This is a genomic window from Barnesiella sp. WM24, assembly GCF_004570975.1.
Taxonomy (GTDB): domain Bacteria; phylum Bacteroidota; class Bacteroidia; order Bacteroidales; family Muribaculaceae; genus Muribaculum.
Genome location: NZ_SPPC01000006.1, coordinates 57,672 through 115,342 on the forward strand (window position 1 = coordinate 57,672; position 57,671 = coordinate 115,342).

At 49.9% G+C, this 57,671-nt stretch carries 44 protein-coding genes and 2 pseudogenes (2 of these 46 cut by a window edge); 19 read left to right on the forward strand and 27 right to left on the reverse strand.

All coding sequences use genetic code 11. The features are described from left to right. The 5 genes in view from uvrC to E4T81_RS07645 are tightly spaced (at most 58 nt apart) and all read right to left on the reverse strand, a layout consistent with a single transcriptional unit that may run on beyond the window. Positions 1–541, reverse strand: partial view of an excinuclease ABC subunit UvrC gene (gene uvrC / locus E4T81_RS07625; RefSeq protein WP_135043466.1) — the start only. It extends 1,244 nt beyond the left edge of the window; 541 of the gene's 1,785 nt are visible here — the first part of the coding sequence; it begins with the start codon at positions 539–541; its stop codon lies off the left edge, out of view. A gap of 53 nt (positions 542–594) precedes the next feature. Then, on the reverse strand, positions 595–1,113 hold the full coding sequence (locus E4T81_RS07630; RefSeq protein WP_135043043.1) for an adenine phosphoribosyltransferase: 519 nt from the start codon (positions 1,111–1,113) through the stop codon (positions 595–597). A gap of 58 nt (positions 1,114–1,171) precedes the next feature. Beyond that, a complete protein-coding gene (mnmG, locus tag E4T81_RS07635) occupies positions 1,172–3,049 on the reverse strand; it encodes a tRNA uridine-5-carboxymethylaminomethyl(34) synthesis enzyme MnmG (RefSeq protein ID WP_135043045.1) in 1,878 nt (625 codons plus the stop codon). Positions 3,050–3,067: 18 nt separating this feature from the next. After that, positions 3,068–3,505, reverse strand: coding sequence for an rRNA maturation RNase YbeY (ybeY, locus tag E4T81_RS07640; protein ID WP_135043047.1), 438 nt, complete (start codon positions 3,503–3,505; stop codon positions 3,068–3,070). Positions 3,506–3,551: 46 nt separating this feature from the next. Continuing rightward, positions 3,552–4,784 (reverse strand): nucleoside recognition domain-containing protein, encoded by a 1,233-nt coding sequence (locus E4T81_RS07645; RefSeq protein WP_135043049.1) that lies wholly within the window; start codon positions 4,782–4,784, stop codon positions 3,552–3,554. 272 nt (positions 4,785–5,056) lie between these two features. Here E4T81_RS07645 and E4T81_RS07650 point away from each other — a divergent pair, with 272 nt between their 5' ends. Further along, complete coding sequence (locus E4T81_RS07650) at positions 5,057–5,770, forward strand: DNA alkylation repair protein (protein WP_135043051.1); 714 nt, start codon at positions 5,057–5,059, stop codon at positions 5,768–5,770. Positions 5,771–5,779: 9 nt separating this feature from the next. Further along, positions 5,780–6,079, forward strand: a pseudogene (locus tag E4T81_RS16080) (glycosyltransferase family 2 protein); the annotation flags it as partial. Between the two features lie 34 nt (positions 6,080–6,113). Here E4T81_RS16080 and E4T81_RS16085 read toward each other — a convergent pair. Continuing rightward, positions 6,114–6,323 carry a hypothetical protein gene (locus E4T81_RS16085; protein ID WP_371683036.1) on the reverse strand — a complete coding sequence of 70 codons (210 nt, stop codon included), beginning with the start codon at positions 6,321–6,323 and terminating at the stop codon, positions 6,114–6,116. A 270-nt stretch (positions 6,324–6,593) separates the two neighbouring features. Here E4T81_RS16085 and E4T81_RS07660 point away from each other — a divergent pair, with 270 nt between their 5' ends. Then, positions 6,594–7,301 carry a lipopolysaccharide kinase InaA family protein gene (locus E4T81_RS07660; RefSeq protein WP_135043055.1) on the forward strand — a complete coding sequence of 236 codons (708 nt, stop codon included), beginning with the start codon at positions 6,594–6,596 and terminating at the stop codon, positions 7,299–7,301. Positions 7,302–7,328: 27 nt separating this feature from the next. On the opposite strand, the gene E4T81_RS07665 is transcribed toward E4T81_RS07660, so the two are convergent. The 4 genes from E4T81_RS07665 to E4T81_RS07680 all read right to left on the reverse strand — a co-directional run bounded on the left by E4T81_RS07665 (position 7,329) and on the right by E4T81_RS07680 (position 12,388). Beyond that, complete coding sequence (locus E4T81_RS07665) at positions 7,329–8,882, reverse strand: YifB family Mg chelatase-like AAA ATPase (RefSeq protein WP_135043057.1); 1,554 nt, start codon at positions 8,880–8,882, stop codon at positions 7,329–7,331. Between the two features lie 184 nt (positions 8,883–9,066). Continuing rightward, complete coding sequence (locus tag E4T81_RS07670) at positions 9,067–10,128, reverse strand: MBL fold metallo-hydrolase (protein WP_135043059.1); 1,062 nt, start codon at positions 10,126–10,128, stop codon at positions 9,067–9,069. Between the two features lie 2 nt (positions 10,129–10,130). Continuing rightward, positions 10,131–10,844 (reverse strand): SAM-dependent methyltransferase, encoded by a 714-nt coding sequence (locus E4T81_RS07675; protein WP_135043061.1) that lies wholly within the window; start codon positions 10,842–10,844, stop codon positions 10,131–10,133. A gap of 104 nt (positions 10,845–10,948) precedes the next feature. Next, the gene (locus E4T81_RS07680; protein ID WP_135043063.1) at positions 10,949–12,388 is read right to left on the reverse strand and encodes an ammonium transporter; all 1,440 of its coding nucleotides are present in this window, start codon (positions 12,386–12,388) and stop codon (positions 10,949–10,951) included. A gap of 330 nt (positions 12,389–12,718) precedes the next feature. Here E4T81_RS07680 and carB point away from each other — a divergent pair, with 330 nt between their 5' ends. Continuing rightward, positions 12,719–15,919, forward strand: a complete 3,201-nt coding sequence (carB, locus tag E4T81_RS07685) for a carbamoyl-phosphate synthase (glutamine-hydrolyzing) large subunit (protein WP_135043064.1) — start codon at positions 12,719–12,721, stop codon at positions 15,917–15,919. 694 nt (positions 15,920–16,613) lie between these two features. Here the strand turns inward: carB and E4T81_RS07690 are convergent. Next, the gene (locus tag E4T81_RS07690) at positions 16,614–18,449 is read right to left on the reverse strand and encodes a choice-of-anchor J domain-containing protein (protein ID WP_135043066.1); all 1,836 of its coding nucleotides are present in this window, start codon (positions 18,447–18,449) and stop codon (positions 16,614–16,616) included. A gap of 739 nt (positions 18,450–19,188) precedes the next feature. Between E4T81_RS07690 and recA the strand changes: the two are divergent. Beyond that, positions 19,189–20,220: pseudogene (gene recA / locus E4T81_RS07695) on the forward strand (recombinase RecA); the annotation flags it as partial. Between the two features lie 301 nt (positions 20,221–20,521). After that, complete coding sequence (gene pfkA, locus E4T81_RS07700) at positions 20,522–21,502, forward strand: 6-phosphofructokinase (RefSeq protein WP_135043070.1); 981 nt, start codon at positions 20,522–20,524, stop codon at positions 21,500–21,502. On the opposite strand, the gene queG is transcribed toward pfkA, so the two are convergent. Genes queG through E4T81_RS07735 form a run of 7 tightly spaced genes read right to left on the reverse strand, consistent with a single transcriptional unit; the run spans position 21,494 to position 29,314 of the window. Further along, positions 21,494–22,411 (reverse strand): tRNA epoxyqueuosine(34) reductase QueG, encoded by a 918-nt coding sequence (gene queG / locus E4T81_RS07705; protein WP_167761777.1) that lies wholly within the window; start codon positions 22,409–22,411, stop codon positions 21,494–21,496. The two genes, pfkA and queG, sit on opposite strands and share 9 nt — an antisense overlap. Continuing rightward, positions 22,386–23,009 (reverse strand): polysaccharide deacetylase family protein, encoded by a 624-nt coding sequence (locus E4T81_RS07710; RefSeq protein WP_135043074.1) that lies wholly within the window; start codon positions 23,007–23,009, stop codon positions 22,386–22,388. Before E4T81_RS07710 ends, queG begins: the two co-directional genes overlap by 26 nt. A 28-nt stretch (positions 23,010–23,037) precedes the next feature. Further along, positions 23,038–26,493, reverse strand: a complete 3,456-nt coding sequence (locus E4T81_RS07715; RefSeq protein WP_135043469.1) for a DUF2723 domain-containing protein — start codon at positions 26,491–26,493, stop codon at positions 23,038–23,040. A gap of 16 nt (positions 26,494–26,509) precedes the next feature. Next, positions 26,510–27,319: a hypothetical protein gene (locus E4T81_RS07720; protein ID WP_135043076.1), complete on the reverse strand. Its 810-nt coding sequence runs from the start codon at positions 27,317–27,319 to the stop codon at positions 26,510–26,512. 20 nt (positions 27,320–27,339) lie between these two features. Beyond that, a complete protein-coding gene (locus E4T81_RS07725; protein ID WP_135043077.1) occupies positions 27,340–27,807 on the reverse strand; it encodes a biopolymer transporter ExbD in 468 nt (155 codons plus the stop codon). Positions 27,808–27,829: 22 nt separating this feature from the next. Continuing rightward, complete coding sequence (locus tag E4T81_RS07730) at positions 27,830–28,573, reverse strand: MotA/TolQ/ExbB proton channel family protein (protein WP_135043079.1); 744 nt, start codon at positions 28,571–28,573, stop codon at positions 27,830–27,832. A 27-nt stretch (positions 28,574–28,600) separates the two neighbouring features. Continuing rightward, a complete protein-coding gene (locus tag E4T81_RS07735; protein WP_135043081.1) occupies positions 28,601–29,314 on the reverse strand; it encodes a pyridoxine 5'-phosphate synthase in 714 nt (237 codons plus the stop codon). Between the two features lie 143 nt (positions 29,315–29,457). On the opposite strand from E4T81_RS07735, the gene E4T81_RS07740 reads away from it, so the two are divergent. The 9 genes from E4T81_RS07740 to E4T81_RS07780 all read left to right on the forward strand — a co-directional run bounded on the left by E4T81_RS07740 (position 29,458) and on the right by E4T81_RS07780 (position 40,093). Beyond that, positions 29,458–30,057: a hypothetical protein gene (locus tag E4T81_RS07740; protein WP_135043083.1), complete on the forward strand. Its 600-nt coding sequence runs from the start codon at positions 29,458–29,460 to the stop codon at positions 30,055–30,057. Between the two features lie 11 nt (positions 30,058–30,068). Further along, positions 30,069–30,938, forward strand: coding sequence for an NAD kinase (locus E4T81_RS07745; protein WP_135043085.1), 870 nt, complete (start codon positions 30,069–30,071; stop codon positions 30,936–30,938). Further along, the gene (locus E4T81_RS07750; RefSeq protein ID WP_135043087.1) at positions 30,935–31,642 is read left to right on the forward strand and encodes a M48 family metallopeptidase; all 708 of its coding nucleotides are present in this window, start codon (positions 30,935–30,937) and stop codon (positions 31,640–31,642) included. The genes E4T81_RS07745 and E4T81_RS07750 overlap by 4 nt, the downstream gene beginning before the upstream one ends. Positions 31,643–31,789: 147 nt before the next feature. Then, the gene (locus E4T81_RS07755; protein ID WP_135043089.1) at positions 31,790–32,983 is read left to right on the forward strand and encodes an ATP-binding protein; all 1,194 of its coding nucleotides are present in this window, start codon (positions 31,790–31,792) and stop codon (positions 32,981–32,983) included. A 1,219-nt stretch (positions 32,984–34,202) separates the two neighbouring features. Continuing rightward, positions 34,203–35,126, forward strand: a complete 924-nt coding sequence (locus tag E4T81_RS07760; RefSeq protein ID WP_135043091.1) for a serine O-acetyltransferase — start codon at positions 34,203–34,205, stop codon at positions 35,124–35,126. Then, positions 35,126–36,796 (forward strand): class I SAM-dependent RNA methyltransferase, encoded by a 1,671-nt coding sequence (locus E4T81_RS07765; protein ID WP_135043093.1) that lies wholly within the window; start codon positions 35,126–35,128, stop codon positions 36,794–36,796. Before E4T81_RS07760 ends, E4T81_RS07765 begins: the two co-directional genes overlap by 1 nt. Positions 36,797–36,825: 29 nt before the next feature. Next, positions 36,826–38,118 carry a phosphoribosylamine--glycine ligase gene (gene purD, locus E4T81_RS07770; RefSeq protein WP_135043095.1) on the forward strand — a complete coding sequence of 431 codons (1,293 nt, stop codon included), beginning with the start codon at positions 36,826–36,828 and terminating at the stop codon, positions 38,116–38,118. Then, positions 38,118–39,098 (forward strand): hypothetical protein, encoded by a 981-nt coding sequence (locus E4T81_RS07775; RefSeq protein WP_135043097.1) that lies wholly within the window; start codon positions 38,118–38,120, stop codon positions 39,096–39,098. The genes purD and E4T81_RS07775 overlap by 1 nt, the downstream gene beginning before the upstream one ends. Next, positions 39,095–40,093: a 4-phosphoerythronate dehydrogenase gene (locus E4T81_RS07780; protein WP_167761780.1), complete on the forward strand. Its 999-nt coding sequence runs from the start codon at positions 39,095–39,097 to the stop codon at positions 40,091–40,093. The genes E4T81_RS07775 and E4T81_RS07780 overlap by 4 nt, the downstream gene beginning before the upstream one ends. Before the next feature lies 1 nt (position 40,094). On the opposite strand, the gene E4T81_RS07785 is transcribed toward E4T81_RS07780, so the two are convergent. Genes E4T81_RS07785 through E4T81_RS07795 form a run of 3 tightly spaced genes read right to left on the reverse strand, consistent with a single transcriptional unit; the run spans position 40,095 to position 43,266 of the window. Beyond that, positions 40,095–41,708 carry a family 43 glycosylhydrolase gene (locus tag E4T81_RS07785; protein WP_135043101.1) on the reverse strand — a complete coding sequence of 538 codons (1,614 nt, stop codon included), beginning with the start codon at positions 41,706–41,708 and terminating at the stop codon, positions 40,095–40,097. Between the two features lie 34 nt (positions 41,709–41,742). Continuing rightward, positions 41,743–42,237 carry a hypothetical protein gene (locus E4T81_RS07790; protein WP_135043103.1) on the reverse strand — a complete coding sequence of 165 codons (495 nt, stop codon included), beginning with the start codon at positions 42,235–42,237 and terminating at the stop codon, positions 41,743–41,745. Between the two features lie 6 nt (positions 42,238–42,243). Then, entirely contained in the window at positions 42,244–43,266 is a 1,023-nt protein-coding gene (locus E4T81_RS07795; RefSeq protein ID WP_167761782.1) for a lysylphosphatidylglycerol synthase transmembrane domain-containing protein, read from the reverse strand. Positions 43,267–43,499: 233 nt separating this feature from the next. Between E4T81_RS07795 and E4T81_RS07800 the strand changes: the two genes are divergently transcribed. Both E4T81_RS07800 and E4T81_RS07805 read left to right on the forward strand, forming a co-directional pair. Next, the gene (locus tag E4T81_RS07800) at positions 43,500–44,417 is read left to right on the forward strand and encodes an AraC family transcriptional regulator (RefSeq protein ID WP_135043107.1); all 918 of its coding nucleotides are present in this window, start codon (positions 43,500–43,502) and stop codon (positions 44,415–44,417) included. Positions 44,418–44,468: 51 nt separating this feature from the next. Then, complete coding sequence (locus E4T81_RS07805) at positions 44,469–44,996, forward strand: RNA methyltransferase (RefSeq protein WP_135043109.1); 528 nt, start codon at positions 44,469–44,471, stop codon at positions 44,994–44,996. Between the two features lie 8 nt (positions 44,997–45,004). Here E4T81_RS07805 and E4T81_RS07810 read toward each other — a convergent pair whose 3' ends face one another. The 6 genes from E4T81_RS07810 to nadA all read right to left on the reverse strand — a co-directional run bounded on the left by E4T81_RS07810 (position 45,005) and on the right by nadA (position 54,188). Beyond that, positions 45,005–46,675: a nucleoside kinase gene (locus tag E4T81_RS07810; protein WP_135043111.1), complete on the reverse strand. Its 1,671-nt coding sequence runs from the start codon at positions 46,673–46,675 to the stop codon at positions 45,005–45,007. Between the two features lie 32 nt (positions 46,676–46,707). Then, a complete protein-coding gene (locus E4T81_RS07815) occupies positions 46,708–47,229 on the reverse strand; it encodes a hypothetical protein (protein ID WP_135043113.1) in 522 nt (173 codons plus the stop codon). Positions 47,230–47,293: 64 nt separating this feature from the next. Further along, complete coding sequence (locus E4T81_RS07820) at positions 47,294–49,714, reverse strand: two-component regulator propeller domain-containing protein (protein WP_135043115.1); 2,421 nt, start codon at positions 49,712–49,714, stop codon at positions 47,294–47,296. A gap of 17 nt (positions 49,715–49,731) precedes the next feature. Then, on the reverse strand, positions 49,732–50,304 hold the full coding sequence (locus E4T81_RS07825) for a non-canonical purine NTP diphosphatase (protein WP_135043117.1): 573 nt from the start codon (positions 50,302–50,304) through the stop codon (positions 49,732–49,734). Positions 50,305–50,437: 133 nt separating this feature from the next. Then, entirely contained in the window at positions 50,438–53,209 is a 2,772-nt protein-coding gene (leuS, locus tag E4T81_RS07830) for a leucine--tRNA ligase (protein WP_135043119.1), read from the reverse strand. A 43-nt stretch (positions 53,210–53,252) separates the two neighbouring features. Next, positions 53,253–54,188, reverse strand: a complete 936-nt coding sequence (gene nadA, locus E4T81_RS07835; protein WP_135043121.1) for a quinolinate synthase NadA — start codon at positions 54,186–54,188, stop codon at positions 53,253–53,255. A gap of 1,217 nt (positions 54,189–55,405) precedes the next feature. Between nadA and E4T81_RS07840 the strand changes: the two genes are divergently transcribed. Both E4T81_RS07840 and E4T81_RS07845 read left to right on the forward strand, forming a co-directional pair. Continuing rightward, on the forward strand, positions 55,406–55,900 hold the full coding sequence (locus E4T81_RS07840) for a transposase (protein ID WP_135043123.1): 495 nt from the start codon (positions 55,406–55,408) through the stop codon (positions 55,898–55,900). A gap of 496 nt (positions 55,901–56,396) precedes the next feature. Then, positions 56,397–57,671, forward strand: partial view of a carboxypeptidase regulatory-like domain-containing protein gene (locus E4T81_RS07845; protein WP_135043125.1) — the 5' end (the start) only. Its footprint extends 1,350 nt past the window's final position; the window shows 1,275 of its 2,625 coding nt (coding positions 1–1,275); the start codon lies at positions 56,397–56,399; its stop codon lies off the right edge, out of view.

A 57,671-nucleotide genomic window follows, 5' to 3' on the forward strand; every position in this document is an offset into this window, starting at 1 on the left:
CGATCATACCGGTGCAACACCCGAGACAATTCTTCAGGTGATATTCGAGGCAGAGCCTTCCCTTCCCCTTCGCCACATAATCGGGAGTGATCGCATGGCGGCATGTGCGCACCGGATACAGCTCGCGGATAAGATTCAACACTGCCTTCGCCACGCCGGTATTGGTATAGGGACCGAAATATTTCGAGCCATCCTTGATGCGGGTACGAGTCATGAACACCCTCGGGAAATGCTCCTTTGTGACCACTATCCAGGGGTAAGATTTATCATCCTTGAGAAGCACATTATAGTGAGGCTTGTACTCCTTTATCAAGGAATTTTCAAGATTCAGCGCATCCTGCTCCGTAGGCACGACAATATATTTCATGTCGACGATATTCTTAACCAGAAGCATTGTGCGTATGCTGTCGTGAGTGCGGTTGAAATATGACGACACACGCCGCTTCAGGTTCTTTGCCTTGCCTACATAAATCACGGTCCCGGCTGCATCATAGTAAAGGTAGCAGCCGGGAGTGTCGGGAAGGATGGAGATTTTCTCCATCAGCTCTTTTGATTTTTCTATCTTAGCCAATCGCAAAATTTATTTAAGACACATCAGTAAGTGATGAGCGAAGTCACCTCGGCGTCGGAAGGCAGATTCTTTCGGCCCTCAAGATCGCTCAGCTCGACGATAAAACTGATGTAGACCTTTTTCGGGTTCATGCTCTTTACGAGCTCGTAGCAAGCAGCCATAGTTCCGCCGGTGGCGAGCAGGTCGTCATGGATGACAACGACATCATCGGGGGTGATTGCGTCGCGATGAATCTCTATGACATCGGTTCCATACTCCTTCTCGAAGGAAGCGGTGATAGTGTCGGCAGGCAACTTGCCGGGCTTACGCGCGGGGACAAAACCGGCCCCGATTTCATAAGCAAGAATCGCGCCACCGATAAATCCGCGTGACTCAATACCCACTACTTTAGTAACGCCTTTCGAGCGATAATGTTGCGCGAGGTCCCAGCCTACGATGTGCATCGCGCGGGCATCCTTAAACATTGTAGTCAGGTCCCTGAATATAATTCCTTTCTTCGGGAAGTCTACAACATCTCTGATTTTTGACTTGATGTATTCCATAAAATTTCAGGTTAATTAATTGTATTCTATTTAGTTATTCTTGTTCCACGTGAAACAATCACCGTCCCATCAGCAACAAAAGCACATTGATGTCGCTCGGTGAAATGCCCGGTATGCGGCTTGCCTGGGCAACCGTCACAGGGCGTATCTTCTCAAGCTTCTGACGCGCTTCGGTCGACAATGCCTTTATCGATGAATAGTCCATCGCAGCCGGGAGCTTCAGTTCCTCCAGCCGATGAATCTTGTCGGCGACCATCTTCTCCCTGTCAATATAGCCCTGATACTTTATAAGTATCTCCGCAGCCTCGATTATCTCGTCGCGCCGAGACTCCTCTATTCGTTCGACCTCGTGGCGCAGAGCGTCGACATAAGGAAGGAGCGACATGATTGTTATCTGAGGGCGCAGTATCAGGTCGACAAGCTTAACGCCCTGCTTCAACGGCGAAGTGCCGAGAGTCTCAAGCGCGTCATTTATCAATGCCGGTTTCAGGGAGAAATTACGTGTAAACTCGATAAGCCTGTCACGCTGCTCACGCTTCGACACCATGAGCCTGTAACGCTCCTCGTCGACAAGCCCGAGTTCATAGGCACGCGGAGTAAGACGCATGTCGGCGTCATCCTGACGAAGCAAGATGCGATATTCAGCGCGCGAGGTAAACATGCGGTAAGGCTCGTCGACTCCTTTTGTAACGAGGTCATCAATCAGCACTCCGATATATGCCTCGTCGCGCGACAATACAAGCTGCTCAAGACCGAGCGCCTTCGCCGCCGCGTTAGCTCCGGCGACAAGCCCCTGCCCCGCCGCTTCCTCATAGCCGGTAGTACCGTTGACCTGACCGGCAAAAAAGAGTCCGTCGACCATCTTCGTTTCAAGAGTGTGACTAAGCTGTGTAGGGTCAAAAAAGTCATATTCTATCGCATATCCGGGACGGTAAATCTGCACGTCAGACAGCGCCGGAACAGTCGAAAGCGCCCTGACCTGAATGTCAAGCGGAAGAGATGAAGAGAAGCCGTTCAGATAAAACTCCTGAGTGTCCTCACCCTCCGGTTCAAGAAACAGCTGATGCTCGTCCTTGTCGGCAAAGGTGACAATCTTCGTCTCTATACTGGGACAATAACGCGGGCCTATGCTCTTAATCTGACCGTTGTAAAGCGGTGAATCGGGCAATCCCTCACGCAATATCTCATGAGTGGCGGGATTAGTATAAACCGTGTAACACTGACGCTGGCGAAGCTCTCTCCTTACATCGGGCAGATAACTGAACTTATGAAAATCATTTTCGCCATCCTGGGGCGACGTAAGCTCCCATTTCACGCTCCTGCCATCGATACGCACAGGCGTGCCTGTCTTCATGCGCGCAGTCGTGAAACCAAACTCGGCAAGCTGCTCCGTTATACCGTGGGATGCAGGCTCCGAAACACGCCCTCCCTCTACCTGGGCGCGCCCTACATGCATAAGTCCGTTAAGGAAGGTTCCTGCCGTAAGCACAACCGCCTCGGAATAGAAATTAACGCCAAGCACAGTAGTGACACCCTTGACCCTGTTGCCGTCGAGAATCAGAGACGCGACAGAATCCTGCCACATATAAAGCCCGGGGGTATTCTCAAGAATCCTGCGCCACTCGCCGCTGAACTTCATGCGGTCACTCTGCGCACGCGGGCTCCACATCGCCGGGCCTTTTGACCGGTTAAGCATACGGAACTGTATCGCCGTGCGGTCGGTGATTATACCCATCATTCCTCCGAGCGCGTCGATTTCCCTGACAATCTGTCCCTTTGCGATACCTCCTACCGCAGGATTACAGCTCATCTGCGCAATCTTATTCATGTCCATGGTGATAAGCAGCGTAGACGCCCCGCGTCGAGCCGCAGCAGCGGCAGCCTCACATCCGGCGTGTCCCGCACCTACCACAATCACGTCATAGTCAAATTTCATATCTGTTATTACAAAAGTCTAAATCTTTCCATTAAGGCGGCGCAACATGTCAAGCGCCTCATTCTCGTTTTGCTCCATAATCTCCCGTTCGCCGGGACCCTTGTCATTTATGCCACAAAGATGCAGCACCCCGTGTATTATCACCCGGTGCAGCTCATCGGCATATTCAGCTCCGACAAGCCGGGAATTACTTTCAACAGTGTCAAGCGAGATAAACATATCGCCACTGATAAGCTTTCCCCGGGAATAGTCGAAAGTGATTATGTCAGTGTAATAGTCATGCTGAAGAAACTGACGGTTTACCTCGATTATGCGCTCATCGTCACAAAATATATACACGAGTGGACCGACTATACGCTCGTGTGAGGCGGCGACATCGCTTATCCACCGCTCAAGCAACTGACGGTCAATCGACGGCATGTCGACATTCTGAGTTTCCCATTCAATGCTGACCATATCTGTCACAGTTTAAATTCATATTACAAAAATAGCTATTTTATAGTCAACGGAAAAATATATAGGCAGCTACAATGCCGGCAACCGACCCAACGACATCGGCAAGAAGGGCATATGGCACAGCATAACGCGTCTTGACGACCCCGACACTGCCGAAATAGACCGCGAGAATATAAAACGTAGTGTCGGTACTTCCCTGGATAGCAGCCGAGACACGCGACACAAATGCATCGGCCCCATACGTGCTCATAAGGTCAACCATCATGCCACGGCTGCCCGAACCGCTCAACGGCTTCATCAAGGCGGTAGGCAACGCTGCAACCCAATCGGCATCGACGCCGATGAAGTTAAAACATGACTCCATGCAGCCGGTGATAACATCCATCGCACCCGACGCCCGGAACATGCCTATCGCGACAAGTATCGCCACAAGATAAGGTATAATCATTACAGCCGTCCTGAATCCCTCCTTGGCACCCTCTATAAAAGAGTCATAGACATTGATGCGCTTACGCAATCCCGCGGCAAGAAACATAACTATCACGCTGAACAGCAATACATTGGCAACAAATGAGGAGTATTCCTCCACCTTCTCTTTGGGAAGTGACGAAAAGAACCACACTATTCCTCCGACAATCAGCGCAAGCCCTCCGAGCCACGCAATCAACACCTTGTCTTTCAGGCTTATGCCCTGCTTCAAGCACATTGCCACTATGCCGACAAACGTAGCGATAAAAGTGGCAAGCAAGATAGGGAGAAACACATCGGTAGGATTTTCCGCACCCGCCTGTGCGCGATACATCATAATCCCGATAGGAATAAAACAGAGTCCGGAGGCATTGAGAATCAAAAACATCAGCATGGCGTCAGTAGCTGTATCTTTCTTCTCGTTGAGCGACTGCATCTCTTGCATCGCCTTCAGACCAAGGGGCGTCGCCGCGTTGTCAAGACCGAGCATATTAGCCGAGGCATTCATAAATATCGAACCCATTGCCGGGTGCCCCTTAGGTATGCCCGGAAACAGCCGGCTGAAAAGCGGACTGATAAGCCGACCAAAAAATTGTATAACTCCGGCACGCTCACCGATCTTCATCAGTCCGAGCCACAGGGCAAGAATGCCGGTAAGTCCAAGCGAGATTTCAAACGCAGTCGCCGCAGAGCTGAACGACGCGCTCATAATAGAGCCCCATATTGTGAGGTCACCATAAAATATCGTCTTTCCAAGCGCCACTAAAAAAGCGACGAAAAAGAAAGCCATCCATATGTAGTTAAGAGCCATAGCAAGAGTTTTTACAAATATACTTCAATTTTTTCAAGCTACCTCACACTTCACAATTTTTCTGAACTTCGCGACCAAGCGGCCAAAAACCACATAACACTATATCATACAACACATTAAACCTCACGCACCCCCTCTGAGAATTAAATATTCAAGCAAGCTTCACACATCTACCCGTAATTTTAAATTCTCAAAGGCTTAAAATTGCCGGCACTCCCCTACCCTACTCCACTCATTTTTCTTAAATTTGCAGACACGAAATTTTTTTAGTCATGACCGAGAGTTGGAAACAAAATCTCAAAGAAGCGGCAAGAGAAGACAAAATCAAAATTCTTTCACGCTTCTTCAAGACCGGCAAAGGAGAATATGGCGAAGGCGACATATTTATAGGTGTGGTCGTGCCTGACAACCGAGCTGTCGCCCGGCGTTACCATGACGCTCCGGCAAGTGTCATCGAGGCGATGCTACACTCTCCGGTTCATGAACACCGGCTGTCGGGACTTCTCGCAATGGTAGAGTCATACAAGAAATCAAAACGCGACGAAAACCGCCGACGCGAAATAATCGAGCTCTACCTCGCCAACCTCACCCGTGCAAACAACTGGGACCTCATCGACCTGTCGGCACCATACCTGCTTGGCGAGTGGATGCTTGCCGACACTTCTGCCGAAGAGACAGTGAGACGCCTCACCCGGTCAGACAACCTCTGGGAGCAACGCGCGGCAATCGTGGCGACAATGATTCCGATACGCCACGGAAAGTGTGGACTCACCCTGGAGATTGCCGAAAAATACCTGACCCACACCCACCCCCTCATCCACAAGGCAACAGGATGGATGCTTCGCGAAGCGGGAAAGCATGTGGGCAAAGATGTTTTGACCGGCTTTCTCGACCGCCACGCGACAACGATGCCACGCACCATGCTACGCTATGCCATCGAACGACTGTCGCCGGAAGAAAAGAAACACTATATGTCCATAAGATAACGCAACAACATGAGACACATCTCTGCGACAATCATAACCTTTAACGAGGAACACCGCATCGAGGCATGCCTCGAATCACTCAAAGGTATCGCCGATGAAATAATAGTAGTCGACTCGTTTTCCACCGACCGCACGGCTGAGATATGTGCAAGCCACGGTTGCAAAGTCGTGAAGCGTGAGTTTCCCGGCTACGGAGCGCAAAGGCAGTTTGCCACATCGCTCACCACCTACAGCTATGTGCTGTCAATCGATGCCGACGAAGTGTTGTCGCCCGCCTTGCGCATGTCCATAAAAAAACTGAAGGAAACAGGCTTTGACCACAGAGTCTACAAAATGTCCCGACTCAATTTCTATTGCGGACAACCCGTAAAACACTGCGGATGGTATCCCGACCTACAGATACGACTCTTTGACAAACGCTACGCCAACTGGAATCTGCGCGATGTATCGGAACGAGTGATTTTCCCCGACACGCTACGCCCGGAAATGATTGACGGCGACATACTCCACTATCGTTGCTCCACCCCCGAAGAATACCGTCAGGTCCAGACACGCCACGCCGCAATAACCGGAAAAGTGCTGTCGGCCCATCTTGAATCAGTGCCGGCAATCACTCCATATATAAAAGGTATAAAAGCGTTCCTCGACTGCTATATAAACAAGGGCGCGATACTTGACGGAGCCGAAGGGCGCGCGATTAGCCGCGAGCAATACCGCTCTACATTTATCGCCTACAACATGGCGCGCCGCACCCTAAAGAAAACACGTTAAAACGGATGGACCTGTCAGGGGAAAATGCTATATTTGCATAAAACCTATCTACATGCTAAAATACAACCTTAACATCAGTTCGCGCTTTGAGCATCTGCGCGACAACATAGCCGCAATCCTGAAAAACGACGTACCGCCGGAAGCGGAACCGATCTATATGGACCGCAATACAGTGTATCGCCTTGCCATAGGCAACACAACGATAGTCATAAAGTCATTTCAGGTACCTAATTTCATTGACTCTTACCTGCAGACGATAGTAGGCAAAAGCAAGTCACATCTCTCCTATATAAATGCCAAGAAACTCCTGCAACTCGGATTCCGCACTCCCACACCCGTAGCCTACGGCGAAGTCCTCAACGGCAACCGCCTGTTGCGCAGCTATGCCATGACCGAATTTATAAGCGGGGGCGACCTGCGCGGCTGGGAAAACAATCCCGACAACGAGCCGCTTCTGCGAGCTTTTGCAGCAGAGATGGTGAAAATGCACGAGGCAGGAATACTTCATCGCGATTTTTCACCGGGCAACGTATTGTTTACCGGCACTCCCGCTCTCGGATTCAACTTCTACCACATCGACCTGAACCGCATGAAATTTGATGTCACTTCACGCGCCCGGCTCCTTTCAATGTTTGGAAGCCTCTCTACCTCGCGGGAGGCAATCGAGCGTCTTGCAGGATATTACGCAGAAGCAGCGGGCAATCCGGCTCTTGCAGCGGAGGCGGTCAAGGCATATGATGAATGTGCGCGCCAACACTGACCCGACCAAGAGAAAAGACAGTAAGGATTAGATTTTGGCGGCGGTGGTGCCCCATGTCGACCGGTCGAGGTTGCGATAAGAGATTGCCTCGCTTACATGAGCGGGCATGATCGACTCCTCGCCGGCAAGGTCGGCAATGGTGCGGGCCACCTTGAGTATACGGTCATATGCCCTTGCCGACATGTCAAAGCGTTTCATGGCATATTCCAGCAACTTCATGCACTCCTTGTCAAGACGGGCATGGACCGACAGCAGACGCGAGTTCATCTGAGCATTGCAATGGATGTCGCGCTCACCGGCAAAACGCGCTGTCTGCAGCGCGCGTGCCTTAACCACTCGCTCGCGTATGGCGGCACTGCTCTCACCGCTTTTCATTGACGACAATTCCTCAAACGGCACCGGCATAATCTCCACCTGCAGGTCAATGCGGTCCATCAATGGACCCGATATACGGCTGAGATACTTATTCACCTGCCCGGGCATACATGTACACTCCTTGGACGGATGATTGTAATAGCCACACGGACACGGATTCATCGACGCGACAAGCATAAATCCCGCCGGATAATCAATCGAGTATCTTGCCCGAGAGATACTGATATGACGGTCTTCAAGCGGCTGCCTCATCACTTCCAGCACTGTGCGCGGAAATTCCGGAAACTCATCAAGAAAAAGCACTCCGTTATGGGCAAGCGATATTTCACCGGGCATAGGGTTACCTCCCCCGCCGACAAGCGCCACGGGAGAAATCGTGTGATGGGGAGAGCGGAACGGACGGCTTGTCATAAGCTTTGCTCCACCCTTCAGTTTTCCTGCCACAGAGTGAATCTTGGTGGTCTCAAGCGCCTCCTGGAGTGTAAGGGGCGGCATTATCGACGGCAGCCTCTTCGCCATCATGGACTTGCCTGAACCGGGCGCACCGACGAGAAGTATATTGTGTCCTCCGGCACATGCGACCTCAAAGGCCCGCTTGACATTTTCCTGCCCCTTTACCTCTGAGAAGTCAAAATCAAAGCAGTCAACAGCCTTACCAAACTCTTCCCGCGTATTGACAACCACAGGCGACAGATTCACCCCGCCATTGAAAAAACCGACGACCTCGCTTAACGAGCTCACCCCATACACCTCTATATTATTGACGACAGCGGCTTCGGTCTCGTTAGCCTTCGGCACAATCATGCCTTTGAAGCCGAGACTGCGGGCGGCGATAGCCATCGGCAGCACTCCTTTGATAGGAAGCACCGACCCGTCGAGCGACAGTTCGCCCATAATCATGTAATCACCGAGTGTCGCCGCATCAATCTGACGTGATGCAGCAAGAATCGCAAGACTTATCGGCAAATCGTAGGCAGCACCTTCCTTCCTGACATCGGCAGGCGACATATTGACCACCACGGCATGACGCGGAAATTCAAATCCCGACTGCTTGACCGCACTTCTCACCCTCTGATAACTCTCCTTGACAGCAGCGTCAGGAAGCCCTACGAGGTTAAACGACGCACCAAGTTCCACGGTCACCTCTATCGTCACCGTTATGGCATCAATACCTTGCACTGCGGCACCAAATGTCTTAATAAGCATGATAAACAAGTAATTGCTACTTCTGCAAAAATAGACCTTTTTTCCGAATAATTGATTACATTATCACAATTATTTAGACCCGCAGAGACAAAGGTCTTCTAATACGGTCGTATTTCCATATTTTTTTTGTCAACTTATCTCCCGCCTCACTACAAACCCTGAAAAAAGCACTTCACGCGAAGCATCATTTCTCGGCAGGACGAAATATATACAATGGCGAACAGTCAAAACGCGGCAGAGCGACAAGCTGCACATGACACTCCGCGTCGGAAGGCAGATTACTGCCCGTACCCACCTTCAGCCCCTTTTCCTCAAGCGACATCCGCGACTCGGCAAGCGCAGTCTCGGGGGTATTGTTGTCATGGCTGAGATGACACAAAAACACATAACGCAGGCGCTCCGTATATATATCGGCAAGATACCGTGCCGTGACCTTATTGTCGAGATGACCGTTGACATTGCGGATACGCGCCTTCAGATATTCCGGATAAGGACCAAACCTCAGCATGTTCAGGTCATAATTGCTCTCGATCATAATATAGTCGGCACGCCTCATATAATAGTCGGCACGCTCCGATATACATCCGAGGTCAGTGGCGACAGAAAACGCCCTGTCATCATGCTGCACATAGAAGCCTACATTATCGGTGCCGTCGTGCATCACCTCAAATGCCGTGATCGTGAAATTGTCAATGGTGAAAGGTATCTCTTTGTAAATGTTGACCTGATAATCTTTAAGACGACGCGACACATTATGACGCCTCAACATCCCGTTAAGGGCACGCGGAGTGCAATACAGAGCCATGTTGCGATATTTTTTCAACAGCGCATAGGCAAATCTCATGTGGTCGCTATGGTCATGGGTGATACATATACCCTTCACGCTCTCCATCGGTATCTTATAAGCGGCAAGCCCGGCTGCCACATTCTTCGGGTCGACTCCCGCGTCAATCAGAAACCCTGATTTAGAGTCGCCGATATAGGAACAGTTGCCGCTGCTTCCGCTGCCGAATGACATGAACCTGATTTTGTTTGGCACAGGCTTCACCACAATAGGGCCCAGAGGCATCTCCCCGGTCACGCCACGTAGCCCCGACATCCCTCCGGCAAGCCTCACCCTCTTCACATATCCCTCTATTTCTGGATGAGAGGGCAGCAATCCGGGGGAAGGCGCCACGCGTCCCTCCACCTCGTCAAAGAGACCGGGGCTGTCATCAAGTGGGTTATGTCGTACGCGTCGTGCCATCGTTACTTATATAAGAGAAATATTGTCGGTGTCTTGTCGTAGTCATAATGCGCCTTTGCCCACCATGACAACTGACGGGTGATGATGCTCTCCTTATCACCCGTAATATCGGAAGCCACACACAGCGCCATCGATGACGGGAGCGACTTTGCAAGCTCGGCGATAAGCCGGTTGTTTCGATAAGGGGTCTCTATGAAAATCTGGGTCTGATTTTCGTGGCGTATGCGCCGCTCCATCTCCTTCAGTTTGGCTGCGCGCGCATCCTTGTCGACAGGCAGATAACCGTTGAAAGCAAAATTCTGCCCGTTGAACCCCGACCCCATCAGTGACATGAGAATGCTCGACGGGCCCACAAGCGGCACAATCCTGTAACCCTTTCTCTGCGCGACGGCAACAAGGTCGGCGCCGGGATCGGCGACAGCCGGACACCCTGCCTCAGAAATCACTCCTATGTCATAGCCTTCCTCGGCGGGACGCAGCAGTCCGGCGACCTCTTCGGGCGGAGTGTGCTCGTTAAGCTCGGCAAATTTAAGGTCGTCAATCACGATTGACCTGTCGCAACTCTTCAGGAAGCGCCTTGCCGACCGCAGATTCTCGACCACAAAATAGCCAAGCGACCTTATTATTTCAAGATTGTAGGACGGAAGCACCTTTTCAGGAGCTCCGCCCGACAACGTAACGGGTATAAGGTAGATGCAGGGTACTTTTTCTTTCATAATGTCGCAATGCTTGGGCGCAAACATTTACAAAGTTACCCATTTCCTGCCAAAATACATTATTAATATTTGTAAAAAACCGCCTGGAGGCCGTCAGCGTGCCGTCAGCTCTGCTCCATGCCGCGAAACCAGTCGTCGACCGAGGGAGCATCCTCGGCTATGCCGGTACCCGCCTCGACGCCGTATTCCTCGCCGTGTTGCGACAGGTCAAGACCTATCTCCTCGCTATGACGCGACACGCGCAACGGTATTATCTTGTTGGTCAGCCAATAAAGGAAGTAACTGACTGCAAATGTATAAACAAACACCATCAAGAGCACGAGAATGTGGTTCCAGAAAAACTCTGTGCGTGAAATCTCCATAGCTCCATCCTGAGCGAAAAAGTCGTAGGCGAATATACCGGTAAGCACAGTGCCGATGATGCCTCCGAGACCGTGGGTGGGAAACACGTCAAGGGCATCGTCAAGCATCTGTCCGTAACCCTTCCAGGCTACCGCGACATTACAGCAGATAGTGATGACAAAAGCGATGAACACACTCTGCCCTACAGTGACCCATCCCGCGCAGGGTGTAATAGCGACAAGCCCGATGACCGCACCGATAGCCGCCCCCATCGCCGAGGGTTTGTGACCGCGGAGCGCGTCAAACGCCACCCATGTCACCATAGCCGTAGCGGCGGCGGTATTGGTGTTGAGAAACGCCGACACAGCTATACCGTCGGCAGCGAGCGAGCTTCCACCGTTAAACCCAAACCATCCCAGCCACAGCAGGGCCGCGCCGAGAAGCACGAAAGGCACATTTGCCGGCTTTGCCGCCTCCTGTGAGGGAGTGCGCCTGCCGAGAAACCACGCTCCGGCGAGAGCGGCGATACCGGAAGCCGCATGGACCACTATGCCCCCGGCATAGTCATGGACATGCATCATGCCGAAGAGCCCCTCGGGATGCCAGGTGCAATGGGCAAGCGGACAGTAGACAAGCACCACCCACAGCACCATGAAAAGAAGATAGCCGGAGAAGCGGACACGCTCCGCAAAAGATCCGGTGATAAGCGACGGCGTAATGATGGCAAATTTCATCTGAAACAATGCAAACAGCGCAAGAGGGATAGTAGTGGTCGCCATGCCTATCTGCGACGGGTTGCCGGCATCAGTGACATTGCCCACGCCTACATTGTCAAACATAAAGAAATCCACAGGATTGCCTATCACATGGGCGATATCGTCGCCAAACGCAAGCCCGAAACCAAACACAACCCAGATGACACTCACAAATCCCATCACGATGAAACTCTGCAGCATAGTGGAAATGACATTTTTAACCCTCACCATGCCGCCATAGAAAAACGACAGACCCGGAGTCATCATCAAAACGAAAATCGTAGCGGTAATCATCCACGCCACATTGGCAAAAAGATGATCGTTTGGCATATTAAACAATGCCAGACCACCATCTCTGCCGGTAAACAAACCTAAAACACTCACGACCGCTATGATGACAAATGTCACAAGCCATCCGTAACTTACCTTTCTACCTTTAATAATCATAATTCCTATATCGATTTAAAATAAATATCAACAAGCCCGCTGCAAATGTTAATCACACCGGTACATCTGATAACAAAGTGACACGATATTCAAATAACATCAAGCAAAAAGCAATTATATTGACCGCAAATTAAGACAAAAGAAATTAATTTTCCAAATTTTAAGACAATTTTCTTTTAACAAAAATAATTTTGCCGCATAATGACAGCAATATCCCGCCCACGGCTGTCACCGACAGCCGAAACAACAGATTATTTTGACTTATCGCTTGTAGGTGCGATGGAAATGACGTAATTTTGTAGCTAAAATATCATCATCACGGTATATTATATGAAAAAGGTTTTGTTACTCGGTTCCGGAGCCCTCAAAATAGGGCAAGCGGGCGAATTTGACTACTCGGGCTCACAGGCGCTCAAGGCTATGCGCGAGGAAGGCATCTCGACAGTGTTAATCAACCCCAATATCGCAACCATCCAGACATCGGAAGGCGTTGCCGATCAGGTCTATTTCCTCCCTATCACCCCCTACTTTGTAGAAGAGGTGATAAAGAAAGAACGCCCCGACGGCATCCTGCTCGCATTTGGCGGTCAGACAGCGCTCAACTGCGGTACAGAACTTTATCTTAACGGCACCCTTGAAAAATATGGAGTAAAGGTACTCGGCACTTCGGTTGAGGCGATCATGATCACCGAGGACCGCGACCTCTTCGTAAAGAAGCTCAATGAAATCGAGGTCAAGACCCCGGTGTCGCAGGCAGTGGAGTCAATCGACGACGCCATAGAAGTAGCCCACCGTATCGGCTTCCCGGTAATGGTGCGCTCGGGCTACGCCCTCGGCGGTCTCGGTTCAGGAATCTGCACTAACGACGAGGAATTCCGCCGCCACTGTGAAAGCGCCCTCGCCTACTCCAAGCAGATACTTGTCGAGGAGTCGCTCAAGGGATGGAAAGAGATTGAATTTGAGGTAATCCGTGATGCCAACGACCACTGCTTCACAGTAGTGCCGATGGAAAATTTTGACCCGCTCGGCATCCACACCGGCGAGTCAATCGTAGTGGCGCCGATCGTGTCGCTCTCTCCCGAACAGATAAAGATGCTCGAAGACATAGCCACTCGTGTCGTGCGCCATATCGGCATCGTCGGCGAGTGTAACATCCAGTATGCATTCAACGCCGCCACCAATGACTACCGCATCATCGAGATAAACGCGCGTCTCAGCCGCTCGTCGGCTCTCGCGTCAAAGGCGTCGGGCTATCCCCTCGCATTTGTCGCCGCCAAGCTCGCTCTCGGCTATACTCTCGACCAGATAGGCGAGATGGGCACTCCCAACTCGGCATATGTAGCTCCCTCTGTCGACTACATGATAGTCAAGATACCGCGCTGGGACCTTACAAAATTTGTAGGTGTCGACCGCGAGATAGGCTCATCCATGAAGTCAGTGGGCGAAATCATGTCAATCGGAAAGTCATTTGAGGAAATCATCCAGAAAGGACTCCGCATGATAGGTCAGGGAATGCACGGTTTCGTAGGCAACAACGACCTGAAATTTGACGACCTTGACTACGCCCTCTCCCACCCGACCGACCTGCGCGTCTTCGCAATAGCCCAGGCTCTTGAAGAGGGTTACACCGTTGACCGCATCGAGGAGCTGACAAAAATCGACAAGTGGTTTATAGAGCGTCTTGAAAACATCGTGAAATACAAGTCGGTCATATCACAGTATGACAAAATCGAGGATATGCCCGCCGATGTGCTTAAAGAAGCAAAACGCCTCGGATTCTCCGACTTCCAGATAGCGCGCTTCGTAGAAAACCCCGCCGGCAACATGGAGGCGGAAAACCTGCGTGTCCGCGCCCACCGCAAGCAGCTCGGCGTATTGCCCTGTGTGCGCCGCATAAATACAGTGGCATCGGAATACCCCGACCTCACCAACTATCTTTATGTGACCTACGGCGCCGATGAAAACGCCATCCGCTATGACATGAACGCGGGCAACAATATCGTCGTGCTTGGTTCGGGAGCCTACCGTATCGGTAGCTCGGTTGAGTTTGACTGGTGTTCGGTCAACGCCGCCAACACCTGCCGCAAGCTTGGCTACAAGTCGATTATGATTAACTACAACCCGGAGACAGTGTCGACTGACTATGACATGTGTGACCGTCTCTATTTCGACGAGCTCAGCTTCGAGCGCGTGATGGACATCATCGACCTGGAGACCCCGCGCGGCGTCATCGTGAGCGTGGGCGGACAGATTCCCAACAATCTCGCCATGAAGCTCTACCGCCGTCACGTGCCTGTGCTCGGCACTTCACCGGTGTCAATCGACCGCGCTGAAAACCGCCACAAGTTCTCGGCGATGCTCGACCAGCTCGGCATCGACCAGCCCCGATGGAAAGAGCTCACCACCGAAGCTGAAATCGACAGCTTCATCGACGAAGTGGGATTCCCCGTGCTTATCCGCCCCAGCTACGTGCTTTCAGGCGCGGCGATGAACGTATGTTACGACTACGACCAGATGCACCGCTTCCTTGCACAGGCGGCAAAGGTGTCAAAAGAATACCCCGTTGTCGTTTCCGAATTCCTTCAGAACGCCAAAGAGATAGAGTTTGACGCAGTGGCACGCAACGGCGAGATTGTCGAGTATGCCATCTCCGAGCATATCGAATATGCCGGCGTACACTCCGGCGACGCCACCCTCGTGTTCCCCGCACAGAAAATCTACATGGCTACCGCACGCCGCATCAAGCGCATCAGCGCCAAGATAGCCAAGGAGCTCAATATCTCGGGTCCGTTTAACATCCAGTATCTCGCTAAAGACAATGACGTGAAGGTAATCGAGTGTAACCTCCGCGCGTCACGCTCATTCCCGTTTGTCAGCAAGGTTCTGAAGAAAAACTTCATCGAGACCGCCACACGCATCATGCTCGGCGAAAAAGTGGAGAAAGTAGACACATCGACATTTGACATCGACTACATCGGCATCAAGGCATCGCAATTCTCATTTGCCCGCCTTCACAAGGCCGACCCCGTGCTCGGCGTAGACATGTCATCGACCGGTGAGGTAGGCTGCCTCGGAAAAGACTTCGACGAAGCGCTTCTCAACGCCATGATTTCAGTAGGACACCATGTGCCTCAGGGCGCGGTGCTTGTAAGCTCGGGCGATGTACGCGGAAAGGTCGACATGCTTGACGCCTGCCGCCTGCTTGCCGACAACGGCTACAAGATATATGCCACCGAAGGCACTGCAAAGTTCCTGAACAACAACGGCGTAGAGGCACATCCCGTGTGCTGGCCCGACGAAGAGGGAGAAAATGTGCTCGACCTCATTTCCACCCACGCAGTCGACCTGGTGATAAACATCCCGAAGAACCATACCAAGCGCGAGCTTACCAACGGCTACCGCATACGCCGCTGGGCTATCGACCACAACATACCCTTGCTGACCAACGCACGCCTTGCAGGCGCATTTGTAAAAGCGTTTATCAACAAGCCGGTCGAGAAACTCGGCATCACCCCCTGGAAAGAATACTAATCCCTTTTACCAGAATAACCAAGGAGCTGCGCCATCTGACGCAGCTCCTTTTCTTTTTCCAATAACGATGCACGGACTCGGCGGATGAAACGCGGACACAGCGGATGAAACGCGGGCGAGCTTCCACTCGCCCCTACATTGTTTGTAATGTATCCCTATAAATAAAAACCTGTAAATCACGTGGTGCACCGCGTAGCCCGCATCGCGTAGCTGTAGGGGCGACTGGAAGGTCGCCCGCCTTACACCAAACCATACCCCATTTGGGGATGCACACCATAATCCAAAACCGCGCACGGTGCGGACGCGGCGGATGAAACGCGGGCGAGCTTCCACTCGCCCCTACATTGCTTGTAATGGGTTTCTACAAATAAATACCTGTAAATCACGGGGTGCCGTATCATTGATATACCGCGTAGCTGTAGGGGCGACTGGAAGGTCGCCCGCTTTACACCAAATCATACCCCATTTGGGGCTGCACTCCATAAACCAAAACCGCGCACGGTGCGGACACGGCGTATGCAACGCGGGCGAGCTTCCACTCGCCCCTACATTGCTTGTAATGTATTTCTTTAAATAACCGCCTGTAAATCACGGGGTGCCGTATCATTGATATACCGCGTAGCCAGCACCGCGTAGCTGTAGGGGCGACTGGAAGGTCGCCCGACTTACGCAAACCGGACAACGGGCAATCAACTTAGCGCGAAACTCTTTTGACAACAGAACCGTCGCTAAGTCGCTCAATAACTATACCGCTGTAATCTTCACCGACTTTCATTCCGTCGACATTATAACGCTCCAGGACAGTTTTGTCGCTTGAGCAACTTACGTTATCCATGCCAAGAGTTTTAGACGACAAGGTAATATTGTCTATGTAACACGGGCTCGTTCCGGCGACATGACGGAATATTATCTGGGCATAATCCATGTCAGCCACGCCGGTGAGGTCAATATGCGCAGCCTTCCACTCATCGGAAGCTTCAACCTCCACAATCTTGATGTCATTGAAATCCTTGGCGAGCCCTACACTAAGTTTTGCTCCGGCAGGTAAACGATACCAGAAATATAAATGTACCTCAGGCACGTCTTTTAGCCATATCTTGCTTGAATACAGGTCTATGTCGACTCCATCCGCCTGTCCGGATATTTTAATTGAACCTCCGTCGCCATCATGATTTTCCATATCGGTCACGGCAGAAGCTTTCGTGTCTTTCGAGCTAAGGAACCAGGATGAGTGCAATTGCCGTTCAGCAAAAGATTCCTCAAAAGGAAGGTCAAGAGACTTTCCGAGAATCACGCTATTGGAATGTCCGCGAGAGCCTTCACCGGCGCTCGACACAGCACGCATGACATATATGTACTGCCGCTGCACACCTTGTTCTGCACGACCTGCGATTGTATAACTGTTGCCTTCCACTCCTTTGGCAACTTCTACAAGATTTATGCCATCAACCGATTCCCATATATCATATCGAAGATTTGACGTGTTTACATAATGACCGTTCCATCCGAGAGGCAGATCCTCCCAGGTGATTATTACATCAGAGGCGACAACGCTCAATGTGATATTCTGCGGTACAGAAGGAATGTCTTCACCGACAAAGAGACTGAGTTTTGTAGATTTCCCCGCACCGGTCTCATTGTAAGGAATAACCGTATAGTGATTGTCTCCGTTGGAAGGGTTTTCATCCACATAAATCAACTCCTCTCCCACGCCGGGATTTTCAAAGGTTTTAATTAGATTTGTATCATCACGATATATCTCAACTTTTGAAAGTGAAGAGAGCGATGTGCCGGCAGTAGTCAAAACCGGAGTACTGAATGAAATAGTTGCTTTTAATGCGCCTTCAGGATCAGCGACAATAGCAAGATCGGTCACTGCATCAGGAGCCGCCTCTACAGCTCCCTCCTTGACGCTAATATCATCAATGTCAAGCTCAAAGCCATCTGTCGGGTCTGACGTGCAATGAATACCGAGGTAGTAAACTCCGTCAACCGGGACTTTTACCGTCACATTAAAATCAAGAGCGTTATACTGAGCCACAACAGTTTTTTCAACCACCTCAATAGTCATGGATTCTGCGTCAGGAGATGCGCCGAGCCATGCGCTAAACTCTTCAGGCGACGATTCATCAAAACTTCTCGCCCTGAACGAAATTTCATAATTTTTATCGGCTTCCATTCTGAAACCGGGTGTAATCAGCCAGTCATCGGCTACATCATCGGCAAACAGAGAAAAATATTGGGCAACTCCATCAGACCATTCCCATGATACAAAGTCATCATTGCTGTCAATTACAGTAAACGAATCAAATGTCGATTCATCTTCAAAGTTCTCAAACCACGGGAGCTCAACAACAGCTTCAGAAACCCTGGAGACAGGCGCCATATGCCTCTGCTTAGTCACTTTTTCAGCTAAAGCCTTTTTCAACTCTGAGCGTGACTTCAGGCGCTCTACATCATTCACCGCAGAGACGGTCAACGACGTGCATGCCAAAATTACCAATGCAATAAAATAGTGAAATCTGTTCATGTTATACAAAATAAGAAATTATACAATCACAAAATTAATAAATTAATGCAAATTTTCACATTCAAATAGCAAGTTTAAGCAATTTGCAATCAATCACAGACCAATTCAAAACATTAAAACGGAGACACACGGTGCGGACAAGGCGGTGTGGACACGGCGGTGCGGACTCTGCTGAGGCAACGCGGACACGGCGGATGAAACGCGGGCGAGCTTCCACTCGCCCCTACATTGCTTGTAATGTATCGCTATAAATAAACACCTGCAAATCACGGGGTGCCATATCATTGACATACCGCATAGCCCGTACCGCGTAGCTGTAGGGGCGACTGGAAGGTCGCCCGCCTTACACAAACCTATCGGAGGATGCACACCATAATCAAAAACCGCGCACGGTGCGGACACGGCGGATGAAACGCGGGCGAGCTTCCACTCGCCCCTACATTGCTTGTAATGTATCGCTATAAATAAACTCCTGTAAATCACGTGGTGCCGTATCATTGATATACCGCGTAGCTGTAATGTATTTATACAAATAGACACCTGTAAATCACGTGGTACCGTATCATTGATATACCGCGTAGCCCGTACCGCGTAGCTGTAGGGGCGACTGGAAGGTCGCCCGCGTTCCCGCACTCCGTGGGGACGGGATCGGGTATTTATTGTTTTTTAACTTGATTGGGCGATAAATCTGCACCGATTCCGAGTTATCTTTGCACTAAACATTAAAACAGTCACAATCATGGAAAAACCAAAGAAAACCACCATAAAGAAGGGTGCGGCTCCCGCTGACCCCAAGGCTGCCAAGAATGAGGCTCTTGCCCAGGCTATGGCAAAGATTGAAAAGAATTATGGCAGGGGTGCCATTATGAAGCTCGGCGACGACCGCGTCGAGGACATCGAGGTAATCCCTACCGGCTCGATAAGCCTTAACTATGCACTCGGTGTCGGCGGATATCCTCGCGGCAGAATCACCGAGATATATGGACCCGAGTCTTCTGGTAAGACTACACTTGCCATCCACGCGATAGCGGAGGCACAGAAACGCGGCGGCATCGCGGCGATTATCGACGCTGAACACGCCTTTGACCGTTTTTATGCCGAAAAGCTTGGTGTTGACGTCGACAACCTGCTTATCGCGCAGCCCGACAACGGCGAGCAGGCTCTTGAAATAGCAGAACAGCTCATACGCTCATCGGCAATCGATATAATCGTAGTCGACTCAGTGGCAGCACTTACGCCCAAAAGCGAGATTGACGGCGACATGGGCGACCGCAACGTGGGTCTTCAGGCGCGACTTATGTCACAGGCGATGCGTAAGCTCACAGGAAGCATCTCGCGCACCAACACCTGCTGCATATTCATCAACCAGCTCCGCGACAAGATAGGCGTGATGTTTGGACCGTCGGAAACCACCACAGGCGGTAACGCACTGAAATTTTATGCTTCGGTGAGAGTCGACATCCGTGCCGCCACATCAATCAAGGATGGTGACGATGTGCTCGGACGCCATGCCAAGGTAAAGGTCGTTAAAAACAAGGTGGCGCCCCCATTCAAGCGCGCAGAGTTTGACATCATGTTTGGCGAAGGCATATCACGCGCAGGCGAGATACTTGACCTGGGCACAGAACTCGGCATCATCAACAAAAGCGGCTCATGGTTCAGCTATGAAGGCTCCAAGCTCGCCCAGGGCAGCGTGGCGGCAAAGCGCATGATTGCCGACAATCCCGAACTCGCCGAAGAGCTTGAGGCTAAGATTATGGAAGCGCTGAAGTCGGGCGACAGCAGCGCCGGCACCACAAAGAAGCCGAAACTGAAGAAAGCCGCCGATGAAAAGCCTGACAGCGATAACAGCGAGGACGAACTCGACGACATCTCCGACAGCGAATTTCCCGACGATTTCTCAATCGACGAAGACGTAACAGAAGATTAAGACCATATTGAAAAACGGGGCGGCTCAAAAGTCAGCCCCGTTTTCATTTATTAAACTGATTTAATTTGCAGGATTAATGATTTTAACTATCTTTGTGGCATATTGCCGTAATAGTATTACACTTTATTAAAATCTATTCAATATGTCCCAAATCAAGACAATAGGTATTCTCACCTCCGGAGGTGACGCACCCGGGATGAACGCCGCGATACGCGCGGTGACACGTTCCGCTATCTTCAGCGGATTCAAGGTAAAAGGTATCTACCGCGGTTACCGCGGGCTCATCACCAACGAGATAGTTGAGTTCAAGACACAGAACGTATCCAATATAATCCAGATGGGCGGAACCATCCTGAAGACAGCGCGCTGCAAGGAATTCCAGACTCCCGAAGGTCGCCAGCTCGCCTACGACACAATACGCCAGCATGAGATTGACGCGCTTGTAGTGATAGGCGGTGACGGATCGCTCACGGGTGCCCGCATTTTCGCCACCGAGTTCAATTTCCCTATCATAGGACTCCCCGGAACCATCGACAACGACCTTTACGGCACCGACAGGACTATCGGATATGACACGGCACTGAACACAATCATGGAATGTGTCGACAAGATACGCGACACCGCGACAAGCCACGAACGCCTATTTTTCATCGAGGTAATGGGTCGCGACGCCGGCTTCCTCGCGCTTAACGGAGCCATCGCATCGGGCGCAGAGGCGGCTATAATCCCGGAAATATCGACTGAGGTCGACCAGCTTGCAGAGCTTATACAGAACGGATTCCGCAAGAGCAAAAACTCATCAATCGTGCTTGTTGCCGAAAGTCCTGTGACCGGAGGGGCAATGGGGCTTGCCGAACGTGTTAAAAACGAGTATCCCGGCTACGACGTGCGTGTGTCGATACTCGGTCACCTGCAGCGAGGCGGCTCGCCGACCGCAGCCGACCGCATACTCGCGTCACGCCTCGGCTCAGCGGCAATCGACGCGCTGCTTGAAGACCAGCGCAACGTGATGATCGGTATATCCAACGATGAAATAGTTTACGTGCCTTTCTCAAAGGCAATCAAGAATGACAAGCCTATCAACCGCGAGCTTCTCAACACCTTGCGACGCCTGTCAATCTAAATAATCAAGATTACGCATAAGTCCTTTTAGTTTAGTGCGCTTTACCGCTGAATGTCGGAAAAGCGCACTAAATTTTTCCGGTGTAAGCCCGGCGATTGAATCCCGGTCAAGCGAAAGAAAACCTTCAGAAGGGGCAAACTCCTCAATATCCGTCGGGACACACGCGCGGTTATGGGGACACACCTGCTGACACACATCGCAACCGTAAAGATGATTGCCAAGAGAGGTCCCCTCCGGCAATGACTCTCCGCGATATTCGATAGTAAGATAAGAAAGACAGCGTCTGGCATCGATTTTACCGTCCTTTATCGCGCTTCCGGGGCAAGACCTCACACACGCCCCGCAAGAGCCGCAATCGCCCTTAAAACGCGCGTCAGGGGCAAAACCGGCAGTGGTCAGTATCTCTCCGAGAAAGAAATAAGACCCCATGCCGGGAATTATCAGCTGTGAGTTTACTCCGCGGAAGCCGAGTCCCGCCTCTACCGCCCAGTAACGCTCCGGGATAGGTGCCGTGTCCACACACACGCGTGTCTCTCCGCCATAAAGCTCCTCTATATGGCACGCGAGCTTACGCAGGCGGTCACGCACCACCTCATGGTAATCCTTACCGTAAGAATAATAGGCAAACTGCGGCACATCGCCACGCTGAAACAGGGCGGGAAAATAATTGAACGCACACACAATCACCGATGCCGCGCCCGGAAGCAAGCCACCGGGATTACGCCTCACGTCATGATAGCGGTCAAGATAAGACATCTCGCCGTGACATCCCTCCGCAATCCACTCTTCATATCTTTTAAGCTGCTCTTCATCCACATCATGGACAGAGGCAATCCCGAGTCGCGACACGCCGAGACGCGACGCCGCCTCGCGCAGCTCTTCACTACATGTCGACGGGAGCAAACTCATATCCCTCCTGTTTAAGCCATTCGATAGCACGCGGGAGAGCATAACGAAGATTGCGTTCAGCCTTCAGGGAGTCGTGAAACACTATTATAGAACCGTTGCGGGCGAAGCGCTTCACGTTGTTAAGCACCTGCTCTCCGTTAAGCTTTTTAGAGTAGTCACGGGTGACAAGGTCATACATTATTATGTTGAAATGATCCTTTATCACCTTTGCCTGCCCCCATCTCATGATGCCGTGGGGCGGGCGGTATAGCGGACTGTCGATAAGGTCGTCAGCCTCCTTGATGTTACGCAGGTAGATATGGGAGCGCTCCTTGAATCCCTGGAGATGATTCATTGTGTGGTTGCCCCAGCTGTGACCGCGTTTTTTGATTTCCTCAAGCAATTCGGGATGACGCCTCACATTATCGCCTACAAGAAAGAATGTAGCCTTTATGCCATAGTGGTCAAGCATGTCAAGCACCCACGGCGTCACCTCCGGAATCGGACCGTCGTCAAAGGTAAGATAAACAATCTTGCGACGCTTGCGCTTGATGCGCCACACCCCCTCCGGAAAGAGGATGCGGTACAGAAGCGGCGGCTGCTCGATAAACTTGAACATGGCTCACAAAGAAATTGTGCTGTCGCGCCTATTCAAGGCTCTTTGCCCCGGTCTCCGGCGCACTCTTGAAATAGCGTGAGAAATTTACACCCTCACCCTGCAACTGCTTCATAAGCGCCTCTACATCACCTCCACAGTCGGCATAGAGCTGCAGGAGCTGTATGAAATAGGAGTCATTGATATAGCGGTCATTTCGTGTAAGAAGCGAGTACTGGCGCGGAGAAAGAGTCTGGAAATACAACACATACTGCTTGTAGAGGTTAATCTCGTCGGTCAATATCTGAAGAGCCTTTTTCTTGTCGGCATCATTGCCTGTGACATCACCGAGACGCGAATACAGATCGACAATCTGCGTGCCGGTAAGCACCCCGAGCGGAGCCGCGTGTACAGGCAGTTTCTCCATCATAAGGTCAATTACTGTCTGCGAACGCTGATAACGGTCAGCTATAAAGTTGCTTATCTTCTCCTTCTGAGCTTCATCCATGTTGACACTGTCCTGATGGAAATACATCTCAGCCTCCACTCCCTCGTTGTAAAGAGCCGTGGCAAGGTCGATCATCGTCATGCGCGTGGTGTTGACCATGCGGCGTATCGTCTCGTCAAGATATATGTCATCGGCCGAAGTGGTCTTGTCAAGACCTCCCCAACGGAACTTGTTGACAATGTTGTCATAAGCCTTGTCGGTATTAACCGCGATATGATAGCCGTCGAAGTCACGATTCTTTATCGGGCCCACCTCGTAGGTCATACCTGTCGAGCGCATATAGGGCGAAAGATTCAGGTAGTAGTCATCGGGCACCGTCATGGCGAAATATATCGGACGCTCCCAGCCGTTGGCGGCATTGGTGGCAAGCATGTCAAGCGCTATGACATTGCTGAGGCGCAATCCTCCGTCAGGTTCCGACATCTGATTGAGGTCGATGTATTCCTCGATAGCGGCAGCCTCGTCTTCAGCGACACGCCCTGCCTTCAATACAGCCTCCTTATCGACGGGAAGATACATGTTGGGGTATTTGAACTCATATAGCCCCCACTCGTTTTTGTTGGCGTCGGGGCTGTAAAGAGCCTTCAGCGCCGCGTTCACGTTGACCTTGGTGGTGTCAGGGTTCAGGAAGTAACTGAACTGCCGCTTGTCGTGGGCATACAGGTCGGGGGTAGCCGCCATCTTGATTGCCGGAGCGTCGTAGGAGGGCATACGCATCTGGTCGACATACCAGTCGGTGGTAAGGTAAGAGAGATTAACCACCCTCACGTCAGTGCGGTAACCCTCCACCTCCTGCGCATACCACAGCGGGAATGTGTCATTGTCACCATTGGTAAACACAATAGCGTTGGGCTCAAGGCTCGAAAGATAGTTCATGCCGAAATCACGAGCCGCATACCTGCCGGAGCGGTCATGGTCATCCCATGTCTGCGACACCATCTGAAGGGGCACGAAAATACCTACAACCACAGCAATCACAGCCCCTATAAGCGAGCGCGACTCCTCCTTACCCTTTGTAAGGTTGACGACAAGACGCCAAAGCCCGGCGACACCCATGCCGACCCAAATGGAGAACGCATAGAACGAGCCTGCAAAAGCATAATCACGTTCGCGCGGCTGATTGGGCGTCTGGTTAAGGTAAAGCACAATGGCTATACCTGTCATGAAGAACAGGAAGGCGATGACCCAGAACTGCTCTATGCCTCGCTTGGAGGTGAAAGCCTGCCAGCCTATACCGATGATGCCGAGGATAAGGGGAAGCATGTAAAACACATTATGTCCCTTGTTTCCGGCACCGAGGTCATCGGGCAGCAACGACTGGTCGCCGAGACGCAGGTTATCAATCAGCGGAATACCCGAAATCCAGTTACCATGGGTAATCTCACCGTTGCCTTGTATGTCATTCTGGCGTCCTGCAAAATTCCACAGGAAATAACGCCAGTACATGTGGTCAAGCTGATAGTTGAAGAAGAAAGTCAGATTTTCGAGAAACGTAGGCTTGATTTTACTCTGAGTCTGACCCGGATAGGGATTGCCGTCACGGTCGATATAAGGATTGACAGTGACCGGTGTGCCCTTCATGCCTGTCCAGTCCTTGTAAGCCGACGCATATTTGCCGTCATACATACGGGGGAAGAGCATGTTCAGCTCCGGATTCATAACATATTCGGTCTTAGTGCCGATCACCTCGTAGCGGTCGGGCTGGTCGGGCGAAGTTTTCACGGTCTTGCCGTAAAGGGTCTTACCCTCCTTCTTCACAGCCTGCGGACGTCCCTGCGCATCAATCTGATAGACGATTCCCGAGTTGAATGTCTGACCGTAGAAAAGCGGACGGTCGCCATACTGCTCACGGTTAAGATAAGAGCTGAGCGCAAACACATTGTCGGGCGCATTCTGGTTCATCGGCGTGTTTGCCGAGGAGCGTATAAGCAACAGGGCATATGACGAATATCCGATGAATATCACCAATATACTGAGAACAATTACGTTAAGTATTCTTACAGGCACCTTCTTCATGTAGACGAAAAGATAGAAGAGGAGGCCGCAGAAGATAATAACCGGGGCAAGCCATCCGTCACCGATAAAGGGAATACCGGAGAGAAAGACGCTCAGGAAGAATGACACCTTTATCATGCGGGAATTTTTCTGGCGGTAAAGCTCATATACAGCCCACACCATCACCGCGAGGGCTATAATGGTATATGCGATAGGACCGGAATTATATCCGCAGTGGAACACGTTGACAAACAGCAGTTCACAATACTGCGCCATCTCGATGAACCCGGGAACAAGTCCGTAAAGGATAAGCCCCACAATGACAAACGACACCGCGAGCGCCGCAAGCGAACCCTTTGCATTGATATTTTTGAACTTCTTATAGTAGAAGACAAGCACAATAGCCGGGATACAGAGCAGGTTGAGCAGATGGACAGCGATAGAAATGCCAATCACATAGGCTATCAGCACCAGATAACGGTCGCTGTGAGGCTCGTCGGCACGGTTTTCCCATTTCAGGATAAGCCAGAACACGAGTGCCGTACAGAATGAAGAGAAGGCATATACCTCGCCCTCGACTGCCGAAAACCAGAATGTGTCGCTCCACGTGTACACGAGCGAGCCGCATATTCCTGACCCGAAGATTACGAGCATCTCGACAAGCGACATCTCAGTGGCGTCATCCTTGACCACAAGGCGACGTACAAGATGAGTTATCGTCCAGAACAGCAACAGTATAGTGCCGGCACTCAGCAATGCCGACATCGTATTGACGGCTATCGCCACATGCTGCGCGTCGGGAGCGAAATTGACAAAAAATCTTGCCGCGAGCATGAATATAGGGTTGCCCGGCGGGTGACCGATTTCAAGTTTATAACCCTGCGAGATAAACTCGGGACAGTCCCAGAAACTTGCCGTGGGTTCCAGAGTCAAAAGATAGGTGACAGCCGCGATGACAAACATGAGCCATCCGAGCGAGTCATTGATTATGCGATATTTTTTCATCATCTTGATTATAAGCTTATTCAAATCTCCAGGTAATCACACCTGTCTGTTCGGCGGGAGCCTCCATGTCGACTGAAAAACGTGACTGGCGAGACGCCGCTATACAGCTTCGGCGCACACCGGCGTTAGCCGCAGCCGGTCCCGTGCCGCCTATATATTCGGGAGTGCCTGTCACCTGTCCTTTACGGTTGACACGCACTTTTATACGCACAGTTCCTGAAAGAGTGCTGGTCGGACGCCCCCATGCCTCCGCTGTGCGTCCGCGCAGGTCATGACCGGCAAGACCGCTCAATGCTCCGGAGTCAGAGTTGCCGTTAGGCGAGCCTGCCTCACCTGTCCCCTTCTTGGAATTGCTGAATCCGCTCTTCATGCGGTCCTTGATTTTTGCCTGTTTCTCAGCCTCCTCCTTCTGACGGCGCACACGCTCGCGTTCCGCAAGCTCTTCTTTTGTAGGGCCTGTCTTTTCAGGGCGGGGCTTTTCAGTCACCTTCATTGTCGACTCGTTAGCCGAGGTGACAAGCGCGGGAGCCTCGGCAACGGCATCAGCGCCGTCGGCGAGGTCGGTTCCGTCGACTGCCGGGTCGGAGGGAGAGTCGTCGGGCATCGGTGAATTGTCGGTCTCCTCCACAGGAAACGGCATGTCGCCCAGCTTCACAAACTCGCCGCCAAACACAATTTCACTTGAGTCGACGGGAGGCCACTTGCGGTCGTCGGGAGCCGATATGTCCACGCGACAATGCACAAGCACGAGTGCCAACACTATAAGGATGACAACAAGCGCCGTACCGGCGAGGGCTATCAGTTGGTCACGCTGCGACTCACTCATTATATCTACTTGATTTTACATTAATTGGATGGCGCCACATCTCCTTCAAGTGTCATCACGGGAGCCGTGGCGACGGGAGTCTTTGCCGGTTTTGTGGCAAGCACCATCTTCAGGTTATTACGCGCCCCGAGGTCAAGCACCTCGACAATCTTGCCGTAAGGCACTTCCTCGTCGGCATATATTGCAATAAAGCCGTCGGGCTCACTCTGCTGGGCAAGTTGCAGGAATGCGAGCAACGATTCGGCCTCGATAGGCTGCGGCTGCTCGTCGCCGAAAGAGGCAAATAAGCGGCTGTCCTTATCTATATATACACGAGTGCCGGGCTTCAGAGCTGTCTGCACCGAACTCTGCGGAAGGTTAACTTCCAGCGCCGTCGGGAACACAAATGTAGAAGTTATCATGAAAAAGATGAGCAACAGGAAGATGACATCGGTCATCGACGCCATCGAAAACATCGCCATCATGTCATGAGGTCGTTTGAGTGCCATTGGGGTCAGTAGTCAGTGGCGGTTAAGCCGGTTCGTTAAGCAGATCCATAAACTCCATGCTCTTGCCTTCAAGCAGCTTCATGACGCTGTTTAGACGCGCTACGAGGATATTGTAGCCAAACAGAGCGACAATACCTACCGCAAGACCGGCGACTGTAGTCACGAGAGCCTCGTAAATACCACCGGCAAGCACCCCTACATTGGCAGCCGAGCCGGCATTGGCAAGGGCGAAAAACGCCTCGACCATACCCACGACTGTACCGAGGAATCCGAGCATCGGCGCTCCGGCAGCCGTAGTGGCGAGCCAGGGAAGTCCCTTTCCGAGATTTGCAATCTCAAGATTACCGGTATTCTCGATTGCCACAAGCACGTCATTCATCGGCCGGCCTATGCGGCTTATTCCTTTAAGAATCAAGCGGCTGTAAGGCGAGCCGTTTTTCTTGCAGAGATTTTTCGCGCTCTCGAGCTCTCCCTCGTGGATATAATCCTTAATCCGCTTCATGAAAGAAGAGTCCTCACGTGCAGCACGGCTGATGACTATATAGCGTTCGATAAAAATGTATATGCTTATGACGAGCAGCAGGGCAAGCGGAATCATTATGAATCCGCCTTTCATGCACAGGTCCCATACTGAAAGTTCGGCGGTAGTCACTGCTGTTGACACAGTGTCGGCCGATGCCGCAGAGCCGGCAAGCGACTCAAGTGTCTCGATAGAATCGGCGACCCCGTCAGGCACCTGTGAGATAATCGTGTTGAGAATAGACATGTCGTGGTAGATGAATTATATATATTGTTACTTTAAGCAGTTTTTATATTGTCTGATAGCCTCTTCCAGCCCAAGATAGAGCGCGTCGCAGATCAATGCATGACCGATCGACACCTCGTTAAGATAAGGCACGCGCTCATGAAAGAATTTAAGATTCACGAGACTGAGGTCGTGACCGGCGTTTACGCCTATGCCCGCTTTATGAGCGGCTATGCTTGCCGCCACATAGGGAGCCACGGCAGCCTCGGGGTCAGACGGATAATTATCGGCATAGGGCTTTGTATAAAGCTCCACACGGTCAGTGCCGGTAGAGGCCGCCGCCTTTATCATCGCCTCATCGGGGTCGACAAATATTGAAGAGCGTATGCCCGCCTCGCGGAGCCGGTCGACTATCTCAGTAAGAAACTCATGATGCCTTACCACATCCCATCCCGCACTGGAGGTTATCGCGTCGGGAGCGTCGGGGACAAGTGTCACCTGCTCCGGCTTCACTTTCAATACAAGATCCATGAAATCGGGCGACGGATAACCCTCTATGTTAAATTCGGTCTTAACCAAAGGACGCAAGGCAAACACATCGGAGTGACGTATATGACGCTCGTCGGGACGCGGATGGACCGTTATGCCCTGTGCGCCGAAAGCCTCGCAGTCGACAGCGACTTTTTCCACATCGGGCACATTTTCGCCACGCGCATTGCGCAGTGTCGCGACTTTATTGATATTAACGCTCAGATTTGTCATCTTTTTAACCTCAATTTATTGTAATGAATTGTTGTAATAACATAAAGATTACATCAATGTTAGGAATTTTCCCTATATTTGTAATCCTGTTACAACAAATGCAACTGCAAAAATAATCAGAAATAATAAAACTGCGAAAAGAATTGATAGCAAAAGATGCCATAGCACCCCAAATTATACCCATATCGCCCGGAGAAAGCACTAAATATGATTTTTCAGGCAGCGACAAGGGCACGCCCATCGTGGATCACGACGGCAGGTATCTCGGCATGACCGACGGAGAGCCGCGCCCGGTAAAGGGCTCTACCCCTCTGTCGCTTGTGCTGGAAAGAATTGCTTCCGGCGATACAGTATTGCCTGTGGTCGACGACATCACGGAGCGCTACATAGGCGCCATCGACCGCGATTCGGCACTTTCAGCCGTGGCTCGCCTTTTCCCGCAACTTGACGAATACACTGAACTCACCATCACCTGCCCGCCGAGCCAATACAGCGCCTCGGCGATAGCCCACGCCGTAGAGGATGCCGACGCTCATCTGCTGAACCTCAACGTGACGGCGGGGACGGAGCCTGATTCGCTTACGACCGTGATGCTACGGGTCAACCACTCGCGTGGAGAATCGGTAGCACGCTCGCTGCAACGCTACGGCTACGAGACCGTGGAAATGACAGGCGACCCGGGCATGTTTCACACCGATATAGCCGAGCGCGTGAGCGCCCTGCTGCATTATCTTGAAATATAACGCTGCCGGTCATGAGAATAGCCGTATTCGGAAACAGGTATCAGGAAGCCCACATAAAGGAACTGTCGGCTCTTTTCAATCTGCTGTCTCACCACAATGTATGGGTCGAGATGGAGGAGTCGTTTTACAGCTATCTATGTTCAGTGCTTGACAGCAAGCCTGAAATCAACGACCTCATCACCGGCGACGACTTCAACGCCGCCATAGCCCTGAGCATCGGAGGCGACGGCACTTTTCTACGCACAGCACAGCGCGTGGGCAAGAAAGAGATACCGATACTCGGCATAAACACCGGTCATCTCGGATATCTCACCGACATGACTCTTGACGAAGTAAACCTGAAGCTGCGCCATCTGCTCGACGGTAACTACAAAGTAGAGTCGCGCACCATGATAGAGGTGACAAGCCCCGACACGACCCTCAACCTATGGCAATACGCGCTCAATGAAGTCGCCATACTTAAAGAGGACACATCTTCAATGATAGAGATGGAGGCGACAATCGACGACAGCCACCTCGCGACCTATCTTGCCGACGGGCTGATTGTGTCGACCCCGACAGGCTCCACCGGCTACAATCTTTCGGTCGGAGGACCGATAGTGGCACCCTCCGCCCCGGTGTGGGCAATCTCCCCCGTAGCCGCCCACTCTCTTACCATGCGCCCGCTGATTGTAAGCGACAGCAGTGTGATATCGGTCATGACAAGCTCACGCTCCGCTACCTATCGCCTGAGTCTTGACGGAAGGTCACAGACACTGCCTGTAGGCACGACATTAGAGATGCGGCGTGCGCCGTTTGTCACCCGTGTGATTCAGCGTGTCGACCACCGGTTTACCGACACCCTGCGATCCAAACTTCTCTGGGGAATCGACAAGCGATGAAAAGCCGAATCGTAAACCACCCGCAACTCGGAGAGATAAAAATCACGATGCGCCGCGATGCCCGCCGGTTTGTGGCGCGATGGAAAGAGGGCATTGTGCATCTCACCATACCACAGCAATGTGACACCGATGACCTGATGAAGGCAATCGAGACCCTCACGCCACGCCTGCTCAAGAGCAAGCCTACGCTAAAATACGCTGAAGGGCAGACGATTGACATCGCCGGGTTAAAGGTCGTGATATCACGCCAGAGCGTAAAGCCCGGTCACGTGCTTGCGTCGCTCCGCGACGACACGGCCCATATCGAGGTAGGTTCATCGATTGACCTCGACAGACGGGAAAGCACCGTCACCATAAGCAACATACTTTGCCGCATAGCCTGGAAAATCGCGCCCGACCTCCTGCTGCCACGCGCCGCCGAGCTTGCGCGCGAAATCGGCCTACAGCCGAAGTCATGGCATATAATGCGCGGCTACAGCACTCTTGGCAAGTGCAGCTCAAGCCGGGAGATACATCTAAGCTACGTGATAGCCTTTCTGCCGCAGGAACTTCGCGACTACATCGTGTGGCACGAACTCGCCCACCTGTCGGAGATGTCCCATTCGCCACGCTTCCACGCCATCTGCGACAGCTATTGCCACGGTCGCGAAAAAGAATACATCTCGCGCCTCCGCAACCACAAATGGCAGATACTGCGCAAATAAAACGCCCTGAAAAACACAAAACCTTTATCTTTCATAATCAGATAATTCAGTTTTTGGATTACATTCTCATTTAGTCTGGAAAATAATTAGTAACTTTGTGTCGTTTCCCAAAGTCAAATAATTTTTAAGTTTGGGAAATGGAATCAGATGAAACTAATAGAAAGACCGTTGTATCTCCGCCAGTTAGAGGGCTTGATAAACACTCCCGATATTAAGATAATAACGGGAATAAGACGTAGTGGCAAATCCAAACTGTTAGGAGCGTTCTCTGATTATATAGTCAAAACAGATGCTACCGCAAACATCATTTATATTGACCTGACAAAAATCAAGTTTGAACATCTGAAAGAGTATCATGCTCTCAACGACTATATAGAGGAAAAATACCGGGATGGAGTCAATAATTATCTGATGATTGACGAGGTTCAGCTATGTGAAAAATTCGAGCTGGCTATCAATAGTCTGCACTCAGATGAAAAATACGATATCTATCTCACCGGCTCGAATGCGTTTCTTCTAAGCAGTGATCTTGCCACACTGTTTACTGGGCGATACATGGAGATTCACGTTTATCCGTTTAGCTTCAAGGAGTACTGTGCTTATTTCGATATTGGCGGAGATTATGATGAACATTTCGAGCGTTATATAAAACTTGGAGGACTTTCAGGTTCATATACTTATAAAAACGACTCTGACAAAGAGAAGTATATCCGGGATGTTTATGACACAATCCTTATCCGGGATCTTGTAGAGAAATATCGGCTGGGGAGTGCGACCCTTCTAAAAAAGGTCGCTGAATACCTGATGGACAATGTGAGCAATATATCATCGTCAAGGAATATCAGCAATATCCTTGTGGCAAATGGCACAGAGACCAACTACAAGACTGTGGGCAGTTATGTCGACCATCTCTGCCACGCCTTTGTCTTCTATGAGGCCGGAAGGTATGATGTGAGGGGTAAGACCTATCTTCAGTCGCTCAGTAAATACTATCTTGCGGATACCGGCATTCGTTTTGCGGTACTTGGCAAACGTAATATGGACTGGGGGCGTATGCTTGAGAACATAGTCTTCATAGAACTGCTACGACGCGGATATGATGTCTATGTAGGTAAGCTGTATCAGAAAGAGATTGACTTTGTTGCAATGAAAGGCAATGAGAAATTATACATTCAGGTCAGTGACGACATTTCCGGTGAAGAAACATTCCGAAGAGAGATAGAGCCGTTGTTGCAAATACGCGATGCTTATCCCAAGATGCTACTTGCAAGAACCCGACATGAAGCAAGCGACTATGAAGGCATATCCATTATTGACATTCCACGTTGGTTACTTGACTAGCCCGATTTAAGGTATATTCCTGTCAACAGCACAAATATACACCAGAGCATAAGTATATGATTGAAAAAAATAACTCTGAGATATTCAAATGCCATTACACGGATGCATCTCGTTATGACCGAATATTTGTCTGGAGTATGGGAATTGGCTTTATGGTTATTTTTATTCTTTTGCCTCATAATGGCAATATATATCCTTTCCTAATTTTTGGACTGATATCTATGCTTATTCCAATTTGGTTTGAGTTTATGGTTCATAAGATAAGAACCAAAAGCTACATCGAACTGATTGACAATAAAATTGTGTTCAAAAGATGGATGTGTCGTAAGGTGTCCTATCCGATTGATAAAATAGAAAGCATCCAAGTCGTTGATTTTGATACAGACGTTGTCGATAAACAGACACAGGACTATATGTTACCCGTCGCAATGGGAAAAGTCGACCTTTATCCGCGAAAATGTGTGATAGTATTTTTTGAACGGAAGTGGATAAAAAGCGTGCGACCCGTTTTTTCAATCCGGCGAATCCCGAGTTGTTCGCACAGACCCTTGCAGAAATATCCAGTAAAACATATTAGACTAAGTCTGAAAAGGTATGGTCTAATAAAAGTTCTCAGGACTGAAGTTTTGCGAAAAACACAAATGTCCCAAATGATTTTAACTATGCAACAATCAGTTATATCATGTTTATTGGGATGTTATTTTTGATTAAAAGAGGCTCAGCTACTTTGTAGTGTGAGGAACTATGATTAAATTTACATATGGTTAGGTACTGAAAAGTCAGACCTGTGGTAGATTGAAAGACATATCCGGATATTGTCACCAAATCGTTGCAATAATAAAAGTGGCTATAGCCAACTATCTGATTTAGGTATATTTGGAGCGTAAGGGACAAGTTCCTCCAGCTCCACTTAGCGGGTCGGACAGATTGCCGCAATCGAGTTGCAGCGATTTTCAATTCTGGTCAACAAAAGTCTAAACAAGGATAAGCCGCACAATATCAACTTATTGTGCGTTTTTTAGTGCCTAAAAATGACGACTCAGGACTGTCATCGGAAAGAAAAAAGACCGAATTTTGTTCGGATTGCTTATATCGAACGCACGTTAATAGATGCTATATCAACACACTATGGCTTAGAAAAAACACAAAACCCGCCGCTCACAACTTTTTTATCTGTTTGATTTTGTAAGGTATAATAAAATTGGCTAATTTTGCAGTAATGTCAGGACTTAACCCCAACCACGAAGCAAAGCTTCGGGAGGTTGTCGCCGAGCTTTCAGCCGGGGAAAACCTCGTGAATATATGCCCATCACAGTGGCGTGGCGAACCGCTGCCCTCGCAGCAGGCGGTCAAGGAAATCATTACTCTTTCACGAGCCATAATATTTCCAGGTTTTTTCGGTGACAGTGACGTGACACGCGAAAACCTGCTCTATTTCACCGGATTGTGGAGCGAGAAGCTCTACAAGCTGCTTGTAGGGCAGATTCACGCCGGGCTTTCGATGGATGTATGCACAGAGGATGCTCCCGAGTTTGAGGCGACCGAGCGGCAAGCCGCCGCAAAGGCGGCAGAGTTTATGTCGCGGCTTCCCGAGTTGCGCCGCAAGCTCAATGCCGATGTACGCGCCACCTACTACGGTGACCCCGCAGCGTCGTCAATACAGGAAGTGATATACTGCTATCCGGGCATCCGCGCGATATGCAACTACCGCATAGCCCATGAGCTGGTATTGCTTGAAGTGCCGATTATACCGCGCATGATAAGCGAGCTTGCCCACGGCGAGACAGGCGTCGACATCCATCCGGCGGCAACGATAGGGGAGTCGTTTACCATCGACCACGGCACGGGTATCGTTATAGGAGCCACGGCAATTGTCGGTGACAACGTGAAGATATATCAGGGAGTGACTCTCGGGGCGAAGAGCTTTGACCTTGACAAAAACGGCAATCCGGTCAAGGGTGAGCCACGACATCCGATCATAGGAAACAACGTGATCATATATTCCAACGCCTCCATCCTCGGCAGAATCACGATAGGTGACAATGCCGTAATAGGTGGCAACATATGGGTTACGGAAAATGTGGCCGCCGGGGAGCGGCTCATACAGGCTAAAGCAAATAATGTATTAAGAATAAAACATTGATGAAAACGGAAACTTACGAAATGGTGGCAAAGACCTTCCAGGGTCTTGAAGATGTACTTGCCGACGAACTGCGCTCACTCGGGGCTGAAAATGTGACTCCCGGAAGGCGAATGGTGGCTTTTGAGGGCGACAAAGAACTTATGTATCGCGCCAACCTCAGCTGCCGCACCGCGTTGCGCATACTGAAACCGATTGTAAAGTTTACCGCCGGCGATCCCGACACGCTCTACGAGATGACAAAAGAGTATGACTGGAGCACTCTGCTGACTCCCGACAAGACATTTTCGATAGATTCCGTAGTCAACTCGGAGCTGTTCAACCACTCGCGCTATGTAACTTACCGCGTGAAAGACGGCATCGTCGATTTCTTCAAGGATCGCTACGGAGCCGACAAGCGTCCCGGCGTAAGGCTTCAGGACGCCGACGTGATGATTAACGTACACATCGACGGCAACCGCGTGACGCTCTCCCTTGACTCTTCAGGCGAGTCGCTCCACAAGCGCGGCTATCGCGTGGCACAGACCGAAGCCCCTATCAACGAAGTGCTTGCCGCCGGCATACTCCTCAAAGCAGGCTACAACGGTGACCGTCCGCTCGTAGACCCGATGTGTGGCTCGGGCACATTCCTCATCGAGGCAGCCCTCATAGCCGCCAATATCAACCCGGGTGTATATCGCCGCAGTTTCGCTTTCGAGCAGTGGAAAGACTTTGACGAAGAGCTCTTCGAGAGTCTTTACAACGATGACAGCAACGAGCGCGAACCCGAAAACAAGATTTACGGCGCCGACATCTCGCCCAAGGCAATAGCCATAGCCGAAAAAAACATCAAGCAGGCAGGCGTAAGCAAATATATCGACCTCGAGATAAAACCGCTTTCAAAATGGGAAGAGGCTCCCGCCGAAGGTATTCTCGTCACCAATCCTCCCTATGGAGAGCGCATATCGGTCGACGACATGGACGGTCTATATGAACTCATAGGCAGCAAGCTTAAAAAGGTGTTCAAGGGTTATCATGCCTGGATTATAGGCTATCAGGACGACTATTTCAAGAAGATCGGTCTTGCCGCATCACAGAAGCTCCCGATGCTCAACGGATCGCTTGAATGTGAACTAAGGGAATATGTGATATTTGAAGGCGACTACAAGAGCTTCCGTCGTGAAGGCAACTCTCTCCACACCCGCCAGGAAGGACGTGAGGAACGCGGAAAGAAAAAAGAGTTCCGACGCATGAGCGATGAAGAATGGCGCACCAATGCCCGCAAAAAAGGATTTGGAGGCAAGGACGGAGACCGTGACGACCGCCGCAAGGGCAATGGCGACTTCAAGCCGAAGCGCTCGGCTCTGGAAGAAAAATACAAGGCCAAGCCTGTAGGCAAGGCGCGCAGGAAAGAGCGTGAGGAAAGAGAGACACGCTTCCGCGATGACCGCCGTGGAGAATTTTTCCGCGACGACCGCCGCAAAAAGGACTTCCGCGATGACCGCCGGAAAGACTTCAAGCGTGACGAACGCCGCAATGAAGAGCCGGAACAGGTATCGGAAAATCCGCTTGCAATACGCCGAAATGCTAAAGCGTTGAAAATGATACGCGGCAAGCAGCCCAGCATACCCGTAATGCGCTCACGCAAAGGGTGGAAACGCGGCGGCGACAACAACAATGACAATAACGAATAACCAACAACCAATCATCCATAATTACTGACATGAGTGCTTATAACATCCTTCTTCTTGGATCCGGTGGCCGTGAATCGGCACTGGCATGGAAAATCAACCAGAGTCAATCGCTTCGCAAGCTGTTCATAGCTCCCGGCAATGGCGGCACATCACACTATGGAACTAATGTCGACCTTTCACCTCTCGACTTTCCCGCTATTGAAAAGTTTGTAAAAGACAATGATGTCAAGATGATTGTCGTAGGTAACGAAGACCCGCTCGTAAACGGCATATATGACTATTTTGAAAACAGCGACCTGCTTGTCGTAGGCCCGAGCAAAGCCGGCGCAGCCCTTGAAGGCAGCAAAGACTTCGCAAAGCGCTTTATGGAGCGCCACGGCATCCCTACCGCACGCTACCGCAGCTTCTCAGCCGACAACATAGAGGAAGGATACAAGTTTCTTGAAACACTGAATCCGCCTTATGTGCTTAAAGCCGACGGTCTTGCCGCAGGAAAGGGAGTGCTGATACTCCCCGGACTCGAAGAGGCTAAAAAGTCACTTAACGAGATGCTTTCAGGCATGTTTGGAGCGTCATCGGCTACTGTAGTCATCGAAGAGTTCCTTTCAGGCATCGAATGTTCTGTATTTGTACTCACTGACGGCAAGGACTATCGCGTGCTTCCCGTAGCAAAAGACTACAAACGCATCGGCGAGGGCGACACAGGCCCCAACACAGGCGGTATGGGGGCGGTCAGTCCGGTTCCCTTTGCCGACGAGACTTTCATGGAGAAGGTGCGTACACGCATCATCGAGCCGACAATAAAAGGACTTGCCGAAGAGGGCATCACTTACCGTGGCTTCATATTCCTCGGGCTAATCAATGTAGGAGGCGAGCCGATGGTAATCGAATACAATGTGAGAATGGGTGACCCCGAGACCGAAGCCGTGATGCTGCGCATCGAGAGCGATCTCGTAGAGCTGATGGAAGGCGCCGCCAAAGGCAATCTCGGCGACAAGCCCATGATTATAGACCCGCGCACCGCCGTCACCGTAATGATAGTGTCGGGCGGCTATCCCGGTGACTACCGCAAGGGCATGATTATAGAGGGACTTGACGACGTGCGCGACAGCATCGTGTTTCACGCCGGAACAAAACACGGGGTAGGCGACCGCATAATCACATCGGGCGGCAGGGTACTCTCGGTAAGCTCCTATGGCAAGGATATAGAGTCGGCGCTTGCACGCAGCTACGACAGCATAAAACTTATAAACTTCGACGGAAAATATTTCCGCCGCGACATAGGCAGTGACCTCATGGCACTCCTTGACAGCAACAAGTAGTGAAAGAGCAAGAGCTTACACGACTGCTACATTCCCGCTACGGTTTCATGCTGATGCTTCTGGTGTCGGTGACAGGAACCGTGGCGGCATGGTTTATGGGCGATGTCGTCCACGTAGTCGGCGACAACGGCTTCGGGCTGCCGTCGGCCAACGAATGGATATCAGACAGCGCCGTGTCACTTGCCGTGAGCCTGGGGCTTAACGTAGCCATATCCTTCATGCTCCTGTATCTCAACCGGCGGTTCAACATCATCCGCTCGATGTCGATGCTCTTTGCCGGTATGTTTCTTGTCATGCAGGCAGGACAGCCCTCGCTGATGGGGCAGCTTTATGACGGATCGGTGATGTGTTTCATAATCCTTCTCACGATAATACCGTTTTTCTCCACGTTCCAGCGCCCCGACCGCACAAGACGCATATTCCTCTCATTCTTCCTGATAAGCCTGGGGTCGCTGACGAGCTACGCCTATCTGGTCTATCTGATAGTATTCCTCATAGGCTGCTTCCAGATGCAGTGTCTGTCGGTGCGCGGACTTCTCGCGGCGGGCACCGGCATAATAACCCCCTACTGGATTCTATGCGGCTTCGGCATTATTTCGCTGTCATCGTTCACGATGCCTGAATTTATAAATATATTTGACGCACTTGAAGGGAGAGACCTCGCACAGATAGTCGTGTACACGATTGTCAATCTCATCCTCGGCGTCGGCTTCGGCATCTTCGACATGATAAAGATATACAGCTACAACGCCCGGGCACGCGCCTACAACGGATTCTGGATAATAATGACCATTATCACCACTTTGTTTGTTATAGTAGATTATACGAACCTTATAATTTATCTGCCCATTCTGAACTGCTGCACGGCAATACAGATAGGACACTTCTTTACTATCAACAACATGAGGCGCACGTATATACCGATATGTTGCATATATGTCATATATATAGTGCTTTATGTATGGAGCGTGACGTTATGAAGATAATAATAGAGAAAAACATCCCCTTTATCAAAGGGCTGCTTGAAGACTTTGCCGAGATAAGCTATCTCGCACCTGAAGAAATCACCGCCGAGACAATGCGTGATGCCGACGCGCTTATAACGCGCACACGCACACGCTGTGACGCCTCACTGCTTGACGGCTCCAAATGCCGGTTCATAGCCACGGCTACGATAGGCACCGACCATATAGACCTCGATTACTGCCGCAGTCATGGAATCACGGTTAAAAACGCCCCTGGATGCAATGCTCCAGCCGTGGCTCAGTATGTATTTGCCGCGATAGCGAAAACACGCGGACTGGACAAGGATTTCACGCTCGGAGTCGTAGGCGCCGGACATGTAGGGTCGATAATCGTAGACTGGGCGCGACGCATGGGGATAAAGACACTCGTGTGTGACCCCCCGAGAGCCGACGCCGAGGGCAAAGACGGATTCACCACGATGGAGGAGATTGCTGAAAAGTGTGATGTAATCACCTTCCACACCCCCCTTACCAAGGATGGGAAATACCCAACCTACCATCTTCTTGACCGTGATTTTGTAAACCGGCTGGCACGCCGCCCCGTCATCATCAACAGTGCGCGCGGTCCTGTCACCGACAATACCGCGATTATCGAAGGGCTGAGCGACGGCAAGATAGGTCATGCCGTCATGGACTGCTGGGAGGGAGAGCCGGGTATTTCACGCGTGCTGCTTGAAAAAGCGGCTATAGCCACCCCCCATATAGCAGGCTACTCGAGAGAGGGTAAAATACGCGCCACGCGCATGGCTCTTGACGCCGTTATCTCCCATTTCGGGCTGCCCTATGTGGAGATGACCGAGAAAGCACCCTCAGGAATTGCCTCCGATGTGACTTTTGAATCGGTTGCCGGAAGCTATGACCCTCTTGTCGACACCGCTGCATTAAAGGAGTCGCCGGAATCGTTTGAGAAACTCCGCAACAACTACAACTATCGCCCTGAAGCCCGATAAATCACTTGAACATCAGTTCGTAGAGTTCAAAGAGCGGGGTAGACTGAGTGTCGGATGAGATGACAAGATATATGGCATGTTTTCCGGAAACGCCTTGCATGCCTGACAGAGCCACATCCATGTCGGCGCGCTTCTGCGACATGTCGGCCGAGATGTCGAGTGAGCCTATCTTTTTGCCCCCTTTCTTTTCCCACGGGGAATCAATCATGACATCGATGTGCCCGTCATGTCCAAGCGGCAGAATGTCAAGCACAAGGGTGTCAACCGGGGTATCGGTGAAATTATAATACTTATAACCGACCACAGAACCTGCGGTGTTGTTTACCACCGGAGTTACATTCTCACTGAGGTCATAGGGCTTTTCAAATCGCTCTTCATCGCCATAATAGGGTCTTACATAAGAGCCGGGGAAATACACGTCAGGATAAGAATGGCGCGCCTCGGAGGGACCGGTATAGTAACAGGCTATTCCTGCGGAATAACGCTTCAGCGGGTTCAGTCCGTCGGTCTCGAAGCCCTCTGAAGTGTATTCAGCCTCAGAGATGACAACCTTGCCGCCTTTGCCCTCCTCGACAGTCACGTTAACGGGAGCCACCATAGCCTGGCGAGCATACTCGTTTGTGCCGCTCTGACGGTGGTAAAACACATACCATTTGCCATTAATCTCAATGATGCTTCCATGAGTGTTGCCAAACGGTGTAGCCGTAGGAATCACCTTGCCGTCAGCGTCGGTATCTCTTCCACGACCGTCAATAATCGTGCCGCCATAGGTAAACGGACCAAGCGGATTATCACTATAAGCATAGGCAAGAGTATAATTTGTGGCAGGAAGACCAAACTCTCCGTCATTGGTCCAACGGCTATAGACAAATACATATTTGTCCTTTATCTTCCTCATCGACGAAGCCTCGAAAAAGCGAAAAGTCGTGTCCTGGTCACGCGAAGGAATCATGTCCTCCACTATATCACAGCCCTTCTTGACTGTCGCCATAGTAGCCGGGTCTATCTCCGCGGCATAAGACCGCTCAAAACCCCAGTAGCCATATACCCTGCCGTCATCATCGACAAGCACTCCCGGGTCAAAACGAAACACGCCGTCAGTAAGACAGGGATTCTCTTTGCTCCAATTGCTTACCTTAAACGGGCCATCGGGGCGCGAAGCCTTCGCCACCATGCCGTTTCTGCCGCCGCTCTGATTATTAGGATAAAGATAATAAGTCTTTGAACCGTCAGCGCCAGTAACCTCGGCAACATCAGGGGCAAACAATACGTCGCCTGTGCCGCCGGCATTAAGCGTGTCACCCACGGCGTTGGTCTTTGACTCGAAAATCACGCCGTCATAGCGCCAGTCGTTCAGGTCATCCACCGGAGCCGACCACACAACCTGTTCAAGACCGCAATAGTCAGTCTTACGAGAGTCATGGGAGCCGTAAATATACACTCTGAATTTTCCCGGACAGTCAGGGTCTTCAAACACGTAGGGCTCACCGTCAGGAATATACTCCCACAACGGCAGATACGGATTGGCTGCATGCACACAGTTGCCGCCCATTGCCGGCAACAAAACGATAGAAAGTCCGGCAAAAGCCTTGACACACTTACTTAATGCTTTCATGATAACATACTTACGTAAAACCTCTATATTTGATTTATCTCACCGATGTGACAATAACCGGTGTAGCACCGCGCCAAGGCAACACTCCCCAGTAACGCTTATAAGAGACGGTGACTTTACGTCCCGTACCCTTTGCAGAGGCAAGCCTGTCGGCTACATCCTCATTGTCTACCGAAAATACAAAATCACGCGAATAAGGACGGGTTGAGTCAATCAGAGCCGACCTTACAAGCATCTGACCCTCCCAGGTCTTGAACAACACGCCCTGACGCTTGAAATCCACGACATATCCGCTTTCCTCCATGTCGGTCTCATAAGGGTTTATATACCTTATCCAGGTGACAACACCCAGTGAAATGACCACGACAGCGACACACCACCACAAAAAACGCCTCATCGCGTGACGCTTTTTTGGCTTCTCCGGAGCAGGCTGACTGTCAGAATCAACCGGGGCGGCTCCGTCAAATTTTATCACATTATCATCTTTTTCTTCGGAAAGAAAATTGTCGGGTTTTGAGTCTAAATCCATAGTCGCTTACTTTGAGATATTATTTACGGCAGGTGTCACGTGCTTCTTGTCAAGCGCGATAGAGATGAAAGCATATAGACCGAGAATCACAAGCAGGCACGTCTGAGACCCCCACACGATTGTGGCAAAGGCAGCAGCCTGATTGTATTCGACGCCATATATGCCGAGAGCAAAAATAATGGCAAGATGCCACGGTCCGAGACCTCCGTTGCTCGGTATTCCCATAGAAATGCTTGACAGAACAAACGCCACGAGCGCACACACAATGCCAAGACCAGCAGTGAATGAGAATGCAAAATAGGCGAGATACAGCTGGAAGAAATAGCATCCCCACACGGCAGCCGTAAGCAGCAGCCATTTACCTTTGTGAGGCATAGTTGCAACCACCGCGAAGCCATCCCATAGATTCTTCACCGCCTGACGCACTCCCAGCACCCACTTGCTTGTGGTCTTGGTGGTAAAAAGCCACACGACGACAGCTATCATGACAATGCCGGCGCCCCACAGCCATGGTGAATGGAGCATATTGAGCATACCCTGATAAGTCTCCGGATATTTCTCTCCGAAAGCGATAAACGCCGGGCGCGCTATAAAAAAGGTGACAAGCGTAAGCAAAAGCACAGTGGCGGTATCGGCAAGACGGTCACATACCATCGACCCGAACACTGTCGTAAACTTCGCGTCCTGACGCTTTGCTATGTATCCCGTGCGCCACAGCTCGCCGAGACGTGGAGCAAGCAGGTTTACGGCATATGTGCCGAATATACTCCACACAAGCGGTGGAAGCGGCGTATATATCTCAAGGGCATCAAGCTGAATGCGCCATCTCATGGCACGGAAAATATGGGAAAACACGCTTACCACCAAGGCTATGGCAATCCACATGTAGTCACACCGGCGTATCTCGTCCACTATCACATTGACATCAATCTTGGAGTACAGATAGAAACAAAGGCACACACTCAGCGCCACAGGTAATCCATACTTGATAATATTGCGCAGCAGGCTGCTTGACTTTTTCTTTTCCAAAGCAATGAATTTAAAAATGGATAAGTAACTGTTAAATGTTCATCTACTTGCAAAGATACTATATTTCCATGACAAGTGGCTCTTATAAATAATTTTTTAAATAAGCGTGAGCAACGAAGCAATATAAAGGTTAACTTTATTGGTCAAAAAGTCGAAAAACACGCTCTATACTTGCAACATTTCATAAAAAAGACGATTTTTGTATTCCAAAAGGAATAAAAGAATAAACAATCATGACCGAAAGAACCGTAGGAATATCACATTTAGCCACTATTAAAAACTTTTCGACCGACTTCAGCTGTTTTGAAAAAGACTATGTGTTTTCACGCATATCACCCGGAACCAACGCCAATCCCGGATGTCTGCTTGACAATCCCTGGCGCTTTGACGGACTCACATTTGTACTCGCCCTGAAAGGCATAAAGACAATCAATATAAATCTTGAATCAATAGACGTGCCACAAAACTCCGCCATCATCACGGGACCAAACTCCATCATAAGCACAGGCGAAGTGGACTGGAACAACATTGAGGCATACACTCTCTTTATCTCAAAAGAATTCATGTTTGACATCAATCTCGATGTAAACGTCATAAATATAAAACATCAGTTTCAGAAGCGAAAACCGGTAGTAGCGCTGACAGAGGATGAGACGCAGCTATTGCGCCGCTACCTTGAGCTTCTACATCTCAATGCAAAGGGCAGGGAAGTGTCGCTTTATGTCAAGAGCATAGCGCGCAACCTCGTGTCGGCACTCGTCTACGAGATAATGGAGATAGCCACAACCCGCGACGCCTCCGAAACCGAAGATGACAGCCAGCGGTATAAATCACGCCGCCTGAGCTATGTCCATGACTTCATGCAGCTTGTCAACGCCTACCACACCAAGGAGCGCTCGGTAGGTTTCTATGCTGAAAAGCTGTACATATCGCCCAAATATCTCTCTCTGATAATCAAAGAAAGCACCGGAAAGAGCGCCGCCCAATGGATTGACGAATGTGTGATACTTGAGGCAAAAAACATGTTGCGATTCTCAGGAAAAAACATCCAGCAGATAGCCTATGAGCTCAATTTCACCAACCAGTCATCATTCGGCAAATTTTTCAAGCATCTGACCGGCATGTCACCGACTGAATTTCAACGTTCATGACCCTCTGACCGCGAGTTGCAGGGCGAGTGCATTTTTTGTAACTTTGTAGCCATGAAGAAGAAAAGCATATGGGATCTTCATAGGGTCACCACTGAAGAATTCAAGGAACAGAAAAAATCACCCCTCGCGGTAGTGCTTGACAATGTAAGGAGCCTGAGCAATGTAGGCGCCATATTGCGCACGTGTGACGCATTTGCCGTAGAAGAAGTCCAGCTATGCGGAGTGACAGGCACCCCTCCCTCACCGGAGATCCACAAGACGGCACTCGGAGCGGAAGACTCGGTCTACTGGCGACACTTTGACAACACACAGGAGGGCATCACCGACCTGAAAAAGCGCGGCTACACCATATGTGTACTCGAACAGGTCGAAGGGAGCATATCACTTGAGGACTTCATCCCTGAGGATGGCAAAAAATATGCAATCGTGGCAGGCAATGAGGTAAAAGGCGTCGCCCAGGAAGTGGTCGACAGCGCCGACATATGCCTGGAGATACCTCAGGCAGGTATAAAACACTCCCTCAACGTGTCGGTAAGCACGGGGATAGCCCTTTGGCAGCTATATTCAAAGATGATATAGCCGCTCTTTCAATAATGAAATGAAGAGCCGCCAAGAAACTCCCTCAACAGCGATGTCGACGGAATAAGGCGCTCCGGTATAGGAGTGAAATAGCTTAATAGCTTACGCAGGCGGAAAGACTCGGCATATTCAGGCATGTCACGCGGCACTCCCTTGAGTATATCGTCGGCAAACTCTTTCATCACTCCAAGCTCAAATATCAGCGAGGAGTTAAACATGGCATCGGCATTTTCCTGATAGGGGAAAATCCAGCGTTCCTCGCCGCGACGCACCGAGGGCCAGCGGCGTATGGTGTCAATAGCCGACACGCCGCGATATTTGTAATCGCGAATGATGCGGCGCAGAAGACGGTTGTCGGTTGTCGGCACCCAGTTATGGTCGTCAATGGATATGGTGGTGAGCGCCGAGACATATATCATGTATTTCAACTTAGCCTCGATATGTGACGTAAGCTCCGGATTGAGCCCGTGTATACCCTCGATAAGCAACACCGAATTATCGTTAAGTTTAAGCTTCTTACCTTTGTAGACACGCTGTCCAAGCTCAAAATTATAAGTGGGAAGATCAATCTCACCGCCTGATATAAGTGTGTTCAGGTCACGGTTGAATGTCTCCAGGTCAAGAGCGTAAAGCGACTCGTAGTCATAGTCGCCCGACTCGTCGCGTGGCGTATTCTCGCGGTTTACAAAATAATCGTCAAGCGAAATCATCTTTGGCTCCAGCAGATTAGTCATCAGCTGTATGGCAAGACGCTTTGTAAAGGTAGTCTTTCCCGACGATGACGGGCCGGCAATCAACACCACCTTAGCCCCGCCTTCGGCGTAACGCCGCGAAATCTCATCGGAAATACGCCCTATCTTCTTGTCATGAAGAGCCTCGGCTACATTTATAAGCATAGCCGTCTCCTTGCTCGCCACAGTCTCGTTAAGGTCGCCTGCATCATCCACCCCTATCACGCGGTTAAACGCAAGATAATCGGTAAACGCCCCATATAGCTTTTCCTGCACGACAGGCGACGCCGGACGGTCAGGATTGTCGCTGTCCATGCCCATAAGCAGGAAACCCTCCTTATAAAGCACCAGATCGAAGACTTTCAGCATACCCGTAGAGGGGGCGAGATTACCGTAATAGCTGTCACAGATGCCGTCAAGGCGGTAATATACGGTGTAAAGCTCATGGAGTGTGCGCAGAAGCTTTACCTTGTCATCAAGACCCTGCTTCTCAAAGATGGATATGACATCGGTCGTAAGGCGCTCTTTACGCTCAAACTTCAAGTCGCGTCTTACAAGGTCATGCATATACTCTTTCAACCTGCCGACAACTTCCGCATCGACAGTGACTTCACCCGTCAGGCGGCAATAATAGCCACGCGACACAGAATGTTCAATCACAAGCCTTGTTGAGGGATAGAGCGCTGTCACCGCGCGATACAGCATCATACATAACGAACGCACGTAGACACGATGTCCCGACGGACTTTCCTTAGTGAGAAAAAGCACCTGCTTCGGAGAGAAAAGCGGAAACTGAAGGTCCTCCGTGCGGTTATTCACCTGCGCGCATATAGGAGTTCCGTCAATGCGGTCGGCTATACCGCGATAAATGTCCATAAGCGTGTCACCACCCTTGAATGGTATATATTCGCCTATATTTTTACAGTACACTTTTAACAGGTCGCTCATAGCTGTGATGAATTTAAATGATTGAATGAAAATCAGAGCATGCGCAGAGCACGCAGATGCTCCACTACCTCTCCACGCGACATGCGGCGCTGCGCCTTCAGGTCACGCGCAAAATCATGCACCACGCTCTGCACGCCGGCATGATTAAACACCTTGTGGAGATAATTGTAACTTTTATTGAACATGTGTTCTATCTCGTCGCTCTCAAGCGAGCATACATCCTTTCCTTCTTCATCAAGATAACTCAGCAGCTCATTGCGGGTGTCGCTGTCAACAGTCTCCTTGTGAAGCACGTAGCTCCGACACAATATATTGCCGATAAGCATCCCCATAGACACCTGGAAATGCTGAAGTATATGATTCCATGCCACTTTTGCCGACAATCCCGGATTGCCTGAAAAATAAAATTCAGGGGTGAATTCAACCGCCTCATCGGCAGGGGCGTCGACAGAGATTGAAGAGAGTACATTCTCGGCATCCCAAATCACCATGCCTATCGCCATGCCGGTTATGCCGTAGCATTTGTCATTTTCATCTATATATCGCAGTTTCATATAAACGTAGCTTTTGAGTCTTATTTAATAACACCAAATTTAATGCTTTTGATTGTATCAGCAATCAATTTATGACCATTATTTTGGTTACAGCGCCTGAAGAGCCGCTGTCACCGCCCTGCGATGCAAACACGTAATAGACTCCGGTCTTGACACGCTGACCGGCAGCGTTGCAGCCGTCCCACGTAATCATGCCGCCTTCCGAACGTCCCTGGAAAAACACATTGCCCGCCGCGTCGGCTATCTTTACAAGCGAGTCGTCCATAAGCCCCTTGACTGTAATCCAGCCGCCATAATCGGGACGCACCGGATTAGGATAGGCATAGACCTCCGAGTAATCGCCTGCGGCAGGTGAAGCGTCGCTGCTGTACTCGGCAAGTCCATAGCGGGTGCCTACGTAGACGATATTGCTTTTCGGGTCACAGACGACAGACAGTATCTCATTGGTGGGCAGATAGCTGTTGTCGGTATTGAAATTCTCAATAATCTCTTTTCCGTCGGCGCTGACGAGATACAGTCCGGAAGTGGACGTGCCCATCCACTTGCGGTTGGCATTGTCCACGGCGATAGAAGTGACAAGCTGGCTGTCAAGCAGATAGTCGGCATATACCGTTCCGTCATTACGCGGCACCTTCACGCGCTCTATCGTTGCCGAGGGGTTAAGCATCGCCACAGGGTCATTAATCACTATAACACCATCGGCTGTGCCTACCCAGAGCTTACCGTCACGGTCTTCGGCAAAAGAGGCGATACGTGACGGGCCGAACACCTTACCGTCCTGGTCGGTCAATGAAGTCCAGACATGGTAAGAGTCATCGCTCACGGTCTCACCCGTTCCGGCTGAATTATAGACAAGCAGCTTGTTTTCAATCCATCCGTCAGTGATCATGACTATATTTTTTGCCCGCTCCGAACGACAGGCATGCACCACTGCGCTGTAAGTATCAGTGTGACCGAAATTTCTCGGATTAAGCTTAATCCAGTCCGATTCCTTTACATTATCAAGCTTTCTCTTCGCCGCCGGCAAAACGGCTATAAGGCACTCCGAATCATTTTTATCCCTGATAGACTTGGCGTAGACCCATAGATTGCAATAAGCGTCAAACGACATGTCAAGCACCGACACCATATAACGGAAATCAATAGGCATGTTGTTCCAGTCATATTTGGCTACCTGCTTGCCGTCCTTGAGCTTGTACATGCCCTCGAAAGCGGTGCCAATATATATCACTCCCGGTTCCTCGGGGTCCTCGACAATGTTGAATCCGGCTTTCAACATCGAATTGGAATTGGAGTTATTAATCGTAACGTCGGCATCGGCAGGCGTGATGTCCTTGACTGATCCGTCGGAAGCGACATTAAGCGACATGTGGTCATGTGCCGTATCCATGCGGGGAACATTGTTGAAGCTGTTGTTTGACATATAAAGGTCGCCCGACGACTCGCCATATATCAGATGCCACACACCATTTTTCAGATATGTCGACATCGGACGCGAAGCCTGCCGGTCGACAGTCACCTTTCCGTCATCGCCCACCCGGTAGTGTCCGAGCCCGTCGGCGCTGAGATACCAGCGTGACTTCTCGTCGGAGAGTGTGTGACACTTCATGTAACGCCTGAAATCCTTTGAATAAAGAGCCGCAGGAGTGTCAACCGACGACACTATGCGCCCGCTGCTGTCTATCATATGGCTTGCCATATAATTCTGTATTATGCACTTTTCGCCCGACTTGATGAGATAGGGCACAGCGGTGAGATGGCTTTTTCCGGAAGTGAACGACGCCCCGGCAAAGTCGAGATCAAGCACGGCACATGTCTCGGCGCCGTCGCTGTAGACCACCATACTGTCAGAAACAGCCTCTATGTCATTGGCTTTCAGCTTACCCATCGAGGTGAAGCGGTCAAGAGTGTTATGCATCGACGACAGGGGTGAAAAATACAGCTCGCCGTCACATACCATCAGAAGCTTGTCGCTCGCTATCGTCACGGCACTTACGTTGCGGTTGAATATGCCTGACTCGACCACCGTACAGGAAGAAGTGTCAAACACCACTATGCCGAAACCCGCTGCCACATAAGCCTTGTCGCCCGAAAAAGTGACATCGTTAACCGTCTTGTCCGAAATCTGCGTTGCGGCGGCTATATCGCCCATGTTGACAATATTACCATCGGGGTATATCAGGTCAATGTTGCCGGTCATATACACGACAAGCAGATAATTGGCATCGGTGTTGAAATATATGTCCTTTACCACCACATCGTTAAGCCCGTTGCGGATAGTGTAGCCATAAGTTTCGTCAATATCCTTGTCATAGTGAAACAGATTGTTTTCGGCAAGATAATACACCTTATGCGGTGTCTCTATCACCTTGCCTACGTCATAGCTGAAATTATTATGTACATTCCAGTCACCGACAGCCGTCTGTGACGAAACCGTCAACGCCGTCAACGCCGGGATTATGGCGGCAAATATCTTTTTTATCATAAGTAGCCTTTTATGAGTTAATCAAGCAGCATGCGCAGTTTCTCTGTCGCCCTGCCACGGTGGCTTATCGCATTTTTCGCCTCCGCATCCATCTCGGCAAATGTCACGTCATGTCCTTCCGGCATGAACACCGGGTCGTAGCCAAATCCGTTGTCACCGTGAAGAGAGCGGGTGATGACACCCTCGACCGTGCCGTCGACAAGCGTCATGTCGTCGCCTCTTACGAGCGCTATGACCGTGCGGAAGCGTGCGCGGCGGTTTTCCACCCCTGCAAGATTTTTAAGAAGAAGAGCCACATTGGCAGCCGAGTCATGGGCGGGACCCGCATAACGCGCCGAGTAAACGCCGGGACGGCCTCCGAGGGCGTCTACTTCAAGACCTGTATCGTCGGCAAAGCAGTCATAGCCATATTTTTCCTTCACCCATCGCGCCTTTATGGCGGCATTTCCTTCAAGGGTGTCGGCTGTCTCCGGTATATCGTCGTCACAGCCTATGTCATGAAGACCGAGCACATTGTAGGCAGCGCCGAGTATGCGGCGTATTTCCTCAAGTTTATGTTTATTATTGGTAGCAAAAACTATCTCTTTCATAATTGCGTGATGTTTAGATTTATAACGTATTTTATCGGCTGTTTATTATATTTATGCCGGTGCCGACAAAGAAAAGGTCATGAAGCTTACATGACGGCTTCACGACCTTTCAACTATGCAATGAAATTAATTATTATCCCAATACAATGTTTACAATCTTGTTAGGCACGACGATTATCTTTCTCACAGTCTTGCCTTCAAGCCATTTTGCGGCACCCTCATGTTCAAGGGCGAGCTTCTCGACTTCAGGCTGAGGGGTGCCGGCGGCAACCTCTATATTGAATCTTGCCTTGCCGTTAAATGACACAGCCATGGTGACTGTAGACTCTTTCAGATATTCCTCGTTATGAACGGGCCACTTGGCGTCACATACGGTAGTGGTGTTACCGATGGCATGCCACAGCTCTTCCGCGATATGGGGAGCAAACGGCGCTATCACGACAATAAGCTGTTCAAGGATAGAACGGGTGTGACACTTCATGGCGTTAAGCTCGTTGACACATATCATGAACGCGGCTATGGAGGTGTTGAAAGAGAAGTTCTCTATATCCCAGGTCACTTTCTTGATAAGCTTGTGGAGCGACTTCAGCGCCTCCTTGGAAGGAGCGTCATCGGTCACGAGCAGGGTATCGCCCTTGTAGAAGAGTCCCCAGAGCTTCTTGAGGAAGCGGTTCACGCCGTCTATACCGTTTGTGTCCCAGGGCTTGCTCTGTTCAAGCGGGCCGAGGAACATCTCGTAAAGACGCAGAGTGTCGGCTCCGTAACGGTCGACTATATCGTCGGGGTTGACAACGTTGAACATTGACTTTGACATCTTTTCCACAGCGTAGCCACACACATACTTGCCATCTTCAAGTATAAACTCGGCATCGTTGAATTCCGGACGCCATGCACGGAAACGCTCGGTGTCAAGCACATCGTTGCTGACAATATTCACGTCGACATGAATAGGAGTCACGTCGTAGTCTTTCTTCAATCCCGCCGACACGAAGGTATTTGTGTCCTTTATGCGATATACGAAATTGGAGCGTCCCTGTATCATGCCCTGGTTTATGAGCTTTCTGAACGGCTCATCCTTGACAACCACACCAAGGTCGTAGAGGAATTTGTTCCAGAAGCGGCTATAGATAAGATGACCGGTGGCATGCTCGGTTCCGCCTATATAAAGGTCCACGTCCTGCCAGTAAGCGTCGGCCTCTTTTGACACAAGCGCCTCATTGTTGCGGGGATCCATATAGCGGAGATAATAAGCCGACGAACCGGCAAATCCCGGCATCGTGTTAAGCTCAAGCGGGAATCCCTCAGGTGTAGACCAGTCTTTAGCCCTGCCGAGCGGCGGCTCGCCGGTCTCGGTGGGTAGGAATTTGTCGACCTCGGGCAGCAGAAGCGGGAGCTGTGACTCGTCAAGCAGATGGGGTATGCCATCTTTGTAATACACGGGGAACGGTTCACCCCAGTAGCGCTGACGGCTGAAAATAGCGTCACGCAGACGGTAGTTGACCTTTACCTTGCCTATGCCTTTTTCTTCAATAAACTTCTTTGTGGCGGCAATCGCGTCCTTGACCTCCATGCCGTTGAGGTTGAGCTCCTCACCCTGAGAGTTCATCATCTTGCCCGACTTGGCGTCAAAGCTCTCTTCGCTTACGTCACATCCCTCGATCAACGGGATGACAGGCAAGTCAAATCGCTTTGCAAACGCATAGTCGCGGCTGTCATGGGCGGGCACAGCCATAATCGCACCCGTACCGTAGCCGGCAAGCACGTAGTCGCTCACCCACACGGGTATATTTTTTCCTGTAAGCGGATTTACAGCATATGCACCGGTAAACACTCCGGTGACATTTTTCTCAATCATGCGCTCGCGCTCGGTCTTGTGTTTCACCTCGTCAAGATAAGCTTTTACGGCTTCCTTGCGGTCGGGGGTGGTAATCATGTCGACATAAGCACTCTCGGGAGCAAGCACCATGAAGGTCACGCCAAACACAGTGTCGGCACGGGTGGTGAATATCTCAAGCTCCACGTCGCTGTCGGCGATCTTGAAACGCATCTCCGCTCCCTCCGAGCGTCCTATCCAGTTGCGCTGTGTCTCCTTCAGCGAGTCGGTCCAGTCGATAGTGTCAAGCCCGGCAAGAAGACGCTGGGCATAAGCCGACACTCGCAGACACCACTGATACATCAGCTTCTGCTCCACAGGGTAGCCGCCGCGTATCGACAGACCCTCGCTCACCTCGTCATTGGCAAGCACTGTGCCGAGCTTGGGACACCAGTTTACCATCGTGTTTCCGAGATATGCGATGCGGTAATTCATCAGAATGTCGCTTTTCTCCTTTTCAGAATAGCCATTCCACTCCCCGGCAGTGAAGTCGAGCTGCTTTCCACACGCCGCGTTGACACCCTCCGAGCCTGAAGTCTCGAAGCGCTTCACGAGTTCCGCTATCGGGAGCGCCTTGTCGGCATCGTTGTCATAGTAGCTTTCAAACATGCGCATGAAAGCCCACTGTGTCCATTTGTAATACTCGGGGTCGCAGGTCCTGATCTCGCGGTCCCAGTCATAGCAGAAACCGATCTTGTCAAGCTGGTTGCGATATCGGGCTATGTTTTGGGTGGTGGTAACCTCGGGATGCTGCCCGGTCTGTATGGCATATTGCTCGGCAGGCAATCCGTAAGCGTCATAGCCCATAGGATGAAGCACATTGAATCCCTGCAGGCGCTTGTAGCGTGAAAAAATGTCGCTCGCTATATATCCGAGCGGATGTCCTACATGCAGTCCCGCACCCGAAGGATAGGGGAACATGTCGAGTACATAGAATTTAGGGCGGGCTGTGTCAATCTCCGCCTTATAGATTTTATTGTCTTTCCAATACTGTTGCCAGCGTGATTCAATCTCTCTGTGGTTATATTCCATGATGATGTAAATAATTATTATCAGATGTTGATAAAACGACCCTCTACAGTCCGAGTCGCTCGCTTATCTCGAGCATTTTTTTTATAGGGCGTATAGCCTTTTCCGCCACTGAAGGGTCGACGTTCATCTCCGGCTTTCCGTCGCGGAGACAGTCGCGGAGCTTCTCAAGAGTGTTAAGCTTCATGTAGGCGCAGTCGTTGCACGCACAAGTAGAGTCGGCAGGAGGGGCGGGGATAAATGTCTTGTCGGGACAGCGTTTCTGCATCTCGTGGAGGATGCCGCTTTCAGTAGCCACGATAAACTCCTTTTCTCCGCTGTTGACGGCGTAGTTCAGCAAGGCGGCTGTTGACCCTACCTTGTCGGCAAGCGCGAGCACCTGCCCCTTGCACTCGGGATGGACAAGCACCTTGGCTCCGGGATGCTCCTTCTTCAGCATAGCTATTTTCTCTACCGAAAACTGCTCATGCACGTGACATGCGCCGTCCCATAGTTTCATGTTTCGTCCTGTCACAGCGTTGATATATGAGCCGAGGTTGCGGTCGGGTCCGAATATTATAGGCGTGTCCTCGGGAAAAGTCTCCACTATCTGACGTGCGTTTGATGAAGTGACCACGACATCGGTCAACGCCTTTACACCTGCCGACGTGTTGACATAGCTTATGACAGTGTGACCGGGGTTATCCTTGATAAAAGCCTCGAAGTCGTCGGCTTTACAACTGTCGGCAAGAGAACATCCCGCTTCCATGTCGGGAAGCAATACAGTCTTTCCGGGACACAATATCTTTGCCGTCTCACCCATAAAGTTGACACCACATAACACTATCACCGGCTCGTCAAGCCGCGAGGCAATCTGAGCCAGTGCAAGACTGTCGCCGATATAGTCGGCAATATCCTGTATGTCACCGTTCACGTAATAATGAGCGAGTATAACCGCATTTTTCTCTTTCTTCAGCTGAAGAATCTCTTCTTTAAGGTCCATACCTATTTATATTATATATAAGCAACTCTTAAAAATCAGTTTACTTATCCGCAAAGATACAAATTTTTTTATCCACACCCATCATGCACCATATAGGATATTTCAGGCTGTTACCCGCCGACCGTTGTTATCAACCACACTTTTTATATTAGAAGAAAAAATTTTTTGAAAATCTCCTTTATCTGATATTGGTAATAGCTGTTGACAGCAATGATAAGTTTTGCTGCATTTGCTTGCATATTAAGTTATTGTAGTCGTGTAAACAATATTTTCATTGTTATCAACATGTTAATCGCCACTATTACAGGTAAATCACCGTATTATCAACATATGGTTAATAAGTGGCTATGTAAATAAAAATCATGGACCGCCGGTATTGATAAGTATGGCAATCATGGTTGATATCTGCACAAAATCTGATACATAAAAAATTTTGAATAACGCGCATAATGACTAATACTCGCTCAATTCCAAATGCGCAAATATAATTATAAAAAACCTTCAAAAAACATATTATCATAAATCAACATAGTTTTCAACAATTATCAACACATAAATCCACAAGCAATATACATATAAAATACACCGCGTATAAAATACCATCGCGTAGCTGTAGGGGCGAGTGGAAGCTCGCCCGAAATACACGCATTTCGAAACACGGTGTTGTACACGCATGGTTGATTACTCATGGTTGATATGCGGGCGAGCTTCCACTCGCCCCTACATTGCATGTGTATATCGTCATAAATCAACATAGTTTTCAACAATTGTCAACACACAAAATCCACAGGCAATATACATGCAATATACATATAAAATACATCGCATATAAAATACACCGCATATAAAATACATCGCATATAAAATACATCGCGTATAAAATACACCGCATATAAAATACATCGCGTATAAAATACCACCGCGTAGCTGTAGGGGCGAGTGGAAGCTCGCCCGAAATACACGCATTGCGAAACACGGTGTTGTACACGCATGGTTGATTACTCATGGTTGATGCGCGGGCGAGCTTCCACTCGCCCCTACATTGCATGTGTATATTGTATGTATACATGCATGCGTATATTTTATACACGATATATTTGCTGCGGGGGGGTATTGATGGTAAAATTATGCAATGCTTACAATAAATATTTCGTAAACATAAAAATTTAATTGTTAAAATTACATTTGTTTGAAATCATAATTGTATATTTGTTTCTATGTCTAAATTTCCTACAAGAAAAAATGTCAGGGTTAACTGGCATGATTACAATGGAGGCGCATATTTCATCACGGTATGCACATATAATAGGCATCACTATTTTGGTGAAATTACCGGTGATGTCATAAATTATAATCCACTGGGAAAGTATCTTAAATCCATATTGACAGATTATAATAAATACCATCCCGATATCGAGATTCCACTGTTTACTATCATGCCAAATCATTTCCATGCCATATTTTTTGTTAATCAAGGCATGGATCCTTATTCGCAGGAGTATGACAATTTAAAGCACAAAAAAATTTTGTCAGTCAATGTAGCTACGATAAAAGCATTAACCACACGATATTCCAGGCATGCAAATATTGAATTTAAGTGGCAGCGAGGGTATCACGAACATATCATCAGGGATATAGGCAAAGCGAATTTTATATTTGAATACATTGAAAATAATGTATTGCGCTGGGCAGCAGATAAATACAATACCTAAATCATTTATATACCCGGATTCATTGATAGTTATGCATTGTAAAATGCACAAATGTACATGCAGGTATACATATAACATACATATGCAATATACACAAGCAATGTAGGGGCGAGTGGAAGCTCGCCCGCGTATCAACCATGCGTGTACAACGCCGTATTTCGCAATGCATGTGTTTCGGGCGAGCTTCCACTCGCCCCTACAGCTACGCGGTGTATTTTAACGTGATATATTTTATGCGCGATGGTAATTTTTGCGCGATGTATTTTTATACGCGGTGTATTGTATTTTATACGCGATGGTATATTATACATGATGTATTTTATACGCGGTATTATCGGCTACGCGGGGGGTGTTTGATTTTGTTTGTGTGATGACTTTATGGTTGTTTTATATGAGAAAATATGACATTTTGAACAAATATATACGTGTTTTAATTTTTTTTGGTTATATTTGCGATGATTGCAAATATTAATGGAAAAAAACTAAAATTTTGCGTATGAAAAAATTTTACTCATTCTTAGCTTCGGCCCTTATTGCGGCAGGTGCGTCAGCCGCACTTCCGGCAAAGGTGGGCGAGGCTTACAAAGGGGGTAATGTCACCAACGGTGATATTACCTCAGTAAAGCCGGTCAATGCTAAAGCGACCAAGGCTGAGGGCAAGCTTAACATTAAAAAGCATGCCGGTGCTAATCCTCTTGTATTTAAGGAGGCTAAAGGTAATTCACGCGTCAATAAAGTGCTTCCCGACGGTGGCTACAATTGGGAGACACTTGGTGAAGCAGATTACACCGACGCCATAACAGTAGCACCCCTTGCCGACTATGGAGTGCCCGCACAGACCTTTAAAGTTGAAATTCAGGAATCACAATCTCAGCCGGGTATCTATCGTCTTGTAAATATCCATGACAATAATCCTAATGTCGGCGATATGGGGCTTAGCCTTGCCGATCCGGAAGTTGACTCTTACATGATTTTCAACACTCTTGACGGAGACCCCATAATTCAAGAGGCTGTATACAATCTTCTCGACCCATTGGAATATGAACATGAGTATGTAGTATCGCAGATAAATTACGGTACTTTTGAGAATGATGTCGTTGTTATTCCTGCAGGCGCCATTGCAGTAGGTCTCGGCATTGAACCCTGGGATGTATTGGATTTTGACGATGATTTTAATCCTGTGATACCGTCAGGTTATAGCGAAAAAGTGTTCACGACAAGTGAGGACCTTGTTATCGTGCTTCCGGGTGCCACTTACAATCCCGGCGGCGATGATGCCGACTATAGCTTCCTTCTGGTTCAGACCAGTCTTTGTGCCAATGATGAAAACAATGCACGTTTTGGTTTTGCCGGCGGTGATGATATCGTTTCTTATAAATATGGATCTGTTTATGGCATGTATGCCATAAGTGATAAAAATCTTGATTTTATTGCTGAAAACGGTAATGATGGTTTAGAATCAGGATATTATTATACCTTAAACCTTGATAAACAAGGATGGTATACCTTATTTGTAGTCGGTTTTAATGAAGCAGGAGAACGTGTTGCCGGTGATGGAGTATATTTCTACTCATATGCCCATGATCCCGAAGAGTGGACCTCTCTCGGCAATGTACTGTTTACCGACGATACTTTCGGTCCTGTATATGGACTTGATGACGAGATTGCCGCTGTAAAAGTAGAGATGCTTGAAAGCAAGAGCAACCCCGGACTTTATCGTCTTGTGAATCCATATGCCGACCATAAGTTTATTGAAGATTATCCCGGTGAT

Bases quoted from the DNA above. Each gene is read 5' to 3' on its own strand.
- leuS (WP_135043119.1), bottom strand. From the start codon at position 53,209: ATGGAATATAACCACAGAGAGATTGAATCACGCTGGCAACAGTATTGG.
- E4T81_RS07690 (WP_135043066.1), bottom strand. From the start codon at position 18,449: ATGAACAGATTTCACTATTTTATTGCATTGGTAATTTTGGCATGCACG.
- E4T81_RS07720 (WP_135043076.1), bottom strand. From the start codon at position 27,319: ATGAGTGAGTCGCAGCGTGACCAACTGATAGCCCTCGCCGGTACGGCG.
- mnmG (WP_135043045.1), bottom strand. From the start codon at position 3,049: ATGAAATTTGACTATGACGTGATTGTGGTAGGTGCGGGACACGCCGGA.
- E4T81_RS07745 (WP_135043085.1), top strand. From the start codon at position 30,069: ATGAGAATAGCCGTATTCGGAAACAGGTATCAGGAAGCCCACATAAAG.
- E4T81_RS07760 (WP_135043091.1), top strand. From the start codon at position 34,203: ATGTCAGGACTTAACCCCAACCACGAAGCAAAGCTTCGGGAGGTTGTC.
- E4T81_RS07710 (WP_135043074.1), bottom strand. From the start codon at position 23,009: ATGTTCAAGTTTATCGAGCAGCCGCCGCTTCTGTACCGCATCCTCTTT.
- E4T81_RS07780 (WP_167761780.1), top strand. From the start codon at position 39,095: ATGAAGATAATAATAGAGAAAAACATCCCCTTTATCAAAGGGCTGCTT.
- E4T81_RS07665 (WP_135043057.1), bottom strand. From the start codon at position 8,882: ATGCTTATTAAGACATTTGGTGCCGCAGTGCAAGGTATTGATGCCATA.
- E4T81_RS07680 (WP_135043063.1), bottom strand. From the start codon at position 12,388: ATGATTATTAAAGGTAGAAAGGTAAGTTACGGATGGCTTGTGACATTT.
- E4T81_RS07790 (WP_135043103.1), bottom strand. From the start codon at position 42,237: ATGGATTTAGACTCAAAACCCGACAATTTTCTTTCCGAAGAAAAAGAT.
- E4T81_RS07800 (WP_135043107.1), top strand. From the start codon at position 43,500: ATGACCGAAAGAACCGTAGGAATATCACATTTAGCCACTATTAAAAAC.
- queG (WP_167761777.1), bottom strand. From the start codon at position 22,411: ATGAGTTTGCTCCCGTCGACATGTAGTGAAGAGCTGCGCGAGGCGGCG.
- E4T81_RS07840 (WP_135043123.1), top strand. From the start codon at position 55,406: ATGTCTAAATTTCCTACAAGAAAAAATGTCAGGGTTAACTGGCATGAT.
- E4T81_RS07645 (WP_135043049.1), bottom strand. From the start codon at position 4,784: ATGGCTCTTAACTACATATGGATGGCTTTCTTTTTCGTCGCTTTTTTA.
- E4T81_RS07810 (WP_135043111.1), bottom strand. From the start codon at position 46,675: ATGAGCGACCTGTTAAAAGTGTACTGTAAAAATATAGGCGAATATATA.
- ybeY (WP_135043047.1), bottom strand. From the start codon at position 3,505: ATGGTCAGCATTGAATGGGAAACTCAGAATGTCGACATGCCGTCGATT.
- pfkA (WP_135043070.1), top strand. From the start codon at position 20,522: ATGTCCCAAATCAAGACAATAGGTATTCTCACCTCCGGAGGTGACGCA.
- E4T81_RS07650 (WP_135043051.1), top strand. From the start codon at position 5,057: ATGACCGAGAGTTGGAAACAAAATCTCAAAGAAGCGGCAAGAGAAGAC.
- E4T81_RS07725 (WP_135043077.1), bottom strand. From the start codon at position 27,807: ATGGCACTCAAACGACCTCATGACATGATGGCGATGTTTTCGATGGCG.
- E4T81_RS07825 (WP_135043117.1), bottom strand. From the start codon at position 50,304: ATGAAAGAGATAGTTTTTGCTACCAATAATAAACATAAACTTGAGGAA.
- E4T81_RS07750 (WP_135043087.1), top strand. From the start codon at position 30,935: ATGAAAAGCCGAATCGTAAACCACCCGCAACTCGGAGAGATAAAAATC.
- E4T81_RS07735 (WP_135043081.1), bottom strand. From the start codon at position 29,314: ATGACAAATCTGAGCGTTAATATCAATAAAGTCGCGACACTGCGCAAT.
- E4T81_RS07715 (WP_135043469.1), bottom strand. From the start codon at position 26,493: ATGAAAAAATATCGCATAATCAATGACTCGCTCGGATGGCTCATGTTT.
- E4T81_RS07660 (WP_135043055.1), top strand. From the start codon at position 6,594: ATGCTAAAATACAACCTTAACATCAGTTCGCGCTTTGAGCATCTGCGC.
- E4T81_RS07630 (WP_135043043.1), bottom strand. From the start codon at position 1,113: ATGGAATACATCAAGTCAAAAATCAGAGATGTTGTAGACTTCCCGAAG.
- nadA (WP_135043121.1), bottom strand. From the start codon at position 54,188: ATGGACCTTAAAGAAGAGATTCTTCAGCTGAAGAAAGAGAAAAATGCG.
- E4T81_RS07805 (WP_135043109.1), top strand. From the start codon at position 44,469: ATGAAGAAGAAAAGCATATGGGATCTTCATAGGGTCACCACTGAAGAA.
- E4T81_RS07675 (WP_135043061.1), bottom strand. From the start codon at position 10,844: ATGAAAGAAAAAGTACCCTGCATCTACCTTATACCCGTTACGTTGTCG.
- E4T81_RS07785 (WP_135043101.1), bottom strand. From the start codon at position 41,708: ATGAAAGCATTAAGTAAGTGTGTCAAGGCTTTTGCCGGACTTTCTATC.
- E4T81_RS07815 (WP_135043113.1), bottom strand. From the start codon at position 47,229: ATGAAACTGCGATATATAGATGAAAATGACAAATGCTACGGCATAACC.
- E4T81_RS07670 (WP_135043059.1), bottom strand. From the start codon at position 10,128: ATGGCACGACGCGTACGACATAACCCACTTGATGACAGCCCCGGTCTC.
- purD (WP_135043095.1), top strand. From the start codon at position 36,826: ATGAGTGCTTATAACATCCTTCTTCTTGGATCCGGTGGCCGTGAATCG.
- E4T81_RS07730 (WP_135043079.1), bottom strand. From the start codon at position 28,573: ATGTCTATTCTCAACACGATTATCTCACAGGTGCCTGACGGGGTCGCC.
- carB (WP_135043064.1), top strand. From the start codon at position 12,719: ATGAAAAAGGTTTTGTTACTCGGTTCCGGAGCCCTCAAAATAGGGCAA.
- E4T81_RS07755 (WP_135043089.1), top strand. From the start codon at position 31,790: ATGAAACTAATAGAAAGACCGTTGTATCTCCGCCAGTTAGAGGGCTTG.
- E4T81_RS07765 (WP_135043093.1), top strand. From the start codon at position 35,126: ATGAAAACGGAAACTTACGAAATGGTGGCAAAGACCTTCCAGGGTCTT.
- E4T81_RS07820 (WP_135043115.1), bottom strand. From the start codon at position 49,714: ATGATAAAAAAGATATTTGCCGCCATAATCCCGGCGTTGACGGCGTTG.